The sequence below is a fragment of the Ancalomicrobiaceae bacterium S20 genome, assembly GCA_040269895.1.
Lineage (GTDB): Bacteria > Pseudomonadota > Alphaproteobacteria > Rhizobiales > Ancalomicrobiaceae > Methyloraptor > Methyloraptor flagellatus.
On sequence record CP158568.1, the window covers coordinates 1,188,107 to 1,245,777 of the forward strand.

General features: G+C 68.9%; 32 protein-coding genes and 2 pseudogenes (1 of these 34 cut by a window edge). 9 read left to right on the plus strand and 25 right to left on the minus strand.

Annotation, left to right across the window (positions count from 1 at the left end):
* Nucleotides 1-28 precede the first annotated feature (28 nt).
* The 4 genes from ABS361_05670 to ABS361_05685 all read right to left on the minus strand — a co-directional run bounded on the left by ABS361_05670 (nucleotide 29) and on the right by ABS361_05685 (nucleotide 4,476).
* Nucleotides 29-712 (minus strand): ABC transporter ATP-binding protein, encoded by a 684-nt coding sequence (locus tag ABS361_05670; protein XBY45753.1) that lies wholly within the window; start codon nucleotides 710-712, stop codon nucleotides 29-31.
* Nucleotides 705-1,931: an FtsX-like permease family protein gene (locus ABS361_05675; GenBank protein XBY45754.1), complete on the minus strand. Its 1,227-nt coding sequence runs from the start codon at nucleotides 1,929-1,931 to the stop codon at nucleotides 705-707. Before ABS361_05675 ends, ABS361_05670 begins: the two co-directional genes overlap by 8 nt.
* Nucleotides 1,928-3,148, minus strand: a complete 1,221-nt coding sequence (locus ABS361_05680) for an efflux RND transporter periplasmic adaptor subunit (protein XBY45755.1) — start codon at nucleotides 3,146-3,148, stop codon at nucleotides 1,928-1,930. The genes ABS361_05675 and ABS361_05680 overlap by 4 nt, the downstream gene beginning before the upstream one ends.
* 269 nt (nucleotides 3,149-3,417) lie before the next feature.
* Nucleotides 3,418-4,476 carry a substrate-binding domain-containing protein gene (locus ABS361_05685; protein XBY45756.1) on the minus strand — a complete coding sequence of 353 codons (1,059 nt, stop codon included), beginning with the start codon at nucleotides 4,474-4,476 and terminating at the stop codon, nucleotides 3,418-3,420.
* Nucleotides 4,477-4,771: 295 nt separating this feature from the next.
* Here ABS361_05685 and ABS361_05690 point away from each other — a divergent pair, with 295 nt between their 5' ends.
* The 7 genes from ABS361_05690 (at nucleotide 4,772) to ABS361_05720 (ending at nucleotide 14,053) form a co-directional block, all read left to right on the plus strand.
* The gene (locus ABS361_05690) at nucleotides 4,772-5,812 is read left to right on the plus strand and encodes an ABC transporter substrate-binding protein (protein ID XBY45757.1); all 1,041 of its coding nucleotides are present in this window, start codon (nucleotides 4,772-4,774) and stop codon (nucleotides 5,810-5,812) included.
* A 10-nt stretch (nucleotides 5,813-5,822) separates the two neighbouring features.
* A complete protein-coding gene (locus tag ABS361_05695) occupies nucleotides 5,823-8,021 on the plus strand; it encodes an iron ABC transporter permease (GenBank protein ID XBY45758.1) in 2,199 nt (732 codons plus the stop codon).
* Nucleotides 8,018-9,151 carry an ABC transporter ATP-binding protein gene (locus ABS361_05700; GenBank protein XBY45759.1) on the plus strand — a complete coding sequence of 378 codons (1,134 nt, stop codon included), beginning with the start codon at nucleotides 8,018-8,020 and terminating at the stop codon, nucleotides 9,149-9,151. Before ABS361_05695 ends, ABS361_05700 begins: the two co-directional genes overlap by 4 nt.
* Nucleotides 9,148-9,957, plus strand: coding sequence for an inositol monophosphatase (locus ABS361_05705; GenBank protein ID XBY45760.1), 810 nt, complete (start codon nucleotides 9,148-9,150; stop codon nucleotides 9,955-9,957). Before ABS361_05700 ends, ABS361_05705 begins: the two co-directional genes overlap by 4 nt.
* A 157-nt stretch (nucleotides 9,958-10,114) precedes the next feature.
* A complete protein-coding gene (locus ABS361_05710) occupies nucleotides 10,115-10,744 on the plus strand; it encodes a (2Fe-2S)-binding protein (GenBank protein ID XBY45761.1) in 630 nt (209 codons plus the stop codon).
* Between the two features lie 3 nt (nucleotides 10,745-10,747).
* The gene (locus tag ABS361_05715) at nucleotides 10,748-11,770 is read left to right on the plus strand and encodes a xanthine dehydrogenase family protein subunit M (GenBank protein XBY45762.1); all 1,023 of its coding nucleotides are present in this window, start codon (nucleotides 10,748-10,750) and stop codon (nucleotides 11,768-11,770) included.
* Between the two features lie 3 nt (nucleotides 11,771-11,773).
* Complete coding sequence (locus tag ABS361_05720) at nucleotides 11,774-14,053, plus strand: xanthine dehydrogenase family protein molybdopterin-binding subunit (GenBank protein XBY45763.1); 2,280 nt, start codon at nucleotides 11,774-11,776, stop codon at nucleotides 14,051-14,053.
* Between the two features lie 64 nt (nucleotides 14,054-14,117).
* Here the strand turns inward: ABS361_05720 and ABS361_05725 are convergent, their stop codons facing one another.
* The 10 genes and pseudogenes from ABS361_05725 to ABS361_05770 all read right to left on the minus strand — a co-directional run bounded on the left by ABS361_05725 (nucleotide 14,118) and on the right by ABS361_05770 (nucleotide 44,682).
* Complete coding sequence (locus ABS361_05725) at nucleotides 14,118-27,083, minus strand: LysM peptidoglycan-binding domain-containing protein (protein XBY45764.1); 12,966 nt, start codon at nucleotides 27,081-27,083, stop codon at nucleotides 14,118-14,120.
* Nucleotides 27,080-30,619 carry a hypothetical protein gene (locus tag ABS361_05730; protein ID XBY45765.1) on the minus strand — a complete coding sequence of 1,180 codons (3,540 nt, stop codon included), beginning with the start codon at nucleotides 30,617-30,619 and terminating at the stop codon, nucleotides 27,080-27,082. The genes ABS361_05725 and ABS361_05730 overlap by 4 nt, the downstream gene beginning before the upstream one ends.
* Nucleotides 30,620-30,623: 4 nt before the next feature.
* On the minus strand, nucleotides 30,624-31,304 hold the full coding sequence (locus tag ABS361_05735) for a hypothetical protein (protein ID XBY45766.1): 681 nt from the start codon (nucleotides 31,302-31,304) through the stop codon (nucleotides 30,624-30,626).
* On the minus strand, nucleotides 31,301-32,191 hold the full coding sequence (locus ABS361_05740) for a hypothetical protein (protein ID XBY45767.1): 891 nt from the start codon (nucleotides 32,189-32,191) through the stop codon (nucleotides 31,301-31,303). Before ABS361_05740 ends, ABS361_05735 begins: the two co-directional genes overlap by 4 nt.
* A 16-nt stretch (nucleotides 32,192-32,207) precedes the next feature.
* A complete protein-coding gene (locus ABS361_05745) occupies nucleotides 32,208-33,512 on the minus strand; it encodes a hypothetical protein (GenBank protein ID XBY45768.1) in 1,305 nt (434 codons plus the stop codon).
* Between the two features lie 33 nt (nucleotides 33,513-33,545).
* Nucleotides 33,546-33,956, minus strand: coding sequence for a hypothetical protein (locus ABS361_05750; protein XBY45769.1), 411 nt, complete (start codon nucleotides 33,954-33,956; stop codon nucleotides 33,546-33,548).
* Between the two features lie 66 nt (nucleotides 33,957-34,022).
* Nucleotides 34,023-34,433, minus strand: coding sequence for a hypothetical protein (locus tag ABS361_05755; GenBank protein ID XBY45770.1), 411 nt, complete (start codon nucleotides 34,431-34,433; stop codon nucleotides 34,023-34,025).
* An 809-nt stretch (nucleotides 34,434-35,242) separates the two neighbouring features.
* Nucleotides 35,243-37,045 carry a ShlB/FhaC/HecB family hemolysin secretion/activation protein gene (locus ABS361_05760; GenBank protein XBY45771.1) on the minus strand — a complete coding sequence of 601 codons (1,803 nt, stop codon included), beginning with the start codon at nucleotides 37,043-37,045 and terminating at the stop codon, nucleotides 35,243-35,245.
* 4 nt (nucleotides 37,046-37,049) lie between these two features.
* Nucleotides 37,050-44,255 carry an MBG domain-containing protein gene (locus tag ABS361_05765; GenBank protein XBY45772.1) on the minus strand — a complete coding sequence of 2,402 codons (7,206 nt, stop codon included), beginning with the start codon at nucleotides 44,253-44,255 and terminating at the stop codon, nucleotides 37,050-37,052.
* Between the two features lie 49 nt (nucleotides 44,256-44,304).
* Nucleotides 44,305-44,682, minus strand: a pseudogene (locus tag ABS361_05770) (filamentous hemagglutinin N-terminal domain-containing protein).
* Between ABS361_05770 and ABS361_05775 the strand changes: the two are divergent.
* Nucleotides 44,573-44,926 carry a hypothetical protein gene (locus ABS361_05775; protein ID XBY47007.1) on the plus strand — a complete coding sequence of 118 codons (354 nt, stop codon included), beginning with the start codon at nucleotides 44,573-44,575 and terminating at the stop codon, nucleotides 44,924-44,926. The pseudogene ABS361_05770 and the gene ABS361_05775 sit on opposite strands and share 110 nt — an antisense overlap.
* 397 nt (nucleotides 44,927-45,323) lie before the next feature.
* Here ABS361_05775 and ABS361_05780 read toward each other — a convergent pair whose 3' ends face one another.
* The 8 genes from ABS361_05780 to ABS361_05815 form a co-directional block, all read right to left on the minus strand.
* Nucleotides 45,324-46,163, minus strand: a complete 840-nt coding sequence (locus tag ABS361_05780) for a fumarylacetoacetate hydrolase family protein (protein XBY45773.1) — start codon at nucleotides 46,161-46,163, stop codon at nucleotides 45,324-45,326.
* Nucleotides 46,164-46,230: 67 nt separating this feature from the next.
* Nucleotides 46,231-47,823, minus strand: coding sequence for a bifunctional 3-(3-hydroxy-phenyl)propionate/3-hydroxycinnamic acid hydroxylase (locus ABS361_05785; protein XBY45774.1), 1,593 nt, complete (start codon nucleotides 47,821-47,823; stop codon nucleotides 46,231-46,233).
* A 15-nt stretch (nucleotides 47,824-47,838) separates the two neighbouring features.
* On the minus strand, nucleotides 47,839-48,750 hold the full coding sequence (locus ABS361_05790; GenBank protein XBY45775.1) for a VOC family protein: 912 nt from the start codon (nucleotides 48,748-48,750) through the stop codon (nucleotides 47,839-47,841).
* Nucleotides 48,747-49,778 (minus strand): amidohydrolase family protein, encoded by a 1,032-nt coding sequence (locus tag ABS361_05795; protein XBY45776.1) that lies wholly within the window; start codon nucleotides 49,776-49,778, stop codon nucleotides 48,747-48,749. The genes ABS361_05790 and ABS361_05795 overlap by 4 nt, the downstream gene beginning before the upstream one ends.
* A 9-nt stretch (nucleotides 49,779-49,787) precedes the next feature.
* Nucleotides 49,788-51,092 carry a TRAP transporter large permease gene (locus ABS361_05800; GenBank protein XBY45777.1) on the minus strand — a complete coding sequence of 435 codons (1,305 nt, stop codon included), beginning with the start codon at nucleotides 51,090-51,092 and terminating at the stop codon, nucleotides 49,788-49,790.
* Entirely contained in the window at nucleotides 51,092-51,580 is a 489-nt protein-coding gene (locus tag ABS361_05805; protein ID XBY45778.1) for a TRAP transporter small permease, read from the minus strand. The genes ABS361_05800 and ABS361_05805 overlap by 1 nt, the downstream gene beginning before the upstream one ends.
* 11 nt (nucleotides 51,581-51,591) lie before the next feature.
* Nucleotides 51,592-52,608, minus strand: a complete 1,017-nt coding sequence (locus tag ABS361_05810; GenBank protein ID XBY45779.1) for a TRAP transporter substrate-binding protein — start codon at nucleotides 52,606-52,608, stop codon at nucleotides 51,592-51,594.
* Nucleotides 52,609-52,706: 98 nt separating this feature from the next.
* Entirely contained in the window at nucleotides 52,707-53,366 is a 660-nt protein-coding gene (locus tag ABS361_05815) for a GntR family transcriptional regulator (GenBank protein XBY45780.1), read from the minus strand.
* A 209-nt stretch (nucleotides 53,367-53,575) separates the two neighbouring features.
* Here ABS361_05815 and ABS361_05820 point away from each other — a divergent pair.
* Nucleotides 53,576-53,699: pseudogene (locus ABS361_05820) on the plus strand (integrase core domain-containing protein).
* Between the two features lie 232 nt (nucleotides 53,700-53,931).
* On the opposite strand, the gene ABS361_05825 reads toward ABS361_05820, so the two are convergent.
* From ABS361_05825 to ABS361_05835, 3 genes are all read right to left on the minus strand, one after another.
* Nucleotides 53,932-55,197: a DUF3100 domain-containing protein gene (locus ABS361_05825; GenBank protein ID XBY46823.1), complete on the minus strand. Its 1,266-nt coding sequence runs from the start codon at nucleotides 55,195-55,197 to the stop codon at nucleotides 53,932-53,934.
* 120 nt (nucleotides 55,198-55,317) lie between these two features.
* Nucleotides 55,318-56,847 (minus strand): aldehyde dehydrogenase family protein, encoded by a 1,530-nt coding sequence (locus ABS361_05830; GenBank protein ID XBY45781.1) that lies wholly within the window; start codon nucleotides 56,845-56,847, stop codon nucleotides 55,318-55,320.
* Between the two features lie 17 nt (nucleotides 56,848-56,864).
* Nucleotides 56,865-57,671, minus strand: the 3' portion of a protein-coding gene (locus ABS361_05835; protein XBY45782.1) for an NAD(P)-dependent oxidoreductase. 63 nt of this gene lie beyond the right edge of the window; only the last 807 of its 870 coding nucleotides appear in the window; its start codon lies beyond the right edge, outside the window; its stop codon occupies nucleotides 56,865-56,867.

A 57,671-nucleotide genomic window follows, 5' to 3' on the forward strand; every position in this document is an offset into this window, starting at 1 on the left:
AGAAGGGGCGCCGGCGTCGCGGTGCGGCCTACGGCGCGATCCGGCCATCGACGACCTGGATGGTCCGGTCGCATTGGCTGGCGAGGTGCATGTTGTGCGTCACCAGGAGAAAGCTCGTGCCGTGCTCGCGGTTCTCGCGGCGAAGCAGCGCGAAGACGTCGTCTGCTGATTTCGTGTCGAGATTGCCGGTCGGCTCGTCGGCGAGCACGAGATCGGGCTTCATCGCGAGCGAGCGGGCGACCGCGACGCGTTGCTGCTGGCCGCCCGACAGGTTGGTCGCGAGGCTGTTGGCGAAGGCGGCGAGCCCGACCTCGCCGAGGAGCGCGCGCGCCCGCGCCTCGATCTCCCGGCTCGGGAAGGTCCGGTCGGCGACGAGCGGGATCATGACGTTTTCCAGCGCCGTGAAGGCGGAGATCAGCAGGTGGTACTGGAACACGAAGCCGATGGTGCGGCCACGCAGGCGCGTGAGTTCGGCATCGGACATCCGGCTCGTCTCGACGCCATGGATCAGGAGGTTCCCCGCGGTCGGACGATCGAGCAGGCCGATGATGTTGAGCAGCGTGCTCTTGCCAGAGCCGGATGGTCCGATCAGCGCGACGAACTCACCGCGTTCGAGCGTGAGATCGATGCCGTGCAGGACTTCGGTCTCGTTCGGGCGGCCGACATTGTAGGATTTGCGCACGCCCTCCAGGCGCAGGATCTCTTCAGCCACGGATCGCCTCCACCGGATCGAGCCGCGCCGCACGGATCGCCGGCGCCATCGCCGCCACGAGCCCTGTCACCGTGGCCAGCAGCGTGGCGGCCACGAAGAGCTGGGGCTCGATGATCAGCGGGATCAGTTCGCTGCCGTCCGCCTGGCGCGAGACCGCGTGCCAGTAGACCAGCGCGCCGGTGCCGAGCGCGGCGCCGGCGAGCGAACCGGCGAAGCCGAGCAGGCCGCCCTGCAGCAGGAAGATCCGCAGGATCTGGCCGCGCCGCGTCCCCATCGCGCGCAGGATGCCGATGTCCTTCGAGCGCTGGATCACCGAGACGACCAGCACGGCCGCGATGCCGAAGGCGACCGACAGGCCGACGAACAGGCGGATCAGCGTATTGGTGTTCTGCTGGGCCTGCACGGCGGTGAAGAACTGGGCGTTGGTCTTGATCCAGCTGTCGGCATCGACGGCGTGGGTGGCCGAGATTTCCCGGGCGATCGTCTCGGCGGCATAGATGTCGTTCACGGTCAGATCGATCGTGGTGACGCCGCCGATCAGGCCGAGAAGCGCCTGGCCGGTGCGCAGCGCCACGAAGGTCAGGCGCTGGTTGGTGCCCTTGTTGCCGAGATCGATCAGGGCGGTGACGGTCAAGGTGCGGGCGACGCCGGAGGCGGCGGTGACGTTGAGCTTGTCGCCGACGCTGACGCCGAGATCCTTGGCGAGTTCGGTGCCGATGACGATGTCGTCGCTGGTCAGCCGCAACTGGCCGGCGACGAGATAGTCGGGCAGGCGCACGATACGGAAATAGGTTTCGGGATCGATGCCGCTGACCGAGATCGACCGGCTGGCATCGCCGCGCACCGCCAGCGCCGAGCCGCCCGCCGTCGGCGAGACGACGGCGATCTCGGGCCTCGTGCGCATGGCCTCGGCGATCGCCTGCCATTGGTCGATCGACAGCACGCGCTGGCTCGGGCGCTGGACGACCGGATCGGCGACCAGGGTGGCGCCGGTCCGCAGCGGCCGCGCCACCTGATCGGGCGCCACGAGCTGGATGTGCGGCTGGGAGGTCAGCACCCGGCGCAGGAAGTTCTGCTGGAGGCCGGTGAGCATCACCGACATGAACACGATCACGCCGACGCCGATCGCGATGCCGCCGAGAATAAACAACGTCTGGAGGCGCCCCTCGCGCAGGAAGCGCAGCGACGTGATCCATTCGAAGGGCAGAAGCGGGTTCATGGCAGGACCGGCCGCAGCCGCTGGCCGGGGCGCAGGCTGGACGTGGTCGGCACCACCAGGTCGCCTTCCCCGATGCCGTCGAGGATCTCGGCCTGGACGTTGCCGCGCAAGCCGAGGCGGACCGGCTGGCGGTGCGCGCGACCGTCGCGCGCGGCCAGAACCCAGGGCTGGGCGGAGCCGGCATCGCGGATCGACCGGAGCGGCAGCACCAGGGTCGCGTTGCGGCGACCCACCTCGATATCGACGGACACGGTCATGTCCTGCCGCAGATAGGCGGGCGGCTCGGCGACGTTGAGCTTCACCTCGACCGAGGCGCGGGCGATGTCGACACCGGGATTGATGTAGGACACGACCGCGTTGAAGCGGGCGTCCGGATAGGCGTCGGCCGAGGCGAGCGCCGGTTGGCCGACGGCGATGAGGCCGAGGTTGCGCTCGTCGATCTGCAGCACGAGCTGCGTCGTGCCGGCAGGCGCGAGCACCAGCATCGCGCGGCCCGGCTGCACCACGGTGCCTTGTTCCACCTTGCGCGCGATCAGCACGCCGTCGCGCGGCGCCGCGACGGTCGCATAGCCGAGACGCGAGCGGGCGGTCGCGAGATTGGCTTCGGCCTGATCTAGCTGGGTCTGCGCCAGGACGTAGTCGCTGCCCTCGGGGCTCGCCGTGAACACCTGGAGCTGGGCGGTATTGACCTGCGTGCGCGCGATGTCGAGCGCGCGCTGGGCGTCGTCGAGCGCGGCGAGGGTCGAATGGCCGTTGCGGGCCAGTTCGGCTGTCCGGTCGAAGGCGGCCTGGGCGTTGCGCAGCGTTGCTTGTGCCTGCGCCAGATTCTCGCGCGCCATCGGCAGGGTGAGGTCGGTGAGCTGGCGGATGCGCGCGCGGGCCTGGGCGAGCGCGCCCTGCGCCTGCACGACCGCGGCCTGCAGTTCCTGCGGCTCGAGCTTGACCAACGGCTGGCCGCGCGCCACGCGCTGGCCGTCCTCGACCAGCACTTCGGACACCGTGCCGGTGATCTGCGCGGCGATCTCGACGCGAAACGGCGTCTCGACATGACCGCTGGCAACGACGGTGCGAACCAGATCGGCGCGCTTGACCCGATCGACCACGATCTCCGGGCCGAACGCGACCCGTGCCACCTGCCAGGCGCCGAGCGCGAGCAGGACCACGACGACAAGCGCGAACCAGCGATGAGCCCAGACGAAGGACACAGTGGTCCGCAAGGTACTGCCTTTGTTTGTGAAAGCGCTGCCGCGCGGAATCCCGTGCGCGGGATCCGGCATCGCTTGCGATCGACTGTCTTGCATGTCCCGGTCCCGTTCGGCGCCCCTGGCCACAGACTAGGGACTGCAAGGGGACGCGCCATGATCTAGAACAAGGAGGGGTGTACGGCGGTGGCCGGGTCTTGCCGGCGCATCGGGTCATGCCGGCGCAGGCGTCAATCCGAGAGGCGCGGGCGCGCCGGACCCGGACATTCGGGGAGGCGGCGGGATCAGGGCGTGCCGGGGACCCGGACCGATCGCCGCCAGACCAGCGTCGGCGGCAACACCACGCGTAAAGGCGTCTCCGGCGCATCGTCGCCCAGGAGCTCGACTGTCCGGGCGACGATCGCATCGATCGGCTGATCGAAGGTCGTCAGTTGGTAGGACAGCCAGTCCGACTGTCGGATGTTGTCGCAGCCGATCACCGAGACGTCCTCGGGAACCCTGAGGCCGAACTCGCGCCGCGCGGCGTCCATGACGCCGCAGGCGAGGATGTCGTTGACGCAGAAGACCGCGTCCGGGCGTGTCGACGCGGTGAAGAGGCGGCGTCCGGCCGCGACGCCGTCCTCGTAGCGGGCGACGGCACCCTCGCGCACCACGGCGACATCGAGCCCGAGGTCGCGCGCGGCCGCGACGAAGGCCGTCTCGCGCTCGATCAGGCTCGGCGTCGGGTTGCCCGTGTCGACGACGGCGAGGCGGCGGCAGCCGCCGCGCACGAAGGCCTGCAGGGCGGCGCGCGCCACCGTGGCATTGTCGAGCCGGATGTTGTGCGGACCGTCGATCCGGTCGTCGCGGTTGATCAGCACCATGCGCTGGCCGTTGTCGAGACAGGTCCGGATCACGGTCTCGGCCGGGGTTCCCGACACGACCACCGTGCCATCGGCGCGGTAGTGCAGGCTCTGGCGCAGCACGGCCTCGCCCGCCTCGCCGCGGCCGTCCGTGCTCAGCACCATGGCGACCTTGCCGATCGCCTGGAGCTCCACGGTCAGCGCGCGCAGCAGGCGGGCCTGCTGCGGCGTCTCGAGATCGGCCACGATCAGGCAGACGATCCCGGTGCTCCGGCTGATCAGGCCGCGCGCGAGATGATTGACGTGGTAGCCGAGCGCGGCCGCGGCATCGAGCACGCGCCGCCGCGTTTCCTCCGAGACGCTGGCACCCGGTGTGAACACCCGCGACACTGCCGACCGGGAGACGCCGGCGCGGATGGCGACTTCGCGTGCGCCGACGAAGGCGGGGCGGTCACGCCGTCCCGCGCCGATCGTCTCGTCGGCGTCCTTCGAACCCGTCATCCTGCGGCTGCCTCCGGCGTCGTCCGCGCCGCTCCGATCGTCCACTCGATCGCGTGCTGCCCGGTTCGTTGCTAGCGTGGTCGTTCTTTTTCAGGCTTGCAAGGGTGTGCAATGCGATTTTGCGATGCGGTATCGTTCGCAACTGCGGAATGACGCGGGAGTATGTAACGATCCGTTGACAATGTGACAGTTCGCGTGACACCGTGTTTGCAAGCGTGTGCAAAGCGCGGCGGACCCGGCGATGACCTGCGGTCCGTTCCACCGCCGACACGGCGGGGTGTTCTGGGAGGACGTCATGGCGAATGGAAAGCACCGGGTGGTGGTCGGCACCGTGTTGGCCGGTCTGATGGGGGCGATCGCCGGCGGCGGTCATGCCGTCGCGGCCGGGTCGGTGGTGGTCTACTGCGGTGTGAACGAGGAATGGTGCCGCGCCGCGGCGTCCGCGTTCGAACAGAAGACCGGCATCCACGTCGACATGACGCGCCAGAGCGCGGGCGAGATCTACGCCCGCCTGCGCGCCGAGAAGGACAATCCGCGCGGCGACATCTGGTACGGCGGCACCGGCGATCCGCATCTGCAGGCCGCATCCGACGGTCTGACCGAGCCCTATCAGTCGCCGGCGCTGAAGGACCTGCGCGCCTGGGCGCAGAACCAGGCCAAGCGCTCCGAGTACCGGACGGTCGGCATCTACCTCGGCGCCCTCGGCTTCGGCTACAACGAGAAGGCGCTGGCGAGCCGCAAGGCGGCGGTGCCGGCGTGCTGGGCGGACCTGCTGAAGCCGGAGTTCAAGGGCGAGGTCCAGATGGCCGATCCCAACTCCTCCGGCACCGCCTGGACCATGCTCGCGACCATCGTCCAGCTCATGGGCGAGGAGCAGGCGTTCGACTATCTGAAGAAGCTCAACGACAACATCGACCACTACACCAGCGCCGGCGCGGCGCCGGCCCAGGCGGTCGGGCGCGGCGAGGTGACCGTCGGCATCACGTTCCAGCACGATCTGGTCGATGCGGCCAAGAAGTCGCCGGCGGTCAAGGTCGTGTCGCCCTGCGAGGGCACCGGCTTCGAGATCGGCTCGATGAGCCTGATCAAGGGTGGCCGTCATGTCGAAGAGGCCAAACAGTTCTACGAGTGGGCGCTGACGCCCGAGGCGCAGGCGATCGCGGCCAAGAACGGCAGTTATCAGGTGCCATCCAACGAGAAGTCGCCGGTGCCCCCTGAGGCGCCCGACACGTCGAAGATGAAGCTGATCGACTACGACTTCGGCAAATACGGCTCGTCGACCGAGCGCAAGCGGCTGCTCGCGCGCTGGACCCAGGACGTCAAGAACGCCAAGTGAGGCGCCGCCCATGCGATTGCCTACGAAGGCGTCCCGCTTCGGTGGGCCGGCGCCCTGGCTGTTTGCGGCCTGGGGTGCGCTGATCCTGCTGCCCTGGTACGGCTCCGAGCGTGGTCTTGCCGCGCTCGTGACCGGTCCGACCACGTCGGCCATCGTCGCCGGCCTGACCGGAAAGCCCTGGCTGCTGCTGCTCGTCCTGCCGCTCGTCGCCGCGACGCTGGCGGTCCGGGCCGGCCGGCCGAAGCTTCTCGCGTGGGCCGCCGGGGCAGGGCTGCTGTTACTCGTGGTCGAGGCGTTCCTGATCGGCGGCAAGGGCTGGTCGGTCGTGGCGCTGACCGGCGCATTCGGCGCCGGGCCGAGCCAGCCGGCGCTCGGCTGGGGCGCGCTTTTCCTCGCTCTGACGCTTTCGATCGTGCTCGCCCACGGCCTCGCCCGTCAGGGCTGGTGCAAGGGCGACGCCTTCACGGTCGGCGCCCTGATCGTCGTGTCGGGGTCGATCTTCGCCTTCGTCGGCTATCCGATCGCCTGCATGCTGATCTCGGCGTTCAAGGACAACGCCGGGCACTACGATCTCGCGATGTTCGCGACGAAACTCGGCGACGCCTCGATCTGGGGGCTCGACTGTCTCCAAAGCAGCAAGAGCTGCGGCGTCGCATGGAATTCGCTGGCGCAGGGCGTGATCGTCGGGGTGCTGTCGACGCTGCTCGGGCTTGCCTTCGCGCTGGTCGCGGCGCGGACCACGTTTCCGTTTCCGCGCCTGTTCCGGGTGATCTCGGTGCTACCGGTGATCACCCCGCCGTTCGTGATCGGCCTCGCGCTGATCCTGATGTTCGGCCGGGCCGGCATGGTGACGGCGATGCTGACCGACCTGTTCGGCCTGCCGCGTAGCCGCTGGATCTACGGCATGCCGGGGCTCACCATCGCCCAGCTGCTCGCCTTCACGCCGATCTCCTATCTGGTGCTGCTCGGCGTGGTGCAGGGCGTCAGCCCGTCGCTCGAGGAGGCGTCGCAGACGCTGCGGTCGGGCCGGTGGCGGACGTTCCGGCATGTGACCTGGCCGCTGATCCGGCCGGGCCTCGCCAATGCCTTCCTGATCGCCTTCATCGAGAGCCTCGCGGATTTCGGCAATCCGATCATGATCGGCGGCAACTTCCGCGTCCTGTCGACGAGCATCTATTTCGCGGTGGTCGGCGCGGCACAGGATCAGGGGCAGGCGGCCGTGCTCGCCATCGTGCTGCTGGTCTTCACGCTCGCCGCTTTCCTGCTGCAGCGGCTCTGGGTCGGCCGGCGCAGCTATGTCACGGTCTCGGGCAAGGGCGACGCCGGCGTGCCGGTGCCGCTGCCACGCGGGCTGAAGATTGCCTGCCTCTCGGTCGTGATCCCCTGGATGATCCTCACCGCGGCGGTCTACGCCATCATCCTGGCCGGCGGCTTCGTCGCCGCGATCGGCTCGGACAACACGCCGACGCTCAAGCACTTCGTCACGGCCTTCGCGATCGGCTCGGGCGATCACGGCTGGTTCCTGTCCGGATCGGCATGGAATTCGCTGATCACGACGCTGCAGGTCGCCGTTCTGTCGATGATCCCGACGGCGGCGCTCGGCATCGTGACCGCCTACCTCTTGAACCGCCAGCGCTTCGCCGGCCAGGGACTGTTCGAGTTCCTGACCATGATGAGCTTCGCCATCCCGGGCACGGTGATCGGCATCAGCTACATCCTGGCCTTCAACACGCCGCCGATCGAACTCACGGGCACGGCGACGATCATGATCGTGGCCTTCGTGTTCCGGAACATGCCGGTCGGCATCCGCGCCGGCCTCGCCAACCTCAGCCAGATCGACCGCAGTCTCGACGAGGCATCATTCACGCTCGGCGCGCGCTCGGGGCTGACGCTCCGGCGCGTGATCCTGCCGATCCTGCGCCCGGCGATCGCGACCTCGATGGTCTATGCCTTCGTGCGCGCGATCACCAGCGTCAGCGCGGTGATCTTCCTGGTCAGCGGCGAGTACAACCTCGCCACCGTCTACATCGTCGGTCGCGCCGAATTCGGCGAATACGGACTGGCGATCGTCTATTCCGCGGTCCTGATCGTGATCATGGTCCTGGCGCTCATCGCGATCCAGGCGATCGTCGGCGAGCGGAAGATCGGTCGGCGGCCGGCCGCGGCGGAGCGAACCTCGTCCCTCGACCGCGTCGCGGAGGCTTCATGAACCAGATCGTGTCTTCGTCTTCGATCCCGGCGCCCGCCGGGGCGGCGAGGGGGCTTCCGCCGGCCCTGGAGTTCCACCAGGTCGTCAAGCGCTATGGCCTGGTGACCGCGGTGGCTGGCGTCGACTTCACGGTCGATCGCGGCACGCTCGTGACCCTGCTCGGCCCGTCGGGCTGCGGCAAGACCACCACGCTGCGGCTGGTCGCCGGGCTCGAATTGCCGACGACGGGGCAGATCCGGATCGACGGCACCGACGTCACCTTCCGCTCGGCGGCGGAGCGGGACGTCAGCATGGTGTTCCAGTCCTACGCGCTGTTCCCGCACATGAGCGTGCTCGAGAATGTCTGCTACGGCCTGCGTGCCTCCGGCGTCGGCAAGGCGCGGGCGGTCGAGATGGCGGCCGAGAAACTGGCGACCGTCGGGCTCGCCGGTTTCGAGAAGCGCCTGCCAAGCGAGCTGTCGGGCGGGCAGCAGCAGCGCGTCGCGGTGGCGCGCGCCATTGTGCTGGAGCCCAAGGTACTGCTGTTCGACGAGCCGCTGTCGAACCTCGATGCGAAGTTGCGCCGGCGGGTTCGCGAGGACATCCGGCAGCTTCAGCAGCAGCTCGGCCTGACGGTGATCTACGTGACGCATGATCAGGAGGAGGCGCTCGCCGTCTCCGACCGGATCATCGTGATGCGCAACGCCCGGATCGTGCAGGACGGCACGCCGCGCGATCTCTACGAGCGTCCGGCCGATCGTTTCATCGCCGACTTCATCGGCAACGCCAATCTGGTGCCGGTCGAGGTCACCCGCGACGACAGTCCGCTCGCGCGGGTGTCGCTCGACGGCATGGTGCTCGCCCTGCCGCATCGCGATCTGCCGGCCGGCCGGCTCGATCTGGCGGTCCGGCCGAACGCCTTCCTGCTCCGCGCCGGCGGGCCGCAGCCGGGCGAGATCGCCGGCACCATCCGCAAGGCCGCCTACCTCGGGAGCCACATGGAATACGAGCTCGTCCTGCCCGGCATCGACCGGGAGCTTTTCGTGGTCGATCCCGGCGTGGAACGGCCGTTCGAACCCGGCGCCGTGGTCGGCGTGCGGATCGCGCCGCACGGTGCGGCGCTCGTGCCGGCCGATGGCGGTGCGGCATGAGCGCGACGGTTCTCTCGTCAGGAACGGCGGCCGGATGCGCCGCCGACCTCGACGCGCGCTTTGCCTTCGCCGTCGATGTCGCCCGCCGGGCCGGGCGGCTGGCGCTCGATCTGCGTGACACGCTGGGGCCGGCCGAGGCCAAGAGTGCGATCGACTTCTGCACCGAGGCCGATCGGGCCGTCGAGCGGCTGATCCGCGCCGAAGTCGCCGATCGTTTCGGCGACACGATGATCGGCGAGGAGGACGGCGGCGAGGCGTCGTCCCGGGTCTGGGTCGTCGATCCGATCGATGGCACGGCGGGATACATCCACGGTACGCCGCGCTGGTGTGTGTCGATCGCGCTGGTCGTCGACGGTGCGATCGCGTTCGGCGTCCTCTACGCGCCGGCGGAGGACCGGTTCTTCACCGCCCGCGCCGGCGGGGGCGCGTTTCTGAACGGCGCGCCGATCCGGGTCAGCGGCTTGCGCCACGGCGCGGCGCCGGTGGTCGAGATGGGCTGGTCCGAGCGTCGTCCGCTCGAGCGCTATTGCGCCGTCTTGCAAGGCCTGACGGCGGCCGGCATCGAATTCCGCCGCCACGGCTCCGGCGCGCTCGGTCTCGCCGACGTCGCCTGCGGCCGGAACGACGGTTATGCGGAGCTGCACATCAACGCCTGGGACGCGCTCGCCGGCATCCTGCTGGTGCGCGAGGCCGGCGGCTTCGTCAACGACTTCCTGGCCGACGACGGACTGACCCGCGGCAACCTGCTGCTCGCGTCGACCCCCGAGATCGCCGCGCGGCTCTCCGCGCTGGTGGGGGCCGGCTGAACGTTGCAGCCGGTCCGATCCGCCCGGCGCGCCGACGTCGGCGCGCCGGGGCACCATCCGGTGCCTGCCTTGGCCTCGGCCGCCTGACGGCCTTGTGAACGAAACCATCGTCGCTGCGGGGGATTGAGACCGCTGAGGCAGCGACGAGGGACGGACCATGGCGGAGCACAATCCGAGATCGACCCAGAGCCGGCGCGAATTCCTGACCGTGGCTGCCGGCACCTGTGCCGCGCCATTGGCCTATGCGGCGACGCCCACGGCGGCGGCCGCCGACACATCCGCTGCGGCGACGGGGAAGGGCGGGGCCGACGCGATCGAAACGGTCGCCCTGCCGGTCAACGGACAGCTCCATCGTCTGGCGCTCGATCCGCGGACGACCCTGCTCGACGCCCTGCGCGACCATATCGGCCTGACCGGCACCAAGAAGGGCTGTGATCACGGTCAGTGCGGCGCCTGCACGGTTCATATCGACGGCCATCGGGCGCTGTCCTGCATGACCTTCGCGGTGATGGCCGAGGGCCGCGCGGTGACGACGATCGAGGGGCTCGCGGAGCCCGGTGGACGCCTGCATCCCATGCAGCAGGCCTTCGTCGATCACGACGCCTTCCAGTGCGGCTACTGCACGCCCGGGCAGATCATGTCCGCCATCGCGTGCATCAAGGAGGGCCATGCGTCCTCCGAGGCCGACATCCGCGAATTCATGAGCGGCAACCTGTGCCGCTGCGCCGCCTATCCGAACATCGTCGCCGCGATCATGCAGGCGCGGGCCGAGATGCAGGAGCTCTGAGTCATGGAGCGCTTCGATTACACGCGCGCCGAGTCCGTCGAGACGGCCTCCCGCAATGCCGCCATGTCAGCGGATGCCGGTGCCTCTCCGGTGATGGCCGCCACGCAGTACATTGCGGGCGGCACGAACATGACCGACTACATGAAGCTCGGCGTGATGCGGCCGACCCGCCTCGTCGACCTCAATCCGCTGGCTCTCCAGGGCATGGCACGGATCGAGGCCGGACCGCACGGGTTGCGGCTCGGCGCGCTGGTGCGGATGGCCGAGGCGCAGGACCATGCCGCGATCCGGCGCGACTATCCTGTTATCGCGCAGTCGCTGATGCTCGCGGCGAGCCAGCAGATCCGCAACATGGCGAGCCTCGGCGGCAATGTCCTGCAGCGGACGCGGTGCGAGTATTTTCGCGAGACGTCCTGGCCCTGCAACAAGCGCGATCCCGGTTCGGGGTGCGCGGCGATGGACGGCGTGAACCGGCAGCACGCCGTTCTCGGCACCTCGGACGCCTGTATCGCGACCTATCACGGCGACTTCGCCCAGGCCCTGATCGCGCTCGATGCCGCCGTCGACGTGACCGGTCCGGCCGGGCGGCGGACGCTGCCGTTCGCGGCACTCCATCGGCAACCGGGCGACAGCCCGCATGTCGAGACCGTCCTCGCGCCCGGCGACGTGATCACCGCGATCACCGTGCCCGCCGGTTCCTGGACCCGCCGATCCCGCTACGTGAAGGTTCGCGACCGCGACTCCTACGCTTTCGCGCTCGCCTCGGCCGCCGTCGCGCTGGACCTCGACGGCGACACGGTTCGCCATGCCCGGATCGGGCTCGGCGGTGTCGCGACGGTTCCGTGGCGCGCCCGGGAGGCGGAGAGCGCCCTCGAAGGGCGCCGGCTCGACGAGGCGGTCGCCCGCGAGGCCGCGCGGATCGCTTTCGCCGGCGCGCGGGCACGCGAACACAACGCCTACAAGATCCCGCTCGGCCAGCGCACGCTCGTCCGCGCCCTGCTCGAAACCCGCGACATGGAGATCTGAGCCGTGACCATTGCCGCTCCCGAGCCGAAGGAAAACCAGGGCCGTCCCGAACCGCGCGTCGACGCGCGCCTGAAGGTGACCGGCGAAGCCCGCTATCCGGCGGACTTCGCGCTGCCGAACCTCGCCCACGCGGTGCTGGTGACGAGTTCCATCGCACGCGGCACCGTCACCGCAGTCCACAAGGAGGCGGCGCTGGCCGTCCCCGGCGTTCTGGACGTGCTGACCTATGGCGACGCCGACGCACTGGAGAACCCGACCTTCGGCAATGGGAACATGACGTCGGTACAACCGCTCAAGAAGCGCCGGATCGAGCATGACGGCCAGATCGTCGCTCTGGTGGTCGCCGACACGTTCGAGGCCGCATCCGAGGGGGCCTCGAAGGTCCGGGTCGAGTACCGGCCCGAGCCGGCGAGCGCGACGCTGGAGTCCGAGGGCACCGAGGTCATCCCGGCGGTCGGCAACACGCAGAACCACAAGGAGGACGCCTCGGTCGGCGACTTCGCCGGTGCTTTCGAGAGAGCGCCGGTCAAGCTCGAGGCCGAGTATCGGACGCCCGCCCAGCATCACAATCCGATCGAGCTGTTCTCGACCACGGCGGTCTGGCACGACGGCGATCTGACTGTCTACGAGCCGAGCCAGTCGGTTCACGGTCACAAGAACGCTCTCGCCAAACAGCTCCGTATCGATCCGGCACGGGTGCGGGTGGTCAGTCCGTTCGTCGGCGGCGCGTTCGGTTCCAAGGGGCCGCTGTCGCCGCGCGCGACGATCGTCGCACTCGCGGCCCAGAAGCTGAACCGGCCGGTGCGCTGCGTCGTCAGCCGCATGCAGGCGTTCACGACCCAGACCTATCGCGCGGAGACGCGGCATCGCATCCAGATGGGTGCCACGCCCAACGGCCGCGTGGTCGCTTTTTCCCACGAGGGCTGGGAACTGACCTCCCGGCCGGACAACTACGTCGTCGGCGGCACGGACGCGACCACCCGCATCTACGATTGGGGCGCGGTGCAGTCGAAGGTCAGCCTGGTCAAGGCCGACCGCCAGACGCCGGGCTACATGCGCTCGCCGCCCGAGGTGCCCTATGTCTTCGCGCTCGAAAGCGCGCTCGACGAGCTGGCTGAGAAGCTCGGCATGGACCCGATCGAGCTCAGGCGCGTCAACGACACCATGGCCGAGCCGATCAAGAAATCGCCGTTCACCAGCCGGTCGCTGATGGCCTGTTTCGACGAAGCGGCGAAGGCATTCGACTGGTCGCGCCGCCGGCCGACGCCGGGGGCGACGCGGAACGGCGACTGGCTGGTCGGCTACGGCTGCGCGACGACCTACTATCCGAGCAACACGGCCGCTTCGACCGCGCGGGTTCGCTTTTCGCCCGACGGCAAGGTGGTCGTCCAGACGGCCAGTCACGAGATCGGCACCGGTGTCCGCACCGTCGCCGCGCAGATGGCGGCCGAACGGCTCGGCGTGGACGTTACGGCGGTCGCGGTCGAGATGGGCGACACGTCGCTCCCGCCCGCGCCGGTCGCGGGCGGATCGAATTCCACCGCGAGCGTCTGCTCGACCGTGCTGAAGGCCTGCGACGCGATCCGCGCGCGCGTGTTCAAGGCCGTGGCCGAGATCAACGACAGTCCGGTCGCAGGCCGGGCGGCATCCGAGCTCGACCTTCAGAAGGGTGAGGTGGTCGCGGGGAACGGCGCCCGCGCGAAACTGGCCGATCTGCTGCGCAAGGCCGGCGTCGGAGTGATCGAGGAATATGCCGAGTTCATACCCGAGGGAGGCGCGCCGGATGCGATCGCGAAGCTCTATCAGGGCCAGACCAGCATGTCCGGCGGCTCGCACGGCAAGAAGATGATGTTTGCCTTCGGTGCCGAATTCGTCGAGGTGCACATTCACCGGCTGACCCGCGAGATCCGCGTGCCGCGCCTCGTCGGCGCCTTCGCCGCCGGGCGGATCATGAACACGCGCACGGCCCGCAGCCAGCTCATGGGCGGCCTGATCTGGGGCATGAGTTCGGCCCTGCACGAGGCGACCGAGATCGATCCGCGCAACGCCCGCATCGTCAACCGCGACCTGCAGGACTATCTGGTGCCGGTCAACGCCGACGCGCGCGACGTCGAGGTGCTCATGCTCTCGGAGGTCGATCGGGAGGTGAACCCGGCCGGGGTCAAGGGCCTCGGAGAACTGGGCAATGTCGGCACCAATGCCGCGATCGCCAACGCCGTCTACAACGCGACCGGCAAGCGGATCCGCCGTCTGCCGATCCGGGTGGAGGATCTGCTGGCCTGAGCGCGGTGCGGGCGGGGGCCGCGGCAACGCGCCGCCCCTTCATCTCGCCGGACCGGTCCCGACCTCAGACGGGGTGGGTCAGGTTCTGCAGGTTCAACAGCGCCTGCGCCGCGGCGGGCTGGGACATGTCCGGGTCCGCATAGGTGTAGACCAGCACATCCATGACCCATTGCGCCGGCGCCGTGGCGGAGATGCCCATCGCGACCGCGTTCGCCTGGATCGTCGCCGCCAGCTTCTCGCAGAAGCTGCCGTCGGTCAGTTGCCAGTCGGTCGAGACGTCGAAGGCATAGACCGGCAGGAGCACGAGCGGATTGCGATAGGCGAGCGGCGTCTTGGTCGGGTCGCTGGTCCCGTCCGCCGACTGCCAATACGAGACGCCGATCCGCATGTCGCGCTTCGAGCCCGGCAAGACCGCGGTCTGCGCGGCGAGCAGGGTTTCGAAGAACGCCGACAGCGCTTCGGCCAGCGTCTGCCCGGCCTGGCTCGACATCGGCTCCGGGCTGCTCCGGACGATCAGCGGCGTGATCTGGGTCGGGAACATGGCCGGCGGCGTCTTGTAGACGAAGGCCGGGTTGATCGTCTGGCCCTGCAGGAGATTGGCGTTGCGCGAGATGTAGGAGCTGCCCCACGCGTCCTGCAGCAGCAGCGCGTTGAGGCGGAAGTAGTCGAAGCTGAGCGACAGCGGCGACGCCAGATACGCGGTCTCGTCCGGCAGATCGAACGACAGGCGCGTGCCCATCTGGAGGCCGCCGAGCCACGTCCCGGCATATTGCACGCCGGGCCAGAGCAGCTGGCGCCAGACTTGGACGGCATAGGGGGCCTTGTCGGTGTTCTGCTGGAGCAGACGGTAGGTCTGCGGGGCCACGACCGACACGCCGCCGAACGACTGTTCGCCATTCTCGTCGAACAGCAGCCAATCGGTGTTGGTCGCGGGCGAACCGGGGGTCTTCAGCGTCAGGTTCGTCTCCGTGCCGAGGCCGAAGCCGTTGGCGGCGAACAAAGTGGCGAGCCCGGCGGGCACCGTTCCCCCGTTGAGGGCGGCAATGTCGGCAGCGGTCGCCTGATACTGGAACAGGAAGTCGTCGGGCGGGGTCGCGAAGTCGATCGTCTGGCCCTTCCGCTCCAGAATGACCGTCGTGTAGTAGGGAGGCGCCCCCTGCGACAGCAAGGACATGCGGTAGTCGTAGGTCCGTTGCGGCAGACCCCTGACCATGGCGAGCTGTCGGGACTGGACCCAGGCCGCCTCGACGAGCCGGGTCAGTTCCGCCAGCGCGGCGATCGCCTTGCGCTCCGTCGGCCCCGCGGTTCCGCCCTGAATGTCCGGAACGCGACTGAGATCCGCCGAGATCGCCGGCCAGACGACCGAGAATGCGGCGAGCGCCTGGATGACCGCGATGGTCTTTGGGGTGTCGGCGGCCGCGTTGGAGTCGGTGCTGTTCTGGTTGAACAGGATCGACAGGGTCAGCTCGTCCTGTGCCGCGAACTGGCGGTCGACCGTGAAGTCGTAGTTCCATTGCGCCAGCGTCTTGGTCGGATCGTCGCTGGTCGCCGGTGGGGTGGCGCTCTGGCCCGAGATCAGCGCCGGATTCGGATAGCCGCGCAGCGGGATCGGAACCTGCACCGTGCCGATGTCGCCGTCCGTGGCCGGCGCGTCGGCGAGCGGGATGATGAACGACAGCCAGGACGAGCTCTTGTAGCCTTGGATACCGGCCACGGAATGGATGTCGAATTCGACCTGGTTGACCTGGTAGTCGAGCGACAGGATCGCGGACTTCTGGATCGCCGGGTCCTTGACGCTCAGCAGGCTGGTCAGCTTCGAGGCCGTCGAGGAGAGCGGCGCCTTGGCGGTCGTGAAGCCGAGCTGCGGCACGACCTGCAGGCCGTGCGGCGGGTCGTTCGGGTTCAGCTGGTAGCTTCCGGCCTCGCTGCCGGCATCGACGGCGCCGATCGCGCGGGCGAAGGCGTCCATGCCGCCGAAACGGGCCGCGATGGCGGTCAGCGTGTCGGTCGCCGCCGGCGTGTCGGAGACCGTCCCGAGCGTGACGGTCGAGCCTGGCGCGAAGAAGCCGGTACGATCGGCATTGGCGAGCAGCAGGCCGGGGATGTCGGTATCCATCCAGCCCGCGGCGAGCGTGACGGTGCCGAGATCCTTCGGAACGCGGAACGCCGTCACGTTGATCGCGGTGGCGCCTAGGAACAGCGACGGATCGCTCGCCGAGAGCGTCATCGTCTCGGCCAGCGTGGCGACGGTCGTTCCGAGCTTGCCCGCGAGTGTCGCGACCGTGTCGCTCGCCAGCGTCGTCGTGGACTTGCCGTTCGCCGTCGCGGTGAGGCTCGGCCGGATGATGCTCGGCATGTCGGCGATCACCTCGGCGAGGTAGACCACCGAGACACCGGCCATGGCGGCGAGCGGGGCGAAGGGATGCGCGGGATCGACCCAGCCCTGCGGCTGGTCGATGTCGGCGGGCGTCGTCAGCGTGCCGACGACGATCTTGCCCGACAGGTTCGGCTGGTTCGCCGGATCGCCGCTCGCGCCGCCCCCTTTGACGGTCACGTCGGTCTGCACCAGCGTCTGGACGGAATAGGCGCTCGACAGCGTGACGAGAAGCTGTTGCTGCATCGCCTCGATCGCTTCACCGAGCCCGTCGTCGTCGCCCGCCACGATCGGCTGGACCGTGCCGGCCTGACCCGCGGCGATGTTGGCCTTGGCGGCGATGATCTGGGCGACCGACGCGGCGGTGACCGCGTCCGTCGCCGCGGGCACCGCGTAGGCCGGCGACAGCATGAGGTCGACGGCTGCCAGGAAGCTCTGGTTCCACTGGTCGGGATCGGCGGAGCGGAAATCCCGTGTCTGATTCGCCGGCCAGGTCAGTCCAGACGAACTGTCGTAGCTCGGCACGGCGATCCGGTTGCCGTCCCAGGCCTTGGTCGTCAGCGGCGGGATGGCGAAATACCTGAGGTTCGACTGGACGTCGTAGGTGAAGCCGGTGCCGGTCTCGCTGAAATTGACCACCCACAACGTCTTGCCGCCGGCGCCGGTGCTGCCGCCGCCGGTCGCGGTCGCCGCCTTGAGCGACGGCGCGTCGAGCGCGGATGCGCCCTGGATGCGGTCGGGTCCGGTCGCGAGCTTGAGGCCAGGGAACGCCGCTTCGAAGTCCGCCGCGAAGCTCTGGAGCGACCGGGTGTCGGTGGTCGCCGTCGCCGCGAAAGGCTGTGCCGGGACGGCCGTCCAGTTCGACACGACGCCCGGCGCGTTGAGGAAGCCGGGCGCGACGCAGTCGGGATCGCGGCTGAGCGTCAGCATCACACCGAGGTCGAGGATCGCCGGCGCATAGGCCGCGGTCACCGTGGCATCGATGGCGAGCGCCAGGGGCGGGGCGAACAGCGTTCGCGGCTTCGGCGTCAGGTTCGCGGCCGCATCGCCCACCTCGGCGACCGAAACCGGCGTGCCGGAGCGCGATGCGTTGATGCGCGCGGTGAGGAGCGCGAAGGTGTCGTTCGGCCGGATGTCGACCGTCGTGCCGTCGACCTCGATCTGGCCGCTCGACGGCAGCAGAGCGGGCAGGGTTGCGCAGGCTGCCGCCAGCGTGCCGGTGTCGAAGCCGTACTTCGCCGCGACCGCGGCCCAGGTCGCGGTGCCGTCGGTCGCGGGCGGCGGCGTGACCACCGCCGCGCGGGGCGCGAGAATACCCTGCAAGTCGGCTGCCGCGGTCGAGAACGCCGCAACGTCGAGCCCGAGCGCGGCCGCGACGCTGGCGATCGTCGAGGCCGGCGTCGGCGTGACGGTCCGGCCGTTCAAGCTGATCGGCGTGCCGTTGAACAGGCCCGGAACCGCGGCGTCGCGCTCGCCGAGCGCGGCGACCGACCAGCCGGGGAACTTGTTCGCGATCGATCCCAGCGTGTCGGATTGCTGGATCGCATAGAGGGCGGTCGCAAGACCGCCAACATCGGCGACGAACGGGATCGCCAAGGCGGCGTCGGCGACGAAGGCGAGGCCCTTGTTGTCGGCGAGAATGGCGCCCGCCGTCGTGCCGTTCGCGAGTGCGAGGCTTGACAGCGTGTCGCCGAGCGCGATCGCGATGGTCTCATCGGCGACGAACAGGGCCGTCCCGATCGGCCACAGGCCGGGGACTTCGGCGTTGCCGAGCAGCATCTGCTCGGCCGGCGTGCCCGATTGGCCGGGCGGCGGGCCGAAGTCCTGCGCCAGCGAGGCGAGCGTGTCGAGCGTATCGACCGTGATCACGCTTGCGACCGTGAGCCTGGCTGCGGCCGGGAAGAGACCGTCGAGATACTGGTTCGCGACGGCGGTCTCGATCACCGTGACCGGGGCGCCGGTCGCCGTGCTGAACGCCGCCGCCGCGTCCGTCAGCGTCTGGCCCTCGGCGACCGTGAAGGTGGCGCTGCCGTAGCCCAGCGTGAGGCCGGTCGTGAGCGGGACCTTCGCATTGCTGGTCGCGAGGCCCGGCACGCCGCCGGGGCCGTCGGGCATCTGACTGCCGACCTGCTGCGCGATGGCCGATAGCGACGGACTGCTCGTGGTCGGGACGGTGTAGACGCGGTCCGCGGTCGCGACCAGTACGCCGCCGGCGAGCGGCACGGCGCTGTTCCGGTCGGCGAGTTGCGCCACGGTGATCGGGATCCGCGAGCGCGTCGCAATTGCCTGCGCCGTGTCGCCCGATCCGGTCACGTAGTCGTAGGGGACGCTCAGCGCCGCGCCCTGGCCCCACAACAGATCGGCGCGCGCGAAGGCGTTGATCTTGCCGAGGCTCGCGAGGGGGACGTCGAAACCGGTCTGCGGATCGGTCAACGCGGCCAGATCGGCGAAGCTGGTGCCGGGGCCGAGCGTGACGATCTCCGGATAGAGCGTCGATGCCCCGGTCAGGAACACGTAGGCCGCGTTGGCGACGCCGAGCAGGGCCTGCCGGGCCGCGAGCCCGACCGCGGCCGGGTCGCTCAAGGCACCGAGCGAGGTCGTGATGCAGCCGGTGACGTCGCTCTGCTGCAGCTGGTAGGACGCGGTCTGATACTGCAGCGCCGCCTTGCCGGCGCGCTTTGCCGCCGCCGTCGGATCCTTCGGGCTCGGTACGCCGGCGGGCATGTCGAGGGCTGCGTCGTCGGGCAGGAACTGGCCCGCGGCAACGGTCATCGCGACATGGAGATTGCCGGCATCGGCCGCTGCGAAGCGGTAGGACAAGGTCGCGGACGGCCAGGACGACGGCGACGACACCGGGTCCGTGTAGCCCACGGCCTGTTGGAGCGGAGGCAGCACGGAATTCAGCGTGCGGTTGCCGAGCACGTCCTGGAGCGCGAGCTCGATCGTGGCGCTCGCGCCCTTGCCGATGCCGGCATAGGGGTTCGACGCCGGCGGCGGCAGTCCGAGGCAGTCGATCGCGTCGTTGTGCTTCGCGAAGGCGACCAGCGAGAAGACCTGCTGGTAGCTCCACGGGGTGCCGACAGGCGCGTCCGCCGGGGTGGTCGGGCCGGCCGGCAGGCCCTCGTTGCTCTCCCCGTAGGCCGCGGTCGTCGCGAGCTGGAAGCCGAGCAGGTTGAACAGCGTGCCGAGCGCCTGCTGCGGCGTCTCGGCCGCGGGGTCGGTCGCCTGCGGGTCGTTGCGTGCGACCGTGAAGCCGATGTTGCCGGGCGGCAGGTTGGCGCCGAGCACGAGGAGATCGTCGTCGACGGCGATCGTCGTGCCGGCGGCCAGGATCGCCGCATCGGCATTGTCCTGAGCGAGCGTCGACAGATCGACCGAATGGGCGCGGGCGACGCTCGCGAACGTATCGTTCGCCCGGATCGTGTAGGCGGGCTGGCCGGGGATGGTCATGGTCGCCCCGACCGCGAGCAGCGGCGTCGCGTTCTCGTTCAGCGCGGCGAGCGACTGCGGATCGAGGAAATCGTAGAGCGCCGCGATCGACGCCAGCGTGTCGCCGGCCGCCACGATACGCACCGGGCTTCCGGCGAGTTGCAGCAGCGCGGCGGGCTGGAGCAGGCCGGTCTGGTTGCCGATCTGCTGCCCGAGCGCCGCCGGCGTGAGGCCCGCGCGCAAGGCCAGCGCCCCGAACGTATCGGCCGGCAGCACGGTCTGGCCCGCGGCCTGCGCGCCGGGAACCATCGTGCCGAGGATCGTCTGGTTGATCGAGCACAGGGCGCCGGCGTCGAGGCCGAGATAGCCGTAGGCCGCGGCGATCGAGGCGAGCGTGTCGCCGGCGGCGATCGTGTGCGTCACCGCCTGGAAGGCGAGACTGTACGCGCTCGCATCGACGGCCTCGCCGACCAGCAGACCATTGTTGAACGACCGGGCGAGCGGATCGCCCGCCGCCTGATCGTCCAGCACAACGACGATCTGGATCGTCGCCTGCTGGCCGACCGAGAACAGCGTGCCGGGCAGGCCGAGCTGTCCGTCCTGAAGGGCGTAGTTCAGATAGTAGCCGCCGGTCTTCACGACGCTCAGTTCCCACAGCATCTGCAGGAACCCGAGCCCATCGGCCGGCTCGAGCGTTGCGATCGGCGCCTCGGTGAGCGTCGTGTTGCGAACCGCGAGCCGCCGGCCGGTCGCGCTCACCGTCTCCGCGCCATGGCTCTCGGTGGAGAGATTGGTCTTGATCAGGAAGGTCTCGGCGCGGTTCAGCGCGTCGGAGACCACCGTTCCCTCGGCGTCGACGGAGGACTGATCGGGGTAGGCGAGGTAGATCGTCGGCGTCGTCCCGCTGCTCTGGACGTGGCTCCACAGGGCGAGCAGCCGCGCCGTGCCTGCCTGATCCGCGCCGAGCACGACGTAGGTGCCCTCGGCCGCGTTCGGCGGGATCTCGACGTCGATGTCGATGATGGTCGTCCACCGCGTCGCCGACAGCGTGGCGTAGGTGACCGAACCGTCGGCCTGCGTGGTCCCGATCGCCGCCTGATAGGGCAGGCTGCCGGTCGCGCTCGCCGCCAAGGCGTCGTTCAGGGCGTTCGGGATCGACCAGATCGTGGTCTTCGAGAGCTTCTGCTGGGCGGGCGTGAGGCCCGCCGGGACGTCGGGCGAATTCCATGCGATCAGCGACGACGGCGGTTGCCGATCGGGACTGTAGGCATAGATCGGCGTCGGCTGGATCGATGTGATGCCGTTGTCGAGCGTGAGCGTCTCGAAGGCTTCGATCCGTGCGATCTCGTCGGCGTCGAGCGGCATGACCAGCGTGCCGCCCGGCAGCGACAGCCAGGCCGGATCGCCGTTGAGGGAGAGCGTGAAGCCGTAGTTCGGCGCGAGAGGCACGGTGACCGGGGACTCCTGTCCGATCAGCGCATAGAGCGGATAGGCCGTGTCCGGCGACGGGGCCGGCTCGCCGGCGAACTGGGGCGCCGGCAGACGCAGCCCGTTCAGCATGAAGCGCGACGTCATGTTGAGCGCGTCGGTGAACGATCCCGAGGTCGCCATCGCGTCGACCAGCGCCTGGAAGTTCATGCCCGGAATGGCTTTGACCTCGAGCGTCACGCCGTCGGCGTCGAACAGGCCCGGGGTCAGGGCGATGCGCGCAGCGAGTTGATCGATCGACAGGTCGTAGTTCGACGCGATCGAGCCGAAGCTGTCGCCGGCGGTGATCGTGTGCCGGACATCGGCGACCGTCAGCGCGGCGCGCGGCGCGAGCAGCGTCGTCTGGCTCCAGACGTCGCCGGGCAGGGCCGCGAGCGTCGCGAGCGGGACGCCATACTGGCGGGTCAGGTTCGCGAGCGAACTGAAATAGGGGACGGTGATCCAGGTGCCGGCCGCCAGCGCCTTGTCGGCATCAAGGCCGCCATTCCATTGCTGCAGGCTCTGAACGGCCGCCTTCTGCGTCGCCGGATCGGCCGCGAAATAGGTTTCGGCGATCGATGTCAGCGTGTCGCCCTGGCGGGCGGTGTAGGTGAAGAGATAGCTCGCGCTCGTCACCGGCGACACGGCCGGCAGGACCGCGGCCTGCCCGGCGGTGAGCGCGATCCGCGGATTGTTGTCGAGCAGCGCGGCCAGCGTCGCGGCCGGATAGGTCGTCGCGATCTTGGCGACCGTGTCGCCGGGCTGCGTCACATAATCGGCGTTTGCCTTGTCGGGGACCGGGATCGACAGCGTCTGGCCCGAAACCAGCACCAGCCCCGGGTTGGCCTTGTCGAAGGCTTCCGGATCGATCGGCGTCGCCTGGCCGTACCAGTAGGCGAGGAGCCCCTGGAAGGAGTCGCCGTCGCGGGTCGTGGTCGCGAGCGTGCCGAGCGGGATCGTCTGGCCGGCGGCGAGCAGGGTCTGGCTCTCGGCATTCGCCGTCATCAGGTCGAGCAGTGGCACGCCGAAGCGGCTTGCCAGCGCCGCGAGCGAGTCGGTGCTCTGCGCGGTGAGGTCGATTTCGCCGAGCGACAGCGCGGTGCCTGTCTGGAGGATCGTGGCATCGCCCTGGTTGGCGACGACAAGGCCGGTGACCGTCAGCGCGAGCGGGATCAGCAGCACGGTGCCGGCGGGCAGGGTCTGGAACGACACGGCCGGATTGGCCGCCTCCAGTGCCGCGACCGAGATGCCGTAGGCCTGCGCGATCGACGCGGCCGTCTCGCCCTGCAGGACGTCGTGGAGCACGCGGGTTCCGGGAATGGCGAGCTTGGTGCCGGGCTGCAGCGCGCCGAAGTCGACCGATGGGTTGGCCTGTTCGATCTCGGTCGCTCCGAGGCCGAAGCAGGCGGACAGACCGGCGAGTGAATCGCCGGCGATCGTGGTGTAGGTCACCGCCGTGGCGGGCACGAACACGGTCTCGCCGGGGCTCGGTGCCGCGACGGCGTATTGGGGGTTGGCGTCGACGAGCGCACTTGCGGTCAGGCCGAACAGCGCGGCGATGCCGTCCAGCGTATCGCCGGCGCGGACCGTGTAATCGTTGTTGAAGCGATTGACGACGCTGGTCGGGGTGGCTGCGCCGACCTCGGTCTTCGACAGCGCGAGGTCGTAATCGCCGAGCAGCGTCGTGGCGGTCTGGACCAGATTCTGGCACAGCATCAGGAAGTAGTAGCGGAACACGAAGACCGCCAGCGTGTCTTCTTCCGGCGCTGCCGCCTTCAGGGCGGACGTGTCGCGCGCCGCGAACTCAGCCGCCAGCGAGGCGAAATAGGCCTGGATCTGTTCCTCGTAATTCCCGACCGGCCGCCGGTCGGCCCAGAACTGGATCGAATAGCCCGGCACGCTCATCTCGATCTCGGGCGGGATCGGCAGGATCGCGGCCGGAATCTCGCTGCTGTCCGGACCGGTCGGCCGCGGCGTGATCTCGAACACGATGCCGTTGGACGTGAAGACGGTCTGAAGGGCCTGATACGAGAACACCGCGTCGGCGACGCCCGGCTGCTTCAGGGCGTCCTCGACCTCGGAGAGCAGCGCGGCGGAGACCGACGGGTGCGCATGGCCGAGCGCGTCGACGACCCACTCGAGCAGGAAGCTCATCAGCACGTTGGCGCCGAAGCTCGGGTCGCTCGACGTCTCGATTCCCGTCAGCAGCGCCATCACCGGCCCGTCGGTGCCGGTCTCCGCCGGCCCGCCCGGGAACCCGAAGTCGGTGTCGAGGGCCTGCGATATCAAGGGGACGGCGGTGACCGCGACCGTGGTCGTGGCGGCCGTCAGACGGGCTGTGGCGCTGAAGCGGCTCTGGCGATGCAGCAGCGGGCCGCGGCGCGCCAGCGACCGGGCGGGGCGGGCGCGCATGCGGGCGTAGGGCGGATGGCGCAGCAGTGCCGACGGCCGGCTGGCGCGGAACTGGTTGCTGCCGAGCGTCGGCGATTGGCCGGTGTTGTCGACGATCCAGGGTGTGGCCTGGTCCGAGCCGATCGTGAAGCTCTCCGTGATCGTGGCGCTGAAGTGGAACGAGATGCGCACGAACAGGATCTTGATGCTGACCTTGACGGTCACGCCGGCGCTGATCGCGATCAGCACCGACTTGTAGCTCTGCGCGTCGAGCGTTACCGAGGCGTAGACCGTGAGGCTGACGCTCGCCTGGATGATGCCGAAGTCGACGGTGGCATAGACGATGCCGACCACGGCGACCGTGCCGGTGATGCGGAAGAAGCGTTCCGACGGCAGGTTCTGCTGGGCCGGATTGAACCAGGCCAGCACACCTTGCAGCATGCCACCGACCGTGATGCTGATCCCGCCCGACAGAATGCCGATCGAGATCGTCTTGCCGACGCCGACCTGCAGCGCGAAGCCCAGTTCGAGCACCGGGCTGAACGAGCCGTTGGTGATCTTGGGCACCGAGGTCGAGGTCTGACCGTCGAGCAGCGCGAAGTAGAAGCCGCCGTAGCCGATGAACGGGAACACCTGCACCGAGAACGACCGCGAGAAGTCGGTCAGGCTCGGCGGGAAGCCCGCGTCGATCCGGAAGTTGCCGTTCGTGTAGATGTCGATCGTGATGACCGGCAGCGTGATCGAAACCTCGCCGAACTCCAGATGCCGCATCGCGTCCGGCAGCGTGAGCTCGATGTGGAAGACGCCGAGATTGTCGGCGATCTTGCGATAGAGGATCTCGAACTTGAGCCCGGCGAAGATGCCGGCCTTGGCGCCGGACAGCTTGATCAGCAGGCCGTAGAGGTTCGGATCGTTGAAGATCACGCTGAGATCGACCGTCGACATCGCGGTGAAGCGCGTGCCGATCAGCCAGGAACTGCCGGCGTCGTAGGTCAGTCCGGGCAGCTGCGTCGCCGGATTCTGGGTCGGGTTGCCGGTCGGCACCATCGCCTTCTCGAGCGCCGTGATCACGCCTTCCATCGTCTTCGGCATCTCGCCGCGCAAGGTCATGTGCTGGCCGAGGCCGAGGTATTCGAGGTCGAAGACCTGCGTTCCCGAGCCCGGCACGACCGGCGGTGCTTCGTTGAGCGGATCCCATGTCAGCGGGTTCGCACCGTTCTTGCCGTAGTCCTGACCGAGGAAGTTGCCCGTCAGTTGCAGGCTGAACTTCGCCGCGCCGTACTGGCGCGTGTAGACGAGCTTGAAGTTCTCGATGTCGATGAACCCGAGGTTCGTCGACATGGCGATGTCGACCTCGATCACCTTGGTGTTGAGGTGGACTTTGACGGTGAGGTTGGGCAGCCCGATCTTCTGCAGCAGATCCCAGGGCGACGACAGGCTGATCGCCTTGCCGGGCTCCGCGAAGGACAGGAGGAAGATGAACAGGTCGCCGACCGTGCTGTTGTCCAGGCTGATCGCGACATAAGGGTCGGTCGCGTCCTTGTGGTAGGTGATCGTCAGCTGCCGATAGGAGAACGAGATGTCGGTGGTGGTCGGGCTGAAGACGTAGGAGACCTTGAGGATCAGGTTGTTGATGTCGAGTTCGCCGATCACCGCGCCCGAATAGGTCACCGGGCCGTTCGCGCTGGCGCGGTGCGACTGCAGGCTGAAGTCGCCGGTGATCGTGACCGGCAGGATGTCCATGACCCATTGGACCCGGGCCTGGAGGGCATAGGTGCTCTGGGAGGAATCGAACGTGCAGGAGAGCGCCAGCAGGTTGATCTGCGGCAGGGCCTGGCACGGGAACGGCAGCAGCGCCTTGACGATGTCGGTCAGGTTGACGGACTCGGCATTCAGGCTGCCGTTGAAGATCCAGCCGCCGCTGCTCGACGTGGTCATGGCCGAGATCCGCAAGGGCAGGCCGAGGAACACGACGTCGGCGGCGATCGCGACCGATGAGGTCGACGAGGTCTGGTTGACCGACAGGTAGAGGTTCTGCAGCGCGATGGCGGTCACGCCCGGCACCAGGGCGATCGACCAGCCGTCGGAGGCCTGGATCGCGCCGTCGAACCGATAGGTCATGTCGTAGGGCGACAGCGTCAGGCTGAGCGTCTCGACCGTCAGTCCGCTCTGCGGCAACGCCGGCAGTCCGGGAATGATGCCGATCAGTTCGCTGACGTCGAACGTCGCGGCGTTGTAGGCCTGGATGGTACCGCCCGGCAGCGCGAAGGTGGTGGTGCAGCCGAGGTTGGATTTGCCGTTGAGCTCGAAGGTGCCGCGGAAAACGACCGAGAACTGGTTTGGAAGGTCGAGCCAGAACGTCACCGCGATGCCGGTGAGGTCGGCGAGATTGAGCGGCAGCAGGGGGATGGTCGTCTTCGCCGAGACGGTGATGCTCGTGAAGGCGGTCACGCTGCCGTTCGCGGTGAGACCGACCCGCACCGAGGTCAGGGCGAACACGTTGCCGATCGGAAACCGGCTCGGCACGAGATTGGCCAGTTGCTGGCCGAGGAACAGCGGCGCCAGTTGCGACAGGTCGGTCACCGACGCCGAATAGGCGCTGGTCTCGAAGGTCGGGCTGAACGGGGTCGCCAGCGGCAGGGCGAGCGTGAGCGGAATGGTGCCGTCGCCGAGGCCGTCGACGTGGATTTCGCCCAGGACCGCGCCGGAGCCGCCCGTCGTCGCGTTCGACGCGAGCGTGTAGGCGAGGCGCAGCGGCAGCAGGCCGGCTTCCACGGTCGCGGTCTGCCAGCCGGTGGCGAACTGGAACGTCGGCGGGACCGTGTCGGGGGCGCTCCAGCCGGTGATCGGACCGGCGAGGCTGCCCGGGGTCTTGCTCCAGAGCCCGGCGATCGTCGGATCGGGAACGGGAACGCCGCTGAACGCCATGGTCGGGCCGGCGGTCGCGGAGGCCACATCGAGCACGGCGGTGCTGAAGATCTGCGCGCCGGCGGCGTTCTCCGGATCGGTGACGAGGCTCGGAAACGCGCGCGCCAGCACGGCGCCGGACGGCAGATCGACCGCCACCGCGAGCTCCGCCACGCCCTGGGCATCGACCGTGAAGGTCGCCGTCACGGTCGTATCGGAGAACACGCGCACGACCGTCGTCGCGGCGACGATCGTGCCGGACATGGTGATCGCCGTGTCGGTCACCAGGAAGTGGTCGATCGCGACGACCAGTTGCTTCAGCGGGAACAGGACCGGGTCGCCGAGCAGCGCCGTGATCGGTGCCGAGCCGAGCTGGTTGTCGGCCGGCAGATCGAGCTTGGTGTCGTCCCGGCTCAGGTAGCCGTCGGCATAGAGGGCGGCGAGCAGGTCCTGGAGGGTCATGGAACGTCTCCTCCGGCCCGCTCGGTCGCGGCGAGGCGAGCGAGGCTCTTCATGGTCTTCGAGCCGCCGGTGCTGCCGTTCTTCACATAGGCCGCGTACCAGCCGAGCGCCCCGCTGGTCTCGGCGTTGGGATTGCCGAACATGACCATGTTGATCTGGCCGTTCGGCGGGAACGTCAGGCTGAAGAACTTCAGCGCGATGTTGCTGAACTGCAGGATGTAGGTCGGCGCCTGCACCACGAAGGTCACGTCGCCGAAGGCGAGACTGAGCACGCCTTCGAGCGAGATCGCGCGCTGGCCGCCGCTGACGCCGGGCAGGCCGAGGCCGATGTAGACCGTCGGCGTGGTCAGGTTGGGAGCCCAGCCGAGCAGCAGGCGGGCGGTGAAGCCGATCTCGGCGGCGAGCGCGCCGGGCGAGCCGAGGTCCATGTCGAACTGCAGGCCGAACCAGGGCGCCGTGAGCTGGCTGCCCTGCAGGGGCGAGTCGACCGGCATGTAGCCCATCGAGTCCGGCGTATCGGATCCGGTCGCCTGGACGAGGCCGGTCAGCTTCAGCGGAAAATGGGCGACCAGCGAGCTGAGCCGCGTCAGGCTCGCCGCCGGGTCGAGCGCGATCTGCCCGGCGTCGAAGGTGAAGGTCTTGTAGCTCGGCGTCGCCTGATCGAAGTCCATGTCGATGGCGAGATTGCTGAACGCCAGACCCGGCCCGACGCCGTTGGCCTGCACGACCGCGGTCTCTGGCCCGTAGGAGAACAGGTCGAAGCCGGACTGCGGCAGGAACGACAGCGAGCCGGTGATCTGGAACTGCGAGGTGACCTCGGCGGTCGTGTCGTCGTCGCTGAGCGTGACGAAGCTCGCCTGGGTGACGAGCACCTGGTAGAGCACCTGGCTCGTCATCTGGAACACGGTCGAGCCGGTGGTCACGAAACTGTAGGAGCCGAGGCCGCCGGTGTTCTGATAGGTGCCTTGCAGGACGAGCACATTGTCCGGCGCATTGCGCTGGGTGCAGGGCTCGCCGAAGAGCTGGTTGACCAGCAGATTGATGGTGCTCGAGAACGAGACGATTTCGGAGTTCGCGATCAGGACCTTGAGCAGGCTGACCTTGTACATGTAGGGGTCCGAGCCGACGAGCGGCGCGTCGTCCTGATAGTTGATCAGGCCGAACGCCGAGCTCGCTTCCGCGACATAGGCGTTCGTGCCGGTCTTGATCGGCGTCGTGGTGATACCGAGGTGGTGGGCCTGGAACCGCGACGGATCGATGCCGGCGGCGATCCCTTCCATCTGCGGCGGCAGGCCGGAGAGCGGTACCAGCGCATTGAGCGCCAGGATGCCGTTCCAGTTCGGATCCTGCATGACCGTCTCGACGAAATAGCCGAAATCCAGGTCGCCCTTGCCATTGTCATAGCTGGCCGCGGCATCCTTCAGGATGGCCGCGAGCATCTGCTGGGTCGCGGCCTTCGAGGGATTGAACGAGTCGGGCTGCGTCCACTGGCTGGTGTCCTCGACGAGCTGCGTCAGCTGCTTGGAGCAGAACTTGAAGATCAGGATCGTCTTGTGGTCGACCCAGCGCCACGGCGACAGGTCGAACTCCCAACCCGCGACGAACAGACTGAACTCCCCGCAATAGGCGCGGATCGTCGTGTGCCACGACGCGAACTGCGCGTCGGTCAGCACCTGGTGAAGGCTCGCGTCCATCGCCGCTTCGCCGGGCCAACGGATCGTATAGGTCGGCGCGGTGAGCAGCGATTGCAGCGCTGTGATCACGCTCGGGTCGGAGATGACGGTCGCGAGCTGATTCAGCCGCTCCTGATTGAGCCGGTAAGCGATATCGGCGTCGCTCATGAACAGATCGGCGCCGGTGGCGACGAGGAACAGCTGATTGGTCTGCAGGGCGGACTGCAGATCGCCCGTGACGGTGTTCAGCACGACGGCGCCGTCGCGATTGGCCGGGATCGACGCGGTGGCCGAGACCGCGAGCGTCAGTTGCGCCCAGTCGGTCGCCGAGGCGCCGAACTGCAGCAACAGACCTTGCGGCGTGGTGCCGTAGGGCGGGCTCGGCACCGTGGCGCCCGAGAACGCGCGCGCGCCGGTGCGGGCGGTCGCGGCTGTGACCGCCTTCTGCAACAGGTTGCGGCGGGCCGGCGACCAGACCTGAGCCTCGAACTGGGCGATGTCGTCGCGCGTCAGGCCGCTGCCCATGGCGGCTTTCGCATAAGGCAGCAGCGGCGTCGGCGGCGCCGATCCGGCGTCGACCCGGCCCAGCTCGAGCGGCAGGAACGTCAGCATGTCGGTGCTGCCCTGGAACAGCACGGAGCCGTCCGGCTGCGCCGAATAGGCGCTGGTCTGCGGGTTCTTGACCTGGACCCAGGCCGTGCGCCCGGCCGCCGAGAGCGGGCCGAAGACGCGGCCGTTGTCCTTGCCGGCGCTCTTCAGCGTTTGCGCGAAGGCCATCTGGTCGGGAACGAACGTGAGCGTGGTACCCGCCGCGAGGCTCAGATATTCGACCGCCGACAGGCCGCACATCAGCTGCGCGGTCAGATCCGGCACGGCGGAGCCCGCATCCGCCACGGCGCTCCGCGCCGGCGCCGCGACCGAGAAGTCGCCGCTCGGAACCAGATAGAGGATCTGGTTCGACGGCAGCACGACCGGTTTTCCCTGCGCATCGACGGCGGTCAGCCGCTCGTTGAACACCAGGGCGCTGGAGGGCGTGACGCTGATCGAGAGCGGCGCACCGACCGGATTTCGGTAGGTCGAGGGGAGGGTGAGCTCATCGCCGAAGCCGAAGAAGGAGCGGGCATGATCGAGCGGCGCCAACGGATCGATGACGGCGTCGAGCGGCGTTCCGCCGACGCCGGAGAGGTCGAAGACCGGATGGAGCGCGGTGTTGGTGTTGCCGCCGCCGACCGGCGCCGTGAAGGTGCGCAGCCCGACGTCGAACGCGGTCGCGACCGTCTGGTCGAGCGTGATCCCGAAGTCGAGACATCCCGCCCGCTGAGGCGCCCCGAGGATCGACAGGCTCGCCGCGCCGGTCATCGGCACCTGCACCGGCTGGCGCTGGCCGAACGGCGTCACGGCCAGCGAATTGGCGGTGGTGCCGCCGGGGGTGATGGTAAGCGCGGTCCCGTCGCCGCTTGCCGCGACGGTCGCGCCGAGCGGCAGCGAAATCGCGAAGTTGGCGAAATCGATCTGGGCGGTGCGGATCAGTGCGAGATCGGGCCGCGGCGCATAGGCGACCCAGCCGGTCAGCCCCGAGGCCGGCTGGCCGGCGTTGGTGAACCAGACGAGGAGCGCACCGGCGCGGGCCGGATTGGCGAAATAGGTCTCAGCCGCGCGCTCGAACGCCGGGATGTCGGCGTCCGCGACGCCGGCCAGCATCACGAACCAGCCGGGATAGAGCGAGAGCGCGTCGACAAGGCCAAACGTGTCGGGCGTCGATGTCCCCGTTGGCAACAGATAGGCGGCACGCACCGGCTCGGCGCCACGGTCGGACGGAACGAACAGCTGTGATCCGGCGGCGAAGCGAGCGAGCGTGGCCATGGCGTCACTTCTCCGGTGCCGCGACGCCGGTCGCGGTCAGGCCGTCCTTGTCGGCCTTCAAGACGATCCTGGTCGAGTAGAGGAGATTGTGCTGCGCATCGAGAATGGTCGCCGGATTGCCGTCGACGTAGGACGTATAGCAATAGATCTCTACGTTTCCGGACCCGTCGGCCTGGAGCGTATAGGGAGAGGAGCCGCCGAAGTTCGGCGCCATTTCGATGAAGCCGTTCGGGATGGGCTGGTCCTTCTGGTCGGTCACCGTGATCGTGATGGACCGCAGGAACTGCTGATTGTTCCACGATGCGGGGGGAAGCTCGAACGGCTGCGCTGTCTTGCGGTCGATCGCCAGATAGCTCTGGAGAAAAGGCGTGTAGGTCGTCGTGACCAGGTAGGTGGTCAACGGGTCCAGCGTATACGGCAGCGCGACGCTCGCGCTCCAGAGCTTGCTGCTCTGGTTGTAGCTCAGCGTCACGGCGGACGTGACCTCGAGCACGGATGAGCCGACGTTGTAGGTGATCGTGACGACCGGCGGCTCGTCGGACTCGGCGCCGTCGGCACCCGTGACGTCATATTGCTGGGTCGACGGGTTCCAGCACTTGTCCGGGACCAGGAAATTGTAGTCGGCGCGGGCGGCCGCGGTGCCGGCGAGAAGGATGGTCATGCCGAGGATGGCTGCAGTCTTCATTGGACGGTGACCTCCGCCTGGACGCCGAGATGGTCCGACACGGTCTGACGCCAAGTCGGCCAGTCGGTCTGGTTCAACGGTACGAGCTGGACGTTCGAGATGGTGACGCCGTGGCCGCCGTTGACGGTATTGTAGAGGATGTGGTCGTAGGGGCTGCTCGCGCCGCCCGCGCGCGTCAGGCTGGTCGCGATGTTGGTCGGCAGCCCGGCCGCGTTCTGTCCCGCCAGCCATGAGAAGCCGCTGTCGACGACCCCGGCGCTGTTGGTCACCGGCAGGTTCCAGTCACCCGCGATCAAGGTTGGCCAGCCGCCGGTCGGCGGCTGGTCCGACCCGACCGCCGTGGTCCTGAGGATCTGAAAGAAGGCTCCGGCCTTGGTGGCTTCGTCCCGCCGCCCTGTGATGGTCTTGCCGAAGACCGAATGCATGTTCCCGACCCAGATCAGGAACGTGCCGCCGGTTGACGGCTGGCGCGTGACCTTGAACAGCATGGCGGTCGGCGGGCGCATGAAATCGCTTTGGGATGCGAAGTTGTAGTAGTTTGCGTATTCAATTTTAGGATGTGCGCCTGACTGCGTGCTCCGCCAGAGAAATCCATAATATTCCTTGTAGGACGTCGTTCCGTACGGCCCGAACGACTTGAACGTGAAATCGGCCGGCACTGAGGCGCAGGGATAGGCCGAGGTCATCAGTTCCTGGATCACGATGATGTCGACGTCGGCCGCCTTGGTCGCGAGCGCCTGGCACTTCTGCGCGGTCTTGCTGCCCTGGCCGAAGCGCAGCAGGTTCTGCGACAGGAGCACGAAGTCGGCCGACCACGCCGGCCATCCGCCGAGACCGAGCAGGGCGACCAGCACCACCGATATCAGGAGACGGGGACGCTGCGGCATGCGCGTGGCCTCGGCATCAGGGATATTGGGTGGAGAGCACATCGCCCTTCACCAGCGGCACGTCGTAGGAATCGCCGAGCGGGCCGGTCGGGACGGCCTGCTGGGACGAGGTCAGGAACTGGAAATTCGCCGGCGTGTAGCTGCTGCTCTGCGCGGATACCGGAATGTCGGCCGCCTGCGTCCAGCGCTGCAGCACGACGCCCAGGCTGGTGACGATCGTGTTGTTGCCGTTGAACTGGAAGGGCGCGGGGTCGGCGACCTGCTGGATCACGTTGCGGACGGTCGAACCGAGCGGGACCGTGATCGCCTGCTTGTTGAGCACGATCGGCAGTTCGGGGATCAGCGCGACGCGGCCGTTGAACAGGATGCTGACGATCGGATTGTTGCCGGCGGACGCCTTGGTGCACCCGTTGTTGCCGGCGAGGACGTCGGCGGTGGCGGCGTCGAGGTCGATGAACGTGTCGGCGCCGAGGATGCGCGCGCTGAGATTGGCGGAGCTGCCCTGGTTGTCGACATTGCCGGAGCCCGACAGCGTCGAGGGCAGCACGACGCGCCAATGCCGTCGTGCGTTGCCCTGCACGCTCCAGTCAAGCGGGCCGGCGGCGTAGATCGGGCAGGTCGGAGCCGGGTTGAGCGTGTATCCCGGGACGAGCCCGGCGAGGAATGTCTCGAGCGCGAGCGTCATGTCGGGACGCTGGGAGACCACGTAGCGGCTGGTGCCGCTGTTGACGAAGGCGTTGTAGGCGTTGCCCTGGCCGCCGGGCGCATCGCAGTACTGGTAGCCCGCCCACTCAGCCCGCAACACCATGCCGGGCAGCAGATCGAAGCTCTGATTCAGGGCATTGAAGTTGTAGAGATAGGGCAGGATCTCGTCGAAGCGCAGCGGCATGTTGGTCGCGACGCGGTTGAGCAGGATCTGGGTTCCGCCAGGGATCAGACCGCCGGTCGCGGCCGTTGCCGCGGTGACCTCCAGAGCTTCGACCTGCGAGCGGAAAATGTTGAAGTATTGGGCGAGCTTCACGCGTGTGCCGGTGTCGGCGCTCCAGACGTAGGCGGCAGCGACGGAAATCTTGGCGAAGTAGAGATTGGTCGTGAACCCGGCCGGGGTCCAGCTCAGCGAGAAGGCGGGTTGCGCCGTCGTCGTCGCGATGCCTGGGGTGCTGGCTGTCGTGTTGGCCGCCGCCAGCGCGCCGATGTAGATCACCAGCGGCTTGTTGATGTCGATCGCGGTCCCCGAAGGTGGCATCAGGTACGGGCCGACTGCGGCCCCTGCGGGCGCGCCGGGCGGAAAGGTCGTGGCGATGGTATAGGAGGTTGACATCGCGTAGACCTGCCGGCTTGAGCCCGTCGAAAACTAGAGCGGGGTCACGATGAACAGTGTTGTCGCGTCATTGCTGAGGTTGTTGTAGGTGCTGTAGGTCATCGTCAGCGAATTGCTGTTCGCCGATGCGACCGCCGAGAGGCCCTGGCCGTTCGGCCAGATCCAACTCATGGTGAGCTGGCCGCCGTCGGCGGGATAAAAGCTCAGCGTGCCCGCGACCTCGCCGAAGGCGTTGTCGGCGGCATTGACGGCGGTGAGAACGCCACCCGGACCGAGCGGGGAACCGTCGACCGGCGGTGGCTTGAGCCAGTAGCCCGCGGTCAGCACCGCGGTCGCCAGCGTCAACGAGATCGGACTGCTGTTGGTGACCGATACGGTCACGGTCTTGCCGTTCGAGGTTCGCACCACCTCGATCGTCGCGGCCAGAGTTTCGGTCTCGCACATCGAACCGCCCCTGCGCCGGAGTGGAGGCCGGCGCACCGCGACCGGTGCGCCGGGAGCGAGATCGGGTCAGAGCGACCCGACCGCAGCGTCGACCGCGGCCTTGAACGCGCCGGCGTTGGTGATCACGACCTGCAGCGTGGCGAAATTGGTCTGGGTGCCGGTGATCTGGTTGGAGACACCGATCCCGGTCAGGCTCTGGGACGTCACCGAGCTGCTGTAGCCCGATCCCGAGGCCCAGCCCCACCCGATGGTGATCGATCCGCCCGAGGAGGGGTACAGCACGATCGTGCCGCCGAGAGCGGAGAACGTGTCGCCCGTGCCGTTGACGAAGTTGGTCGGCGCGCCGCCGGGAGTGATCGACTGACCCGGAACCGGCGCCGGATCCCAGGTGCCGCCGGTCAGGGTGCCGTAGGCGACGTTCACGGTGGCACCGCTGGCGTCTTGGATCGAAAGAGTAATCGAACGGGCGAAAGCCATTTCCCCGATTCCTTCTAAGGGCCGGTTTACTCGGGTAATCATTGCCGTTGCTCTATGAACGGTGCGGAATACTACTATCAGGAAAGCGAATCGCAATCAATAGGAGCGTTTCATATTCATTTATCGTTATAATTGTAGTTTCGCCATGGTATGCATCAATATCTCTTATGAGGGCACCCTAACTCGTCTGCACGTCAATGGCGAGTCATTTTTATCTCCGGTCGTAATTGACGTCAATGTACCTAAGGATTGTGGTCTCCGGCGGGGGAGGCGCGCAGGTGTCGCCACAGTCGTGACTGTAATTCCGTAGATCCAGTCGCGGGTGGAGTGATCCGTCTATCCCGGAGCCGTGGCAGTTGGAGCGGGCTATACTTGGTGGCCCGCGGAGCGATCACCGAGAGTGGGTCGTTCGACAGGTTAGTACGGAAGATGGCTGCACACTCAACGGTTGCGTCTACGTGCCGATATCATTGTATACATGGCGGCGGCCGGCCCTTTGCGGCCGGCGGGCACCGCCTCTGTGCTCCGGGGCGGGCGGTCGTCGCGACATGGGCGACGAGGGTGAAGGAAAGCGCGCTGCGCAGCTTCGGCCGGCGCGGCCCTTGTCCGGGCCGAACGTTAACGGGCTTCGTATCGGGACGTGATGAGAAATCCGACCGGCGGCCGATATGGTGCCGGCCGGCAGGTTCTGGCGGTCGAAGGTCTCCGGCAGCCTGCCCGGGTCCGACGCTCCCTTTCGGCCGACCGCCGCTCGCCGTAGGGCGGCCCGGTCGCCGTCACTCGCTATGCCGCGACCCGGTCGCGACGGCTCAATAGCTGACGAACAGCCGTGCCTGGACGTTGAAATCGCCGGCGCGCGTGTAGGTCGCATCGCTCAGGGCGAAGCCGCCGACCACGCTCGCGGTGAAGCCGCCCTCGATCGTGTAGTCGAGGCCGAGGCCGGCGCCGGCGAGGGAATAGTCCTTGCGCGGCACCGGGCCGGCGATGCCCTGATAGCCGAATGTCCGGCCCCAGCCGAAATCGAGGAATGCGAAAGGCGAGGCTCGGTCGGTGATCGCGGCGCCGCCAAAGGCCGACAGGACGGAAAAGGTCGGTGTCCTGAGCTCGTTGCGCCAGACGATACCGGTGTCGACGGAGGCATCGTCGATCGTATAGCCGCGCGTCGCGTAGAGACCGCCGAGGCCGAGTTGCTCGGTATCCGGCAACGGCTCGCCGGCTGCGGTGCCGGCGATACTGGCGACCCAGTTCCAGCCGGCCGGCAGCCGTGTCACCCGGTTGATCGCCGCGGTGCCGTAGGCGGTCTCGACGCTGGTCACCCGGCCGCCGCTGTAGGTGCTCCAGCGCGAGCCGGCGTTGCCGCCGAGCACGCCGCCCGGGTTGGCGATCAGCCGGAGATCGATCGAGGTCGCACCGAGCGCGTCCGTCTTCGAGAACGACCAGCCGGCGAAGAACTCGAACAGGTCGGCGCTGGCGCCGCCGATGTTGGTGCCGGTGAACCAGCTGTCGCGCGATACGGTCTTGCCGACCGCGCCGACGACGAGATCGCCGGCCTGCAGGCCCGGCGCGAAATTGGAGATCGCGCTCCGCCAGGTGACCGGGATTTCGAGCGTCTCGTTGGTGAAGGCGAAGCTGCGGTCGAGCCCGTTCTGCCGGCTGGCGACCCAGCTCGGCGCGATTTCGAGGCTCTGGCGCGCACCGGTCGAGATCACCAGGCGGCCGGCCTGGCTGTGGTAGTTCGGCTGGTTCGCGCCCGCGCCGATCGACGCGGGATTGGACCACAGGTTCGGGCTGCCGGTGACCTGATAGGAGACGAAGCTCTCCGGAATGCCCGGCAGCGCCGCGCCGAAGCCGGCGAAGAAACGGTCGAATCCAGTCGCGTGGCTGCCGGTGTTGGTCCAGCCGCCGAACACCTGCCAGGGCTTGGCCTGCGCAACTTCGAGCGTCAGGGTGCTGAGGCCGAGCGCGTCGCCCGGCGCGAACACGCCGTTGACGGTCCGATACGGCTGCCGGTTGAGCCAGGCGAGGTCCTCTTCGAGCGCCTCGGCCGCGATCCGCTCGCCCTGAGCCGCGCGAACACGGGCCCTGAGCGCGTCCTCGGTACCGGCCGCCGCGCCGGTCGTCTTGACCGCGCCGATGCGGAACTCGACCACGCGCAGCGTGACGACGCCGCGCGTCACCTCCTGCGGCGGCACGGTGACCGAAACGAACGGGTAGCCGGCGGTCCGGTAGACCAGCGCGATCGCCGCCTGGATCTCGCCGATGCGCTTGCGCGACAGCGGCTTGCCGAGGAAGGGCGCCAGCGCGGGCTCGATCGCGGCGCGGTCGACGGCGCCGATCGCGCCGACCCGGATGCCGGTCGCGGGCTTCTTCGCCGGCGTTTCGGTCGCGCCGATCAGCGTGATGCCCGAGAGCGAGACGCCGAACGGGGTGTCGTCCTCGGCGCCGGAGAGGTCCTGCGGCCCGATGACCAGTCGCCCGGTCCCGGCCGCGACCGGCGGCAGATTGCGCTCGACCGGTGGAACGACCTGCGCGAGCGCAGTCCCGCCGATGGCCACGACGCCGCCGAACAGCAGAGTTCCCAGCACCTTCACGCCGTTTAAAGCCGCCCTCATCGGTTCATGGGCTCCTGAAACTCAGCCACCGGCCGACGGGCAGGTTGTCTTGCACGGGAAGGAAGGCACAGCGCCCACTCGACGAGGTTCCATCGCACGAACCCGCCCGAGCCGTCGAGGGGGAAGCCGTCGCCGACGGTCCGGGTTGCCCGGCGCTGGGCGGGTTCGAGCCGGCCGGATTGGACCCGGGCGAGGGGACGCGGCCGGGCAGGCCGAGGAACGCGATCAGGTCGCGTGTGTCGATGGTCGTGACGATCTGATCGGGCACGTCGGTCTCGACGAAGGTCGGAACGATCGGTCCCGTCGGCGCGGGGGGCGGTGGCGGCGTCGCGACGTCGACCACGGTCAGCGTGCCCGGCACATAGGTCAGCACGTAGTTCGCCGAGGCGCCGAGGCTCCCCTGCAGGATCGCGTAGCGGCCGGCCGGCGAGCTGCTGTCGGCCGCGGTCGAAAGGGCGCCCGAGAGCACGTCGCCGGCGGCGAGCCCGCGTCCGCCGATCCGGTAGGTGAGGGCGGGATTGTTCGTGCCCACGACCCGCGTCTTGTCGTCAGCCGTCACCGTGATCGGCCGCGGCGTGACCCGAAGCGTGCCGCCGACGAAGCTCAGCGTATAATTGGATGAGGCCGCCAGCGTGCCCTGGCCGATCGCGTAGTCGCCGACCGCCGCCGTCGATGTCGCCCCGGTCGCGAGCGCGCCGGTCAGCGTGTCCGATCCATAGAGACGACCGGTCGAGACGGTGTAGGTCAGCGTCGGCACGGCATCGCCGTAGACCATCGTGTTTCCGTCCGCGCCGACCGTCAGCGCGGCGCGCCCGATCGTCAGTGTCGCGGGCGTGTAGGTGATGTCGTAGTTGCCGGAGGTCAGGCCCGAGGCGGTCAGCGCGTAGCTGCCGGCGTTGATCGCGCCCTGCGCGGCGCCGCCGTAGACGAGCGTGCCGCCGAGGCTCGAGGCCGTGTCGCTGCCGACGAAGCCCGCATAGGAGACGCCGTTGCCGCCGGTATAGGCCGCGCCATCGTAGGTCTTGGAGGCCGCGCCGACGAGCACGCTGAGCCCGGCGCGCCCGATCGTCAGTGTCGCGGGCGTGTAGGTGATGTCGTAGTTGTTCGAGGTCAGGCCCGAGGCGGTCAGCGCATAGCTGCCGGCATTGATCGCCCCCTGCGCGGCGCCGCCGTAGACGAGCGTGCCGCCGAGGCTCGCCGTCGTGTCGCTGCCGACGAAGCCCGCATAGGAGACGCCGTTGCCGCCGGTATAGGCCGTGCCGTCATAGGTCTTGGAGGCGCCGTTCACCAGCACGGTGAGGCCGGCCCGGCCGATGGTCAGCGTCGAGGGCGTGTAGGTGATGGTGTAGTTGTTGGAGGTGAGGCCCGAGGCGGTCAGCGTGTAGCTGCCGGCGTTGACCGCGCCCTGCGCGGCGCCGCCATAGACGAGCGTGCCGCCGAGGCTCGCGGCCGTGTCGCTGCCGACGAAGCCCGTGTAGGAAACGCCGGCGCCGCCCGCATAGGCGAGCCCGTCGTAGGTCTTCGTCGCCGCGCCCACGGCGACCGCGAGCCCGACCTTGGCGACCGTCAGGGTTCCGGGCGTGAAGGTGATGTCGTAGCCGAACTGGCTCGAATAGAACCCGGAGAGCCGGAGGCCTGCACCGGAATAGGTGCCGGCGTCGGCGCTCGATGCGGTGTAGATGGCCGTACCGGAGACGAGCGCCGTCGTGTAGCCGGGCGGGTTGTAGGTCAGCGTGCCGACGCTGGTCGAGGTCGCCGAGCCGTCGTAATTCTTCGACCCCGCGCCGCCGGTGACCGTCAGGCCGGTCATGAAGTTGCGCAGCAGCGGCGCGGTGAAGCCGTCGTAGATGCGCCACGTCGATGCCGTGCCGCCGGTGTCGTCGATCGACCAGCCCGCGCCGGAAAAGAACGACAGGCTGGTCATCTCGGTCGTGGTCCGGCCGGTCACGCCGGTCGCCGTGCCGGTGCCGACGCCGAGCGTGGTCGCCGACGTGGTCGTGTTCCAGGCGCTCGCCGTGACGGTGCCTGAATTGCTGCCGACGAGGCCGCCGTAGGTGCCGCCGGAGCTCGGCAGCGCGCCGGTCGCGTAGCTGCTCGCGATCGTGCCGGTGTTGACGCCCACGAGCCCGCCGCCGTTCGCGCCGCCGCTGATCGCGCCGGTCGCGTAGGTATCGGAGATCGCGGCCGCATTGGAGCCGACGAGGCCGCCTGCGTCGGTATCGGACGCGGCCGTGATCGCGCCGGTCGCGAAGGAGCGCCCGATCGTGCCGGCGGTCGTCCGGCCGACGAGACCGCCGGCGCTGACGCCGGCCGCTCCCGCCGTAACGGCGCCCTGCGCATAGGACGTGGTGATGGTGCCGGCATTGGAGCCGACCAGACCGCCGACCGTGGTGTTCGCGATCACCGTCAGCGCTGTGGCCGTGGACGACGAGCCGGTGATCGAGCCGGTGTTGGTCCCGACCAGGCCGCCGACGCCGCCCGCGCCGGCGGCGCCGCTGTTGCGGGCCGAGCCCGAGGTCACGACGTTGGTGATCGTGCCCGCGTTGGTGCCGGCGAGCACGCCGGCGTGGAGGCCGCGGACCGATCCCGAGATCGTCAGGTCGTGCACGGTGCCGGCGGCGCCGATCACGCCGAACAGGCCGGCGGCGATCGTCGGCTGCCCGACTGCGAGATTGCTGATCGTGTGACCGGCTCCGTCGAGGCTTCCCGTGAACGCCGTCGTCGTGTTGCCGATGGGCACGAAGCCGTTGTTGGTGGTCCAGGCACCGGTTGCCGTGGCGTCGATATCGTTCGCGAGCACGAAACGCTGCGAGGTGAGGCCGGTCGAGCCGATGCCCTGAAGTCCGTAGACGTCGGCGATGCGGTACGGCGTCGCCACCGACCCGTCGCCGCCGAGCACGCGCAGGAATGTCGCGCCGGCGCTGATCGAGAAGTCGGTCGGCGTGAACGTCGGCAGCGAGGCGGCGATCTGGCGCCAGGTGCCGCCGGCCAGCCGGAACGTGCCGACGTTGATCGTGCTCGATGTCGTCGCGGTACCCGCGGCCGAGACGATCAGCGTGCCGCCGGAGCTCGTTACCGCGCCGCCGAGGCTCATGTCGCCGCTGTTCGTGGTCGAAAGCGTCAGCACCGAGACGCCCGACAGGCTGACAGCATCGGCGATGCTGAGCAGCCCCGCCGCCGAGGCGGTCAGCGAGGCCGAGACGGTGAACGTGCCGCCGCTGTCGAGTGAGAGCGCACCGGACGAGCCGATGTTGGCGTTCAGCGTGTAGTTGCCGGTCGTGTTCAGATAGACGCCGTAGCCCGCTGTGGTGGTCAGCGGTGCGAAGGTCGACGACGACAGGAACGACAGATCGGTATCGGCGTAGGCGCCGCGGGCTGCGAGATAATTCGTCCGCGTCGCGGTCAGCGTCGACTGGCCGGTGATCAGGTGGGCCGCGGTGCCGTAGATGGCGACGTTCTGGATGCCGTTGGTGCCGGCGACGTCCGAGAAGGCCGCGCCCTTGGTGGAGCCGTTGTCGAGATAGGCGAGGGCGCCGGTCACGGCGAGTTTCGAGGCGTCGGCGAGGATGTAGTAGTAGCCGTTGTCACCGGTCACCGCGCTGCCGATCGCGACGCCGCCCGACACCGCCGTCACCGCCTTCGCCGATAGAACGGTCGAGCCGGCGTCGCTGTAGGCCACGCCCGAAACGGCGATCGGCGTGGTCGAATAGCGCCAGCCGAAATAGGGGTAGAGGTTCGCACCCGTCCCCCAGATCGAGGACGAGAAGCCGGCCGGCAGCGATCCCTGCAACTGGGCCGTCGTGCGCGCGGTGACACTGCCCGATCCGCCGGCCATGCCGCCCGACTGGCCGCTGGTCTGCGTGTCCCAATAGACGTTCGTCAGTGCCGCGGCGTTGTTGTTGTTGTAGCCGGCGAAGCCGCCGAGCTGCGCAGGCCCCGTCACATAGCCGGTCGAATAGGCGTTCGTGATGGTGCCGTTGACGAAGTTCACGCCGACGAAGCCGCCGATGTTGCTCGCCGTGCCGGTGCCGATCGCCGGACCGGTGGCATAGGAATCGGTGATGGTCCCTTCGTTGTGCCCGACGAAGCCGCCGACAGGCCCGGAGGCGCCGGTCACTATACCCGTGGCATAGGAGCGGGAGATCGTGCCGCCGTTGCCGGAGTAGCCGTTCGCACCGACGAGGCCGCCGATATAGCCGTTGCCGGCGCTCGTATTGGTCCCCGTCACATTGCCGGTCGCATAGGACTGCGTGACGCTGCCGGCGTTGACCAGGAAGCCGACAAGGCCGCCGACCTGGTATCCGGCGCCCGTCACGTTTCCACTCGCGGACGAGCTGCTCACGCTGCCGCCGTCCACCGTGCCGATGAGGCCGCCGCTGTTGACCTCGCCCGCGCTCACGCCGCTCACCGTAGCGCTGGCGGAGGCGGCGGACACGGAGCCGCCCAGCATGTAGCCGATCAGTGGCCCGACGCCGTCGTTGCCGGTGATGCTGCCGCCCAAAAGCGTGACGTTGGCGATCGTCGCGCCGTTCGTAAAGCCGAACAGGCCGACATAATTGGTGGCGCCACGGGTGATGGTGAGGCCGGTGATCGTATGATTCTGGCCGTCGAAGCTGCCGGTGAACTTGGTTGAAGTGTCGCCGACCGGCACGAAGCCGGACGCGCCCCAGAGGCCGCTGTAATAGCCGCCGCTCCCCACGGCGAGCGCGCTCGTCAGGTCGACGTTGGCGCCGAGCTTGTAGCTGCCCGCGAGGTTCTGCGACATGAGCTGCAGTGCCGCCGGCGTCGCGATCACCGTCGAATACTCGTTGCGCAGCATGGGGCGGGTCTCGCCCGCGATCATCACCCAGGTGTTGGTGAAATCGAAGCCGCTGTAGGTGGACTGCGTGCGCGGGGCGGCCGACACGTCGACGGCCGTACCGGTGATGGTCGAGCCGGCGGTGTTGCCGCCAGCAGACGACCGTCCCGTCGCGTTGGCGTCCCAATAGGCATTGGTGAACGTGATGGAACTGGGACTTGCCGCATCGTCGGCGCCGATCAGGCCGCCCGAGCTCGCGCTCGCTCCGGTCACCTGGCCGGAGGCGTAGACGTTGGATAATGTGAGCGGCGTCGCGCTGAAGACCTCTCCGACGAGCCCGCCGGCATCCGCCGCCGCTGTCACGGCACCGGTTGCGTAGGAGTCCGATATCGTGCCGCTGTAGAGAATCCGGCCGGCGAGCCCGCCGGCTCCGTTGGCCGTGGCCGTCACGGACGCCGACGAGGAGGATTTCGACAGGGTCGTATCCACGAGCCAGCCGGTGATGCCGCCCGTCTCCTGCGTTGCGGAGATGGCGCCGGTGACATGGATGTTGGTCAATGCGGATGTGTCGGACCAGCCGGCGAGGCCGCCGACGCGGGCCGCGCCGGTGATCGAGACGTTGGACAGCGTGACGTCGCGCAAGGTGGCGGCGTTCGCGTAACCGAAAAGCCCGATGATCGAAGTGCTCGGCCGATTGATGGTCAAGCCGTCGATGAAATGGCCGAGCCCCGTGAAGGTGCCGGTGAACGCCGTGCTCGAGTCGCCGATCGGCACGAACCCGGCGCCACTGTTCCAGCCGGCGGTCGCCGACGCGTCGATATCGTTGCCGAGAGCGTATCTGCCGGCGGTGCTCATGGCCTGCAGGCCGGTCAGGTCGTGCACGAGCGTGTAGGACGCGCCGCCGATCGAGAGTGTGGCGCCGCTGTCCGGCAAGGAGACGCGCGCGCCGTCGATCAGGCTGTAGCTGCCGCCGAAGGCGAGGCTGACCGCGGCATTGGCGCCGCTCCGTGTGACGTCCTTGCCGATCTTCAGATCGCCGGCGGCGGACAAGGTCAGGCTCGAGCCGGAATGCGCGTCGGCCAGCGCGCCGCTGATGGTGAGATCGCCCGACGAGGTGGTGAGCGACAGCGTGCCGTTGCTGGTGATGGCGCCCGAGACCGTCAGGGACTGCCCGTTGGTGAAGGCAAACGATCCGGCCGCGCTCGACGCGCCGAGCGTCCCGATCAGGTTGCCCGTGTTGGTCAGCGCGACCGAGCCGCCGTTGGCGGCCGTCACGGTCAGCGTTCCCGCGCGGATCGCGGTGCCGCCGGCCTGGTTGATGCCGCCGGATCCGGCGCTCAGGATCAGGCCGCTCGCCGCGTTGCTGCCGGTGAGATTGGCGTTGACGAAGACGCCGCCCGTGGATGCGTCCGCGAGCAGCGACAGCGTCGTCGCCGCGCTCCACGACACCGCGGCACTCACGGTGATGTTGCCGGCTTCCGTCCCAGCGCCGTTGGTGGTGATGGCGACGTTGCTGGACGCGAGGTAGGAGGCGAGCGTCGTATTGTTGATGTTGGCGCCGCTGGCAGTTGGAGCGACCCGCCACGGGTCGCCCGAAACGTCGACCTGGACATTGCTGCTTCCCGACGACGAGATGGTGACGTCGTAGGGGTCGATGAGCCAGAGGCCGGTCTTCCCTTGCGCCGAGAGCGTCGAGATCGAGACAGTGTCGCCGAGGACCAGATTGTGGCCGGAGGTCTCGACCGTGCCGCCCGCCGCGGTCCCGGTCGCCGTCGCCGAAATGTTGCCCGCAAAGATCGTCGTGCGGTCCGACCAGACCACGGCGCGCCCGCCGGCGCCGGCCGTGCCATCGACCAGGATGCGGGCGCCGGCGTCGACCACGGTGTTCGTCGCGGTCGCGACGGTCTCGGCGAGGAACTTCGAGGTCGGATCGTAGCCGCCACGATAGTCGCCGCCGACCAGCACCGTGCCGCCGCTCGTGCCGCGCGCGTCGATCCGGGCGGTCGAGGCCAGCGACACCTCGCGGCCGGTCACGACCACCGTGCCGCCGGCATCGCCCTTGCCCCGGGCCGATATCTTACCCGAGACCTTCACGGTGCCGCCGGAGACCCTGATGTCGCCACCCCGGGCCTTGCCGCCGGCCGCGGTCGCGCGCGCCGAGACCTTCTGGGCCACCGTGACGGTGCCGCCGTCGCCGGCGGTCAGGAAGATCCGGCCGCCCCTGTTGGCGACGCCGGTCGCCTTGGTCAGGCTCGCGGTGTTGCCGGCGAGCGCATAGACGTTGCCGCCATTGGCCTTGAGCTCGGCCTCGGCCGCCTTGATCACGCCGGAGGTCTTCGCCTCGGTATCGGCGCCGCCGACCTTGACCACGAACTTGCCGTCGGAGAGCGCCGTCGCGGACCAGGACCTCATAGCCCGCCGCGAGGCCGACCGTGCCGTTCGGCGCCGTGATGGTGCCGGCATTCTCGACCCTGCGCGCGATCAGCGCGACGTCGCCGCCGAGGGAACCGATCGTGCCGTAATTGGTGACGCTCGCGGTGCTGGTGCCCTTGAAGGTCATGGCGCCGCCGGCCTTGAAGGCCGCGTCGCTGACGTCGTGGGTCGAGGCGACGAAGCTGCCGCCGGTCGTGACGGTGCCGCCCGGCCCAACGGTGATGCCGTTCGGATTGACCAGATAGACGCTGCCCGACGCGGTCAGCGACCCGTCGATCTGCGAGGCCGAGAGGCCGGTGACGCGGTTCAGCGTGGCGCCCGAACCGTTTTCGAATCGGACCGTGCCGCCGGCGCCGACCGAGAATCCGCCCCAGGTGATGATCGCGGTCGGGGAGGACTGGGTGATGACCGTGCTCGCCGCCGAGGGCGTCGCGATCGCCGCCGTACCCGAAACGACGCTGCCCGCGGTCGGCATGACGGCGGGCGCGGTGGTCGGCAGCGCCTGGCCGATCGCGGCGACCGGCAACGCGATGAAACCGAGCGCAGTGCCCGACAGCAGAACGAGCGCTCGCTGCCGGACGACACCCTGTTTCGAACCGTTTCGAAGCGCGCGACCGTCCATTCACACTCCCCCCATCCATGCGACATAGCGCAACTCAGGGCGGTCGTGGGAGATGCTTTTTGTCACGATCGGCAACTCGGCCGGTGAGCGTGACATTCCTGCGTCGGTCCGCCCAGTGGACCGTAACAAGATGGTTCCGTAAGGGAAATTCCGCTCGGCGCCCAATGATCGCCGTTCTCGCCCATCTTGGGAACCTGACAGGGACAGCAAGTATTGGTTGTGGTTGCTCCGGTGCGGTCGCTCGGCGGACGGATGCCCTGGAGAAAGGTCGCGCGGAACAGCGCGCATCGTATTGCGGGGCTCGCCGCGACACGGGAAAAGGCCTGTCGACGGACAGGCCTTTCCGCATGACCCGATGTCTCGGTTATCCCGCCGCTGTCGCCTTGGCTCGGACCGCTCCGGCAGCCGCAGCGCCGCGCGGCACCTCAGAGCGCTTCGTCGCGGATGCCGTTGCGCAGGATGCCGATGCCGTCGCATTCGACTTCCACGGTGTCGCCGGGCTTCAGCCACAGCGGCGGGGTGCGCTTGGCGCCGACGCCGCCGGGCGTGCCGGTCGCGATCACGTCGCCCGGCTCGAGGCGGGTGAAGGACGAGCAGTATTCGATGATCCGGGGCACGTCGAAGATCATCTGTTCGAGCAGCGCGTCCTGCACGACCGCGCCGTTGACGCGCGTCTGCAGGCGCTGCGGCCCGAGTGCGCCGAATTCGTCGGGTGTCACCAGCCAGGGCCCGAACGCACCGGTGTCCGGAAAATTCTTGCCCGGGATGAACTGGTGGGTGTGACGCTGGAAGTCGCGGATGCTGCCGTCGTTGTAGAGCGAGTAGCCTGCGACGTGGGCGTAGGCGTCGGCGCGCGAGATGTAGCGGCCGGCCTTGCCGATCACGACGACCAGCTCGCCCTCGTAGTCGAGGTCGCTCGACACCTTGGGGCGGACGATGTCGGCGAGGTGGCCGGTCTGGCTGTTGGCGTAGCGCGCGAAGATGGTCGGGTTCTCGACCTCGGTGCGGCCGGTCTCCTTGCGGTGCATCTCGTAATTGAGGCCCACGCACAGGATCTTGTCCGGGTTCGGCACCACGGGCAGGAACGTCACGGAGGCGATCGGATGACGCGGGGCACCCGCGGCGGCGGTCGCGGCGGCGGCGAGCCGCCCGGTCGCGATCGCGGTCTTCAGGTCGGTGGCGAGACCGCCGAGATCGACGACGTCGGCGCCGTCGACGAGGCCCCAGCTGGCCGTCCCGCCGACGGCGAAGGTCATGAACTTCATGGGCAGAGTCCTTTCGGGCGGAGCGCCGGTGGCGCACCGATGGTGCAGAGGGAGGGAAGGGCGAGCCTCAGGCCGCGCGGGCGAGCCGGCGGCCGAGGGTCGTGATCAGGGCCAGGAGGTCGGCCGCGGTTGCGGCCGTGCCGAAGACGTAGTGGTCGGGCCGGACGACCGCCGCGCCGACGCCGTGGCCGGCGAACCAGCGGGCGAGCACGCCGTCGCGCTCGGCGAGGCCCGGGCCGGCAGCATTGGGGCCGCCGGCATCGCCGCCGGAGATCCGGACGATGGTCAGACCCGCGGCCTTCGCCGCGGCGTCGATCGCCGGATCGGCGGCGAACGACGCGTCGAGCACGAGCCGCCAGCCGGTGCCGGCGACTGCGTCGAGCAGGCGGTCGCCCTCGGCCGCGCGGATCCACGGCTGCGGGAACAGCGTGCCGGCAGCCGGCGTGTCGCCGGCGACGACGCCGGTGCGCAGCGGCGGCACGATCTCCTGCCGCGTGATCGTGCGCGGCGCGCCGCCGCCTTCGGCGAGGATGCGGGCATCGCGCTCGCGCGCGGCGACCGGATCGCGTTCGCAGATGACGTGACCGATCGTCTTGATCCGGCCGGTCAGTTCGCGGACGTGGGCGGCGCGTTCCTCGCCATAGCTGTCGAGCAGCGACGGATCGGCTTTGCCCTCGATCACGCTCGCGAGCTTCCAGACCAGGTTCGACACGTCGCGCAGGCCCTGGCACATGCCCTGGCCGATGAACGGCGGTTGCTGGTGCGCGCTGTCGCCGGCCAGGAACACCCGGCCGTCGCGCCAGCGCTCGGCGACGAGCGCGTGGAACCGGTAGCTCGACGCGCGCCACAGGATCGCCTCGTCGGGGCTCAGCCACTTCGACAGCAGGCTCCAGACCCGCTCCGGCTTCTCCATCGCGAACCGGTCCTCGTCCGGCAGCAGCATGATCTCCCAGCGGCGATGATTGCCGGGACCGATCACGAAGGTGGTCGGCCGCGCCGGGTCGCAGAACTGCGCGGAGGTCTGCGGCAGGCGGGCGAGCGCGGCCGCGTCGGTCACGCGCACGTCGACGACCAGCCAGGGTTCGTCGAAGACGAGATCGTCGAGCCGGATGCCGAGCTGTTGCCGCACGCCGCTCGACGCGCCGTCGCAGGCGATCACCCAGTCGGCGCGGATCGACCCGTCGCGGCCCTCGGCGTCGCGGATTAATAGCGTAGCGCCGTCGGCGTCCTGCTCGACGCGGACGACCTCGGTGCCGAGTTCGACCGTGACGGCGGGAAGTCCGCTGGCGTGGGCGCGCAGGGCCTCCTCGACCGGCGGCTGGGTGAACACCATGCTCGGCACGTAGCCGAGCGGGTAGGGCTCCGGCACCATGTCGATGCGCCGGATGAGCTGGCCGTCGGCGCCGAAGTGCTGCGAGGCGGTGAACGGCGCGACATGGGGCCGGACCGCGTCGGCGATCCCCATGTTGTCGAACAGCCGGAAGATCTCGTGGTCGAGCGCGATGGCGCGCGGCTTGTCGTAGACGTCGACGAGGCGGTCGACCACGTAGGTCGAGATGCCGCGCGCGCCGAGCAGGGCGGCGGCGACGGAGCCGGCCGGACCGAAGCCGACGATCGCGACCTGGACGTGGGGCGGGCGGGAACGGGATCCGTTGGACAAGGGAATTCTCCCGGATCAGGGGGCGGAAGCGGGGAAGGGGGCGTGGAGCACGGCGAGCTGCGCGGCCTTGCAGACCTCGGTCTTCGGCGGCGCGATGCCCCATTGGTCGGTGCGGCCGGGCGGCCAGACCCAGTCGGAGGGGCCGCGCACGACATAGGCGTCGTCGACCTGCAGGACCTCGGCCGTGTACTCGACCACGACGCCGAGCGGATCGACGAAATAGGCGAAGACGTTGTCGCCGGGCCCGTGGCGGCCGACGCCCCAGCCGATGCCGTGACCGGCGTCGATCATCCGGCCGGAGGCGCGCATGACCGACTCCCAGTCGGGCACCAGGAAGGCGATGTGGTTGAGGCCGTCGACCGAAGCCTGGGCGAGCACGACGGCGTGGTGGTCGGCGTTGCAGCGCAGGAACGCCATCATCTTCGAGCGGTCGGTCAGCTTGAAGCCGAGCGCGCGTTCGTAGAACCGGGCGGAGGCATCGACATCGACGCTGTTGATGTTGACGTGGGCGAGGCGGAACGCCAGATCCGGCCGCTCGGCGCCATCGGCATGGCGCCCGTCGCCGTGGACGAAGCGCAGCACACCGCCGTGCGGCTCACGGAGCACGAGCAGCGAACCGCCGCCCGGCTCGTCGGTGAGGAGGCTCTGCGCCAGGATCTCCGCACCCTCGGCGACGGCGCGGATCGCAATCTCCTCGAGTGCCGCGGCGTCGGCGGCGCGGAAGGTCACCGACCGCAGCGCCGAGACCGGCCCGCGATAGAGCGCCAGCACGTAGGCATCGTCGCCGGTCGCGCGGAGATACGCGGCGTCGTCACGCCGCTCGACCAGCGTCAGCCGCCAGGGGCCGGTGTAGAACGCGATCGAGGCTTCGAGGTCGGGCGTCTCGATCTCGGCGCTGCGCAGCGCCGTGACAGGAAAGCGGGTCATGGTTGCCCTCCCGGGGCGAGCGCGAGGAAGCGCTCGGCGTTGGTCGCGATGAGCCGCATGCGGCGCTCCGGGTCGGCGAAGGTCGCCTCGATCCGGTCGATCGGCGTGCGGTCGTGGAAGTTGAACGGATGGTCGGTGCCGATCATCACGCGGTCGTCGCCGAAGAGGTCGACGAGCCGGGCGAGCGTCGGGCCGTCATAGACGAGACCGTCGAAAAAGAGCCGCCGCGCCTGATCGAGCGGTGGCACGGGCATCTCGGCGCCGAGCGCCGGGAACACCTTGTGCCCCTCGATCAGCCGCGGCAGCAGCAGGCCGAACGTGCCGCCGCCGTGGCTGAAGGCGATGCGCAGGTCTGGATGGCGGACCATCAGGTTGCCGGTCACGGCGGAGGCGGCGGCGAGACCGACGTCGGTCGGATAGGCGAGCACCTGCTGGAGCTGGCCGGGCCCGACCAGCCGGTCCATGCCGGTCGGCCTCAGCGCATGGACGAACACCGCCGCCCCGAGCCGCTCCGCCTCGGCGAAGAACGGCGCGAACTCGGGCGCGCCGATCGGCTTGCCCTCGACGTTGCTGCCGATCTCCACGCCGAGGAAGCCGAGTTCGCCGACGACGCGGTCGAGCTCGCGGATTGCGCGGTCGAGATCCTGCAGCGGCACGCCGCCGAAGCCGGCGAGCCTGCCGCCCGACCGCGCGACCATCTCGGCCGTGCGGTCGTTGATGTAGCGCAGGAGGTCGTCGGCCGCGTCGGGCTCCATCCAGGTCGACAGCAGCTCGGGCATCGGCGAGACGACCTGGAGATGGATGCCCATCCGGTCGAGCTCGGCGATGCGCTTCTCGACGTCCCAGCACAGGTCCGAGACGGTGCGGTAGGGCTTGCCCGCGATGGTCACGGTCTTCGCGCAGGCGCCGGCCTCGGCCATCGACGGCCAGGACGTCGGCTCCGGCACGCGGATCGAGCGCGGGAACGCCTCGGGCACGACGTGGGCGTGGATGTCGATGCCGCAGGTGCAGCGGGTCAGGATCGCCATCGCGCCACCTCAGCCGTAGAGGGCGCGCGGCAGCCACAGCGCGATCTCGGGGAACAGGAGCAGGAGCACGATCAGGACCAGCGGCGCGATCAGGTAGGGCAGGATGCCGCGATAGATCGCGCCGATCTTCACGTCCGGCGCCTGTGCCTGGATCACGAACAGGTTCATGCCGACGGGCGGATGGATCAGGCCGACCTCCACCACGATCACGACGATGATGGCGAACCAGACCGGGTCGTAGCCGAAGCTCTTCACCAGGGGCAGGAACACCGGCACCGTGATCAGGATCATGCCGATCCCTTCGAGGAAGCAGCCCATCACGATGTAGGCGACAATCACCAGCGCCATGACCACGAGGCCGGGCAGCGACAGCGCGCGGGCGGCATCGGCGAGCAGCGTCGGCACCTGGGTCTGCACGATGAAGTAAGAGAACAGGTTGGCGCCGATGATGATCGCGAACAGCGAGCAGCTGGTCTTGACCGCTCCCGACACCGTCTTGACCAGATCGCCGAAGGCGAGCCGGCGGCCGGCGATGCCGAGCAGGATCGCGCCGACCACGCCGATCGAGGCGGCCTCGGTCGGGCTGAAGATGCCGGCGTAGATGCCGCCGATGGTCAGGCCGAACAGGCCGAGGAACTGCCAGGGCGCGGCGAGCGAGCGCAGGCGGTCGACCACGGTCGCCGGCGGGGCGACGGGAGACTCCTCCGGCTTCAGGTGCGCGCCGACGATCGCCACGACGATGTAGAGCGCGGTCAGGAGCAGCCCCGGCAAGAGGCCGGCGGCGAAAAGCTTCGGGACCGATTGTTCGGCGATCGCGGCGTAGATCACCAGGATGATCGACGGCGGGAACAGGATGCCGAGACTGCCGCCGGCGGCGATCGCGCCGGTCGCGACGCGGTCGGAATAGCCGGCCCGGCGCATCTCGGCGAGCGAGATCCGGGTCATTGTCGCGGCGGTCGCGATCGACGAGCCGCACACCGCCCCGAAACAGGCCGAGGCGCAGATCGTCGCGATCGACAGGCCGCCCTTGACGCCCGAGAGCAGGATGCGCGCCGCCTTGAACAGGTCGGCCGAGAGCCCGGTCGTCGAGGCGATGCCGCCCGTGATGATGAAGAGCGGGATCACCGACAGCGTATAGAGCGAGGCGGTGTCGAACGGCGTCGTGCCGAGCAGCGCGACGGCGCTGTCGAAGCCCGAGAGCGCGACGTTGCCGCCAAAGCCGACCACGATCAGCGAAGCCCAGACGGGCACGCGGGCGAACAGCAGCACGAACAGGGCGAGGACGCCGCAGGCGCCGATGAGCGGAGCGGACATCAGTGGCCCTCCGGAACGGGCGAGGCGAGCGCCCCGAGCGCGCTGACGATCGTGCCGGCGAGCCCGACGAGCACGTAGGCCCAGACGATCCAGAGCGGCAGTCCGAGTTCGAGCTTGCGGTCGCCGTACTCGTAGGCCTGGAGCGCCGGGATCAGCATCGCCCAGCCGATCAGCATGAGCGCGGCGATCTGGACGACGTCGGACACGCGGACGAGGCCGCTGCGGACCCGGTCCGGGACGAAATGGTCGACGAGGTCGATCGTGATGTTGCCGCGGACCAGGAACACGGCGGACAGGCCGTGGAACACGAACAGCGCCAGCATGCACTCGACCACGTCGTAGGCGCCGTGGATCGGCTTGCCGAAGGCGTAGCGCATGACGACGTCGGACGTGGTCGAGACCACGATCACCGCCGCCGCGCCCATGGCGAGCCAGGTCTGGACGCGCGCGACGGCGCCCGCGACCGTCCGGAGACGAGAGAACGGCATGTCGATCCCGCTCACTTGATGTAGTCGGCGTAGAACTTGCGCGCCGGCTTGCCGGCCTTCTCGAGCGTGTCGAGGCGCTTTTCGAGCAGCGGCGCGACCTTGGCCTTGACCTTGGCGAGTTCGTCGGCCGGCAGCGTCGTGATCTCGACGCCCTTGGCGACCATGTAGGCGCGGCCGGCGGTCTCGGCGGCGTCGAGCGCGGCGCCGAGCCGTTCGCCCATCGCCGGGCCCGTGGTCTTCTCGATCAGCGCCTGCAGGTCCTTGGGCAGGCTGTCGAACTTCTTCGGGTTCATGACCGTGACGAAGGTCGCGGTGCTGACGCCCGGCTCCATCGAATACCTGACCACCGTGCCGAGGTCGAAGCTCTGGGTCGCCTCGTAGGGGAAGGTCGCGCCGTCGATGATGCCCTTGGCGAGGCCGTCCTGGGTCTCGCCCGGCGGCACCGCGAGCGGCGCGGCGCCGAGCGCGGAGATCACCTCGGCGAACTGCTCGCCGGCGTAGCGGACGCGCAGGCCCTTGAAGTCGTCCGCCTTGCGCAGCGCGACCTTGGCGGTGTGGAACTTCAAGGGCGCGGTCACCATCGCCCAGAGCATCTTCACGCCCGGATATTCCGGCGCGAGATAGGTCGGGAACAGTTCGGTCAGCCGGCGCGAGGCGCGCGCGCTCGATCCGTCGCCGGCCGGGGCGACATAGGCCTCGCTGACGATCTCGGTGATCGAATAGCGCCCCGGCGTCGAGCCGGTCAGGCCGATGGCGATGTCGGCGACGCCGCTGCGCGCGAGGTCGAACTGGCGCTGCGGGGGGCCGAGCTGTGCGGCGGGGTAGAGCTTGAGCTTGAGGCGGCCGCCCGAGGCCTTCTCGAGCTCCTCGCCCCACTTGGTCAGTTCCTTCTGGAACGTGTGGTTCGGCGGCAGGAAGTGCGAGACCTTGAGCTCGAACTCCTCGGCGCGGACCGCGCCGGCGGTGCCGGACAGGAGTGTGCAGGTGACGGCGGCGAGCACGGCTCGGCGCGAAAGGGGACCGGTCATCGTTTCCTCCGGAAGCTCTCGGGTTGACCCATGGTCGGCTTCTTGGGGAGGACCTTGCCGTCTCGTCCGGGAGGCGTCAAGAGAATTTATAAATTATCTCACATCGTGCCGGATTTTGCATTCTCTTGGCCGTCCCATACGGAGCGGTCGGCGAGGATCACGTCGGCCGTGCTGCGGTAGTGGTCGGTCAGCAGCGCGACGGCGCGGTCGGCGTCGCCATCGACGACGGCACGCAGGATCGTCTCGTGTTCGTCGCGGACGTTGCGGCTCTGGAAGGCGCGCCGGATCGACAGCTGGCGGTAGCGATAGAGCAGATCCGCGAGCTGTTCGCAGTATGAAATCAGATACTTGGAGCCGCATCCTGCGATGAGTTGCCGGTGGAACGCCCGATGCAGCCGCTCCCACTCCGGGTTGGTGACGAAGGTCTCCGTCGACAGCGAGCGCGGCGCCTTGGCGAGCCGGTGCCACGCCAGGACAAGGTTCTCCTCCCAGTCCTGCGACGCCGCCGCCATGGATTCGCGCAGCGCCCGTTCCTCGAGCCAGCAGCGCGTGCGAGTCAGCTCGCGCAATTCGTCGGCACTGATTCCGGCGACGACGAAGCCGCGCTGATCGCGGACCTCGACCAGACCCTCGGAGGCGAGCCGGTTCAGCGCCTCGCGCAGCGGCGTTTGGCCGACGGCGTATTCCTCCATCAGAAACTTCAACTGAAGCCTCTGTTTCGGCTTCAGTTTTCCCTCCAGGAGATCGCGGCGCAGCACGTCGCACAGCGCGGACGCTTGCGTCCCGGCATGGGCATCGGCGGAGGGCGGCAGCTCGAAATCTGTCTTCACCGGCGGAGTCCGATGGTTGGTGGGGACGGAGGCTCTGCCGGAATTTATAAAATCTGTGCGCCCACTGCAAGAATTGATCGGCTCGGTGCCCGGAGCGCATCAGGGCGGCCACAGCGCCGTTTTGACCACGCGACCCGATCGAGTGGCACCACATCGCGGCGGGCAAGCCGATCCAGAACGCATTCGTCGAGAGCTTCAACGGCCCGGCGCCGCGACGAGCGGCTGAACGAGCCCGTCTTCTCCTCGCTTGCGGAGGCGAGACGGATCAATGGAACCGGTGGAGCGACCACAGCACCCGCCGCCCCCAATTCGAGCCTCGGTGGTCCCGCGCCAGCGGGGTTCGAGTGGGGGCCGATCAGGCCAAATCTGACGTGCTCCCCGGTTCTGGTCCGGCCGGAACTGGAATTTTCCAGCTCGGTACGGCCCGGAAAGCGGGGAACACGTCAATTCCGCCTGCCTCAAAATCCGCGGCGCAGGACAAATACGGTGTCGTCTAGACCGGCTTGTGCATGAACACCTGCGCGATCAGCGTCGCGCCCAGGAACGTTCCCGCGTTCGCCATCAGCGATACGATGACGATCCGCCAGCCGAGCGCCCGGAAGGCGGGCAGGTCCTTGGCGATCGACAGTCCGGCGAAGGCGAGCAACGGCGTCGCGAGGGCGACGAAGTTGATCTTCGCGGTATAGGCCGAAATGTCCGCCGCGAAGGGCATGGCCGGATAGGTCATCGCCATGGCCACGACCGACACCCAGACGACCGCCGGGACGATCCCCTTGGTCACGACGTAGACCACGTGGCCGACCGCGACCGGCACGAGGATCAGGGCCAAGCCGACGATCACGTCCAACGAGACCGGCGTCTTGTAGGTCACTGCGTTGCCGAACAGCGCGATCGTGCCGGCGACGACCCAGACCAGGACGAGAGCGGGCAGGGAGAAGGTCGTCGCGGCATGGCCCCTCGTGGACACCGGGGATGCCCCGGTCGTGTCGACCTTGGCGAACCGCCCGAGGATCGGCTCGAGGACGCCGTAGGCCCAGACCGTGAACGGAAGCGACAGGAACAACGTGAAATAGGTGCCGATGGTCGTCGTGATCAGGTTCGAGGCCGCCGCGAAGGCGGCGACGTCCTTGGCGACCTCGGGGGGCTGCTGAGCCGCGATCGCGCCCGACGCGGCGGCCATCAGACTGCCAGATCCGACCCCGGCCCCCATCGCCAGCGCGAGCGGATTGAAAATGCCGAGACTGGTGACGAAGCCCGCGAAGAGGGCGATGAAGACGGCGCCGAACACGGTGCCGGTCAGGTATTCGGCGAGCACGCCGCGGCCTTCCGGGCTGGCCATCCCGTATTTCTCTCCGATGATCGCCAGGCTCGGCTCGCGGCCGACGGAGAACGTCGCGCCGATCGCTTCGCGTTTGATGCCGAGGAGGAGCGCGATGGGAAGGCCGAAGACCATCGTCCCGAAGAAATGACCGAATTCCTGGAAGACCAGAGCCCATCCCGAGGCCAGGATCTTCGGCAGAGATCCGCCGACGAGCAGCCCGAGCTTGGCGATGAACAGGAGCAGCGCGGGTTGCAGCACGGCCGCGGCCAGATGCTGCTCGTCCTCCTGGACGGCCACCGCCTTGGGCAATCGAGCCGCGGCGGCGCTCCACGCGAGACCGATGAGTAGCGCCCAGACGAGCGGGAGCAGCACAACCTTGTATGGCCCACCGAGCGGTACCGTGACATTGCCGATCGTCTCGGCCACGACGACGACCACGGCGGCCAAGACGAAAATCTTCGTCATCCGGCGAATGTGTGAGGTTGCGGACGGTTCGGCCGCATTCTGGCTGCTCATGACGGGTCCCCCGATGTTCGAGTGCGGTATGCTGCGCTTCCCTCAGTTGCCGACACCCGGCGCGTAGCCGAAGCCGGCCACCGGTTCCGCGGCTGTTTCGACCCAGACGCTCTTCACCTGGGTGTATTCGTGCAGCGCCTCGATACCGCTCGATCGGCCATAGCCGCTCGCGCCGTAGCCGCCGAACGGCGAGGCGACATTGATGGTCTTGTAGGCGTTGATCCAGAACGTGCCGGCGCGGACTGCGGCGGCGACGCGGTGGCCGCGGGCGACGTCCCGGGTCCAGACCGCTCCGGCGAGCCCGAACTCGGTGTCGTTCGCGATCGCGATCGCCTCGGCCTCGGTCTCGAACGGGATGGCGACGACGACCGGTCCGAAGATCTCGGTGCGCGCCACCGACATCGTGTTATCGACGTCGGCGAGGACCGTCGGCCGGACGTAATAGCCGCCCTCGACGGGAGAACCGTCCGACCCCGCGGCGACCCTGGCCCCCGCGGCGATCCCTTCACGCACCATCCTCAGCACGTGATCGTATTGGCGGGCGTTGTTGATCGGGCCGACTTCGGTATCCGCGGCGTCCGGACGGCCGACCTTCAGACGCGCAGCCCCTTCGGCGACCATCGCGACGAAGCGGTCGTAGATCGACCGTTGGACGAGCAGGCGCGAACCGGCCACGCAGCTCTGGCCGGCGCCGGAGAAGATCGCGGCCTGCGCGCCGATCGCGGCACGGTTCAGGTCGGCATCCTCGAAGACGATGTTGGCCGACTTTCCGCCGAGTTCGAGCACGCAGGGCACGAGCCGCTCGGCCGCGGCGGCGGCGATGCGACGACCCGTCGGCACCGAGCCGACGAAGACGACCTTCGAGACGATCTCGTTCGCGATCGCCGCCTGTCCGGTGGTATGCCCCCAGCCCGCGAGCACGTTGACGAGCCCGACCGGCAGCCCGGCCCGCTCGGCGATCAGGCCGACGGCGATCGAGGAGAGCGGCGTCAGCTCGGAGGGCTTGAGCAGCACGCCGTTGCCCATGGACAGCGCCGGCGCCAGCTGCCAGCCGCAGGTGAAGATCGGCGCGTTCCACGGGGTGATCTGCAACACCACGCCCATCGGCTCCCGCCGGGTGTAGTTGAGATGGGTGGTCGGGACCGGAATGACCTCGCCGTGGAACTTGTCGGCCCAGCCGGCATAGTATTCGAACATCTCCGCGACCTTGGTCACCTCGATGCGGGCGTCGCGGAGCGGCTTGCCGGCGGTCAGCGATTCCAGCCGGGCGAGCGGCTCGGCCTCGGCCAGGATCGCGCGGCCGACCGCCTGCAGAATCCGGCCGCGGCCGAAGCCGGTCAGGCGGCCCCAGGCGACCTGGGCTTCGCGCGCCGACGCCGCGGCGGCTGCAACGACCGCGGCTCCGGCGTCGGCATAGGCGTACAGCGGTTCGCCGGTGGCCGCGTCGGCGACGGTGATCGTGTCGCCGGTGCCGGGCACGATCCGGCCACCGACGAGCGAGCCGACGACGAGATCGCCGGACCAGAGTGGCGCGAGGAGTTCCGCCAGACGCGGATCGATGAAGTGGGTCACGGATTGTCGTCCCGTCGTCAGCGGCTCGGCCGCAGGTCCACGATGCGGTTGAAGTCCTCGGCGTCGCCGATCGTCGCCGCGCTTTCGGCCCAGAGCCGTGCAGCCTCGGCGGCGATGGGCAGGTCGAGGCCCAATTCGTCGATGAGCTGCGCGGCAAGGCGAACGTCCTTGCGCATGAGCTTCATCGTGAAGCCCGAGTCGAAGGCGCCGTTCAGGATCCAGGTCGGGAAGTTGACGAGCGTTACGCCCGAGCGGCCGGACCCGGCATTGAGCCCCTCGAGGAGGCGCTCCGGTTCGACGCCGGCGGCCCGCGCGATCCGCATCGCCTCGGCGCCGGTCAGCAGATGGGCGGCGCACAAGAGATTGTTGACGATCTTGCAGACGTGGCCGGCGCCGACGGGGCCGATGTGCACCCGCTTGGCGCTCATGTCCGCGAGGATCGGTTCCACGCGTGCGATGACGGCGTCGTCGCCGCCGAGCACCATCGTCATGGTTCCGGTTGCGGCACCCTTCGGACCGCCGCTGACCGGCGCGTCGACGAAGTCCATGCCGGCCTCGGCGAGGCGGGCGGCAACCGAACGGGACGTCTCAGGATGTGAGGACGTGGTATCGACGACCACGAGGCCCGCGCGCGGGTGGTCGAGGATGCCGCCGCGTCCGCTGACGACCGCTTCCACCACGTCTGCCGTCGGCAGGGACAGCACGACGACCTCCGCGATCTCGGTCAGATCGGACAGCCGCGCCGTCGTTTCGATGCCCTCGGCGGCGAGCGCTTCCCGCGTCGACGGATCCGCGTCCGTCCCGATGACGCGATGCCCTTTCCG

What these genes read in the sequence shown, in the direction of transcription:
- ABS361_05675 (XBY45754.1), bottom strand. Translation starts at nt 1,931, where the DNA reads ATGAACCCGCTTCTGCCCTTCGAATGGATCACGTCGCTGCGCTTCCTG.
- ABS361_05685 (XBY45756.1), bottom strand. Translation starts at nt 4,476, where the DNA reads ATGACGGGTTCGAAGGACGCCGACGAGACGATCGGCGCGGGACGGCGT.
- ABS361_05690 (XBY45757.1), top strand. Translation starts at nt 4,772, where the DNA reads ATGGCGAATGGAAAGCACCGGGTGGTGGTCGGCACCGTGTTGGCCGGT.
- ABS361_05695 (XBY45758.1), top strand. Translation starts at nt 5,823, where the DNA reads ATGCGATTGCCTACGAAGGCGTCCCGCTTCGGTGGGCCGGCGCCCTGG.
- ABS361_05700 (XBY45759.1), top strand. Translation starts at nt 8,018, where the DNA reads ATGAACCAGATCGTGTCTTCGTCTTCGATCCCGGCGCCCGCCGGGGCG.
- ABS361_05705 (XBY45760.1), top strand. Translation starts at nt 9,148, where the DNA reads ATGAGCGCGACGGTTCTCTCGTCAGGAACGGCGGCCGGATGCGCCGCC.
- ABS361_05710 (XBY45761.1), top strand. Translation starts at nt 10,115, where the DNA reads ATGGCGGAGCACAATCCGAGATCGACCCAGAGCCGGCGCGAATTCCTG.
- ABS361_05715 (XBY45762.1), top strand. Translation starts at nt 10,748, where the DNA reads ATGGAGCGCTTCGATTACACGCGCGCCGAGTCCGTCGAGACGGCCTCC.
- ABS361_05725 (XBY45764.1), bottom strand. Translation starts at nt 27,083, where the DNA reads ATGACCCTCCAGGACCTGCTCGCCGCCCTCTATGCCGACGGCTACCTG.
- ABS361_05730 (XBY45765.1), bottom strand. Translation starts at nt 30,619, where the DNA reads ATGGCCACGCTCGCTCGCTTCGCCGCCGGATCACAGCTGTTCGTTCCG.
- ABS361_05735 (XBY45766.1), bottom strand. Translation starts at nt 31,304, where the DNA reads ATGAAGACTGCAGCCATCCTCGGCATGACCATCCTTCTCGCCGGCACC.
- ABS361_05740 (XBY45767.1), bottom strand. Translation starts at nt 32,191, where the DNA reads ATGCCGCAGCGTCCCCGTCTCCTGATATCGGTGGTGCTGGTCGCCCTG.
- ABS361_05745 (XBY45768.1), bottom strand. Translation starts at nt 33,512, where the DNA reads ATGTCAACCTCCTATACCATCGCCACGACCTTTCCGCCCGGCGCGCCC.
- ABS361_05750 (XBY45769.1), bottom strand. Translation starts at nt 33,956, where the DNA reads ATGTGCGAGACCGAAACTCTGGCCGCGACGATCGAGGTGGTGCGAACC.
- ABS361_05755 (XBY45770.1), bottom strand. Translation starts at nt 34,433, where the DNA reads ATGGCTTTCGCCCGTTCGATTACTCTTTCGATCCAAGACGCCAGCGGT.
- ABS361_05760 (XBY45771.1), bottom strand. Translation starts at nt 37,045, where the DNA reads ATGAGGGCGGCTTTAAACGGCGTGAAGGTGCTGGGAACTCTGCTGTTC.
- ABS361_05765 (XBY45772.1), bottom strand. Translation starts at nt 44,255, where the DNA reads ATGAGGTCCTGGTCCGCGACGGCGCTCTCCGACGGCAAGTTCGTGGTC.
- ABS361_05780 (XBY45773.1), bottom strand. Translation starts at nt 46,163, where the DNA reads ATGAAGTTCATGACCTTCGCCGTCGGCGGGACGGCCAGCTGGGGCCTC.
- ABS361_05790 (XBY45775.1), bottom strand. Translation starts at nt 48,750, where the DNA reads ATGACCCGCTTTCCTGTCACGGCGCTGCGCAGCGCCGAGATCGAGACG.
- ABS361_05795 (XBY45776.1), bottom strand. Translation starts at nt 49,778, where the DNA reads ATGGCGATCCTGACCCGCTGCACCTGCGGCATCGACATCCACGCCCAC.
- ABS361_05800 (XBY45777.1), bottom strand. Translation starts at nt 51,092, where the DNA reads ATGTCCGCTCCGCTCATCGGCGCCTGCGGCGTCCTCGCCCTGTTCGTG.
- ABS361_05805 (XBY45778.1), bottom strand. Translation starts at nt 51,580, where the DNA reads ATGCCGTTCTCTCGTCTCCGGACGGTCGCGGGCGCCGTCGCGCGCGTC.
- ABS361_05810 (XBY45779.1), bottom strand. Translation starts at nt 52,608, where the DNA reads ATGACCGGTCCCCTTTCGCGCCGAGCCGTGCTCGCCGCCGTCACCTGC.